We start from the raw sequence: 57,671 nt of genomic DNA on the forward strand, positions 1-57,671 counted from the left end.
TCGTGGCAGGCCGGTTGGCCGGGTGCGACAGCAACGGCGGATGCTCCCGGAAATCATTTCTCCCTACTCGAATCGGAGTCGGCATCAACCGCCGCCGCGATCGACACCTGGTTTAGTTCCCTCGAAAGGAAAGTTGAATGCCCGTGACACATCCCTTCCGTTTCGGCTTGGGCAAAATCGAAATTCCGTCCCCCGACCTCTGGCAGAAGAAGGTGATCGAGGCAGAGTCGCAGGGCTTCGACATTGTTCTGGTCCCCGATCATCTTGGTCGGACCGCCCCATTTCCCGCTCTGGTGTCCGCAGCTGCGGTCAGCGATTTGCGAATCGGCACTTTTGTGCTGAACTCGGGCTTCTACAACTCCCACCTCCTCGCACGCGACGTGGCGACAACCGATCAATTGAGCAACGGCCGGTTCGAGTTGGGCCTGGGCACGGGATATGTCCACGAGGAGTTCGCGGCTTTGGGCCTCGACCCGGGCAGCCCCAAAGACCGGGTCGATGCCCTCGAACGGACTCTCACGGAATTGCACGCGATTTTCGACGATCCGGACTCGTTACCGCGTCCGGCGCAGGACCACGTGCCCCTGCTCGTCGCCGGGAACGGTGACCGGGTTCTACGCATCGCCGCCCAGCACGCCGACATCGTCGGCTTCATCGGAATGCGGTACGACCCGACGGCTTTCGGTGGTTTACGCCCGATCACGCACGACCAATTCGCCGAACGGATCGCCTACTTCGATGATGTAGCCGGTGCGCGCAATAACTCAATCGAACGCAATCTGCTGATTCAGACGGTGGTTCAGACCACCGATCGCGAGGCGGCATTCGATCACATCTCACAGACCCAGTTGCCGATCCCCCGCGAAGAACTCGAGAACTCGCCGCTATTCCTGATCGGCGAAACGTCAGATATCGTCGACCAGATTCACCGACTGCGCGAGGACTACGGTATCTCCTACATCACGGTGATGGATATCTGCCAAGACGCATTCGTCCCGGTCCTCGAACGCCTGGGCGGCCTATGACCGACCCGCGGCGCACGGTCATCGCATTACGAGCTGGGGGCTGGCACCCGGGCGCCGCTAAGGGAGCCCGGCCCCAGGAGCTGACTGACCAACTGATCAGCGACGCGACGATGGTCCTCTGCGCACAAACACCTCCCGCACATCTGGCCATCGATAACCACATGTGGGTGGCGGAGGGCGACGAACAATGGGTGCAGGGTGAGGTCGGCGCGGTCCAACTGGCGGATCATCTCGCGGGCGCTACTGGAACCACCCTGGTCCCGACAGTTGCCGTCGCAGATATCGACGCCGCGATACTTACCGACCAACCGACGCCGGGAGCGCTTCCAGTGGATATCCAGGTTCGGGTAGGCAAGCTCGCCGATGATCAGTCGCCGGTGGCGTCGCCATATCCACCCGCGGTCGACCTGAGCAGTCCGGACTTCCTGGGCCCGATGGCCGCGCGATTCCAGGTCGCCGAACAGTCGGTCGCCGCTATTCGTGCTGAGGTCGTCGCCCGCGGTTGCCGGCCAAGGCGGCTGTGGGCACTGGCACATATCTCCGCCCCCTATCGATTTGCGGCGGCGATCTGCGACCGCATCGCGGTCACGCCGGGCGTTACCGGGACCCGGTCGGAGATTCTGCATGAACTGACGGAACTGACGAGCGCCGCTGGCTCGCGTCCACTGATCTACGCCGACGTCACGGCGTGCCTCGGCGAAACCGCCGTGGCCGCCCGTGCCCGAATGTCCGATCTCGACGAAAGGGTCGGGGAGCCATTTCGCTGCGATACGGAAGTGGTTGTCGGTAGTGTCGACGACCTCGCCCGCTGGTGCACGGAAACTATCGCTGCCGGGTTCGACGGCGTGCGGGTGCGGCCCTGCGGCCGTGCCGACCTTGCCTACCTAGTGCGTTCGTTCCTTCCATCGTCAGACCGCACTGATCATCGGTAGACGTTCAACCGTGAGGTGCCAACTGTGCGAGTTGGTACCACTCGCACAGACCAGCTCGTCCTGACACACCGAGCTTGCGATAGACCCTCGTAAGGTGTTGTTCGACGGTGCTCACCGTCACAAACAGTTGTTCAGAGATCTGCTTATTGGTCAGCCCCATGCCGGCATGGTCGGCGACACGCTGTTCGGCCGAAGAGAGCACCTGTTGTCGCGGCGCCGCACGGGCCCGCTGCCGGCTTATGTCCTCGGGTACGGAGTCACCGCACGCGGATAACGCGGTCCGAAGCTGGCTATTCACGCCGATCGCAACGGTCGTGTCCTCATCGCGAATTGCTCCGTCAAGCATCGACAGGGCTCGACTCGCGACCGATGGCAGGTCACCGCCTGGCGACTCGAGCTGCGTGGTCAGCAGGGCCTCCGCGGCGGAAAAATCTCCGATGCGCATCAACGCGTCGGCCGCATCGACTCGCCACGGCAGGAAGCCGGCATGGTCGATTCCCAGAATCGCCATGTGTTTTCCGCACCGCACGAATTCGTCATATCCGGCGTGAAGGTGACCATGGGCGACATACCAGTGACCGCGCGCGTAGAAGTATTCCAGAAGGCTGCGTGTATGACAGCGCCCAGCCGTGGAGCGGGGCAGGGAGGGCAGCGCATCGTCGAAACCCAATGCGATCGAGGCCCGCACCAAGGTCGACAGCGGCGACCCAAGATGTGTGCCCCAGCACTGTTCATTCATTCCTGCCAGCGCAGCCGTTGCCTGCTCGTGGGCCCGCTCGGGATGTCCGGCACGGAGTTCGAGCATGCCGGATATCGAAAGCAGAAATGCCCTCAGAGCGATCATCCCCCGCTCGGTGACGTCCTCGATGAGTTCGTCGCACCACTCCCGTGCCGCATCATTCCTGCCCGCGTAGACCAGCGTGAGCAGCGCCGACTCGACACTCATGAACGAGTTGTACGAGATCGGCTGAGACCGCAGGGCCGCCTCCGCACGCGACGCGACTACCGCGGGGTCAACCCCCTGGGTGAGTTCGGTCAATCCCGCGCACGCACCCCAGGTCGTCTCGTCCGCCGGACGATCTGACAGTGATTTCCGCACGTCGGCGTCGATAACAGTGGTATCGAGCCACGCGAGCACCGCTCGCGCGTCATCTGAATCATCTAAATCACCGTGTTCCGCAACTCGACGAACCGTGTGCACAAGCGCGTTTACTAGTTCGGCCGATCCGTGCCAGACGACTGCATGCGCCAGCATCGACAATCCCGCGTCGTCGAGTCCGCTGGAAGTGACCGTGTCCGCGACCTCGTCCATAGTTCGCAAACCCGCTGCCGGGTTGCGCAGCAATGTTGCTTGGGCGCGCACCACGACTGCGGCGAATTCCCTCGTCGTCGAGGGCGCCGACTGCTCGGCGAGGGCGGCCAGGGTAGCGGCTTCGGAAAACTCGTCGGCGGCGAGCGAAGCCTGCGCCGCCTGTAACAAGGTCGAGTACACCCACTGGTCAGAAGTCGTCGGCGACCTGGAGAGGTACCGGGCCACTCGGACGGGCGATTCGGCATTTTGATAAAGGAACTCGGCTGCCCGACGGTAGAGCCGGTTACGAACGGTGGCTCCCATTTCCTCGAGGAGAATATCGCGAGCCGAGCTATGCCGGAACCGACCGGCTTCCAGTAGCCCGGTGTTCTCCAAAGTTTCGAGAAGTTTCGCCGCCGCCGCCGGACTGGCGTCGATCATATGCGCCAGCAGGTCAATGTCGACCGGCGAATCGATAACAGCAAGACCGCGAGCGAGTTCGACAAACGGCGGACCGCTTCGGTAGATGCATCCCAGTGCGGCCGCGGCGAATTCCTCCCCTACGGCTGGGCTGAGGTCTGGCTCACCGCCGAGTGGTTGTTGTGCCTCGGTGTCCTCGATCAAAGCCCGCAACAGCAACGGATTGCCGCCGCTGTAACGATGCCACAGCGCGGCGTGTTTACGGGCAGCGAGTTCCCCTATCCCCGACTTCGCCACCACTTCGGTTACGGCTTCCACGCTGAGCGGTCGCACTCGAACACTCACGAAATGCGGCTGACGGAGTAAACCCACGTCGATCAGCCGGTTGGCGTCACTCGACGTGGGGCGCTCGATCGACGTCGCTACCAGCGCGACTCGCGCCGTGTTTAGTCGCTTCGCGATGTATAAGATGACATGCCGCGATGCCATGTCGGCTAGATGCAAATCGTCAATGACCAGAGCTATCGGGGTCTGCACCGCGGCCGACGCGAATGCGGACCAGATCCGGTGCATGCCAGCCGACGAGACATCACAATATCCGGCGTGTTCGCCGGGAGTGCGACGGCGAACATCATTGCGGCATTCCTCGATGAGGTCGCGCAGTTGACCGTGTTCAGTCTCTTCCGGCAGGCCCGTGAGCAATTGCTCAATGACCGCGAGAGGAAGGTCGCGTTCGGAGAGTGACCCGGTTGCCATGAGTACCCTACAGTCCGCCTCGTCGGCGAACTTGGTGAATTGCAGGAGAACCTGCGTCTTGCCAGTGGCGGAGGGACCGGTGATCAACGCTGAACCATGGCCACCATCGGCAAGCACCCGTGCGAGAGACGCCAGTGTCTCAATCTGCGTCTGGCGTTCCACAATCATGTGACTACCTCGTTGGACTGTTGCTTCTACCAAATCTGGCCGGAGCTAATGTGAATTGCGTGATCTTTTGCCAGCCTAAGGTCAAAACGGGTTCCCCTCCAGTCGAGGGCGCGGGGACAGCACGTCGCGGGATCAAATCACGCGGATCGAAACTCCACCGACGCGGTGGACGGAACTGATCAGGCCAGTATCCACCCGCCGCCGACGATCGCCGTCGCACCTACCCCCTATCGGATACCCCTAGTTACATAGTGTGGGGTTACCACGTCGGGTACTCAATAATTAGCGTCGACTCCGTGGTGGACCTCCGTGTGCGAAAGACCTTGCTGCCGACATTCGGGCACCGTCAGAGCTCACGTGCAATCGTGATTCTTTTCATCGCGGTGACTTGCGTTGCCTGCGGTGCGACATCGGCCGGTCGGTCCGACGACAGATCGCTCATGTTCGCCCTTGCGACCAATCCGATCTGCCTCGATCCGCAAGTGAGCACCCAAGACGTAGTGAACACCGTCACCCGCGGAATCCTCGATTCCCTCGTCTACGAGAAACCCGATCACACGATAGCTCCCTGGCTGGCCTCCAGCTGGGAGGAGTCGCCGGACCTCACCAGCTATGTTTTTCACCTGCGGCGTGACGTCATTTTCAGCGACGGTTCGCCCTTCGACGCCACCGTGGTCAAGACGAATTTCGATCGCATCGTCAGCCCCGCTACCAAATCGCAGTATGCGGCGACTCTGTTGGGACCGTACGTCCGCACCGACGTTGTGGACCGCTACACCGCGCGGGTGGTGTTCGCCTCTCCGTTCGCCCCGTTTCTAATCTCAGCCGCAACCCCGAACCTCGGCATGTTCTCGACTCCAGCACTGACGAAGAGTTCCGAAACTCTCTGCAGCGGTGAAGGATTCGTGGGCAGCGGCCCGTTCACACTTGGAAGTTTCTCGCGCGGGTACAAGATTGTGCTGAACCGCAATAGTCGCGCTCGACCCACCGCCCGCGACATCCCGCTTTCTCGGCTGGATTCGGTGGTGTTCCGCATCCTTCCCGAAGATCGCACTCGGTTGGGCGCGATAGCGAGCGGGCAGGTCGACGGAGCCGACTCAATTCCGACCACGCAGATTAAGACTATTGAGCACAGCTCCGAGTTGACCCTTCGTCAAATCGCTCCGCCCGGCATGGCCTATTCGTTATATCTCAACACTTCGAAGTCGCCGTTCAACGATCCGCGCGTGCGACAGGCATTCGCGCACGCGCTGGCTCTCGACCAGACAGTGAGCGCGGTATACGGCGGGCAGTACCCGCGCGCTCATGCCGCCTTCAACATTTCCAACATCGATTCCCACCGAACGGATTCAGGCCCAACTGCCGGCATCGCTTTCGACCGGGGAATGGCCGAACGACTACTCGACGACGCGGGTTGGAAACGCACCCCCGGCGCTCAAGTCCGCACCCGCGGCGGCACACCGCTGGACATCGTCTGGCCGGCACTTCCCGCTTCTCATATCGGCGACAAACGAACCGTGCTCGCATTCGCGATGATTTCCGATCTCGAACGTATCGGTTTTCATGTCGTGCACACGAACACCGATACCGGCATCTATAGCCGCCAGCTCAACAGCGGCGACTACGACGTGGCGGACCTCAGTTGGTCGGGTACCAATCCCGATGCGTTGCGGCAATTCTTCGGTAGTACCAACGCATTGCCGCGCGGTCAGAACATCTCGCGGCTGGACGATCCGTCAGTCGATAACGCGCTCGCGACTGCAACCACCTCTGCTGATCCAGACGTACGCAAACGCCAATACGCACTGGTACAAAAACGCGTCGTGGAGACGGGCGCCGTTGTCCCCGTTTACATCCCGCAACGTGTGATCGCGCTCAAACGATCGGTTGATGTCACTTTCGGGGCCGACGGCAGTCCGCGATTCCTCGGCTTCGGGGGTGCCAGATGACGACCACCACGCCCCCGTCCGCGCTACATGCGATGTCCTCCGCGGGTGGTGCGATACTGCGGGCGGTGGGCACCAGACTACTTGCCGCGTTCAGCGTAATCGCCGGTGCTGCTCTAATAGGTTTCCTTGCGCTGCAACTACTTCCGGGCGATCCTGTGGATCGGTTACTCGGCGCGAATACCTCAGCATCGCCCGCGGTACGCGCGAAGATCGTTGAAGCGTATGGATTTGATCAGCCGCTCTACGTGCGTCTGGGAACCTACGGATGGCATCTACTCAACGGCGACCTCGGCCAGTCGTATCAACTACAGGAACCGGTCACCGAAGCTATCGGCGCACAGCTGGGACCGACGCTTCAACTCACCGCGGCGGCACTGCTCATCGCCGTCGTCTGGGCGTACCTGTCGGCACTGATTTCGATACACAATCCGGGAGGCTGGGCGCGCGGACTTATCGAGGCATGGGAGGTCACCGTAGCGTCGGCGCCCCCATATTGGATCGGAATATTGTTGGCGTCGGCGTTCTCCTTTCGGTGGCGACTATTCCCTATCGCCGCCGCCGACGGCGCCGCGGCGCTCGTGTTACCGGCGCTCACCCTCGCCCTCCCCATCTCCGCGGTACTGGCGCAGGTATTCCGAGACGCGTTGTCCGGGGCGATGAATCTGCCTTTCACAATGACTGCGCGCTCACGCGGACTCACCGAATGGCAGGTGGTCACTCGACATGTCCAGCGCCACGCGATTAATCCAGTGATCACATTGGCCGGCTGGGTCACCGGGAGCCTTCTCGGCGGTGCGATCGCGGTTGAGACTGTCTTCGGTCGACCCGGCCTTGGCGCACTCACCCTTCAAGCGGTCAGTTCCGGAGACGTCCCGGTGGTAATCGGGGTCATTATGTTCTCCGCGGTGGTGTTTGTGGCGATCGCACTTCTCTGCGATGCCGTCTACCCGATCGTCGACCCGCGACTGAGGAAGGCCGAACGGTGAGTACCGCCGATGTCGACGCGCCACCAGAGGTGATCCACCCTGCCAACCGATGGACGCGGTTGACGGCGGCCGGACGCCGGCTTGATCTCACGACGGTTCCGGTGATGGCATCGGTGGCCTTCCTGGGGTTCATCCTGTTATGCGCGGTGTTCCCTCATCTACTGACGTCGCATCAGCCCGTCGCGCCCGACATGTCGGCGACATTGCTCGGCCCGGAAGCGGGCCATATCTTTGGAACCGACGAACTCGGGCAGGACGTGTACGCGCGCGTCGTCTTCGCGGTACGACCCGCCGTGCTTGTGGGAGTGGGTTCGACCGCGATCGCGGTCGTGTGCGGCGCGATACTCGGCATGGTCAGTGCATTGACGAAGCCCCTGATCGATACGATAACCATGCGACTACTCGACGTATTCGTAGCGCTTCCGTCACTCCTGCTGGCGTTGCTTATCATTGCTGTCTTCGGCACCGGGACCGGTCAAATCATCGTTGCGGTCGGAGTAGCGTTCATCCCTCCCTATGCCCGAATCGTCCGCGGCGAGACAGTGTCGGTCAGAGACTCGCTGCACATCGAATCCGCTGTGGGACTGGGAATCTCGCGATCACGAATCGTGCTGGTACATATTCTTCCCAATGCCGTTCGTCCGATTCTTGTTCTTGCCACCATCGGCTTCGGAACCTCGTTATTATCCGCCTCGATCCTCAGCTTCCTGGGCCTGGGCGTCCAACCACCGGCGCCGGACTGGGGAACGATGCTCTCGGGCGCGCGCGACTACCCGGATCAATGGTGGCTGGTCCTATTCCCCGGTCTCGCGCTGACCTTTACCGTCGTCGCGGTCAACATCGTTGGCCGTACGTTGCGCGAGCGCAACGACAAGGAGCGTCGATGAGCGCCCAATACGATAGTCCACCAACAGTTTTCAGCCCATACCTGCTGACCGTTCGCAACCTCTCGGTGCGGATTCCGGGCCCCAGAGGCGATCAGACCGTGGTGCGGGGCCTCGATCTGGACATCGCGCCGGGCGAATGTGTCGCGCTTGTCGGCGAATCCGGTTCCGGCAAGACCGTCACGGCGCGCGCGTTGAGCGGGCAACTTCCGGCGGACTGGTTGATCACTGCCGACGAATTCAGTTATCTCGGTGAGGATCTCAGGAAATCGACGACCAAGCGCTGGCGGGAGCTGCGGGGTGGCGAAATCGCCTTGATGGTTCAGAACGCATTGATTTCACTCAACCCCCTCCACCGGATTGGGGCGGAGGTGGCCGAAGCGTTACGGATACATCGCACGGTGCCAAGTCGCGAGCGTCCCTCGCGGGTTCTGGAGCTACTCACCGACGTCGGGATCCCAGATCCCGAAGTCCGCGCCAGACAGTATCCGCACGAACTCTCCGGCGGACTGCGGCAGCGAGCCCTAATCGCATCGGTGGTCGCGGCGGACCCTAAGATACTCCTCGCCGATGAACCGACAACCGCCCTAGACGCAACTGTGCGTCGCCAGATCGTCGACTTGTTATTGGCACTGAAGTCGACGGGAATGGGGCAACTTTTGATCACCCACGACCTGTCGATGGCGGCGATGATCGCCGATCGAGTGGCGGTCATGTATCGCGGCGAACTCGTCGAGTTCGGGCCTGCGGCACAGGTGCTCAGCTCGCCCGCCCACGAGTACACCGCAATGCTCGCCGCGGCGGTGCCGTCGGTGACCGAGCCGCGCCGTCGCCTTGGTCCGGCTCATCCGGCGGGAATAAGTCCACGCTCGGCGACACGCGATACGGAACTCGTGTTGCGCGCCGCGGACATCGTGAAAGAGTTCCAGCTTTCCCGTACAAAACGCGTCGGCGTTGGCGGAGTCTCCTTCGAGCTGCGCGCGGGGCGCACACTCGGGGTTCTGGGCGAATCCGGTTCGGGCAAAACAACATTGGCACGTATCGTGCTTGGACTGACCAAACCTGATTCGGGCAACATATTCATCGGCGATCAAAACTGGACAGACGCGAGTGAACGTGAGCGCAGACCGATGCGAACCGAGATTCAGGGAGTTCATCAAGATCCGGTGAGCTCCTTCGATCCGCGAGCGACAGTCAGGGACGTCCTTCTCGAAGCAATCCGGGCGGAGTCCGGTGATGACGAGCCGCGAGAACGCATGAACGAACTTCTCGACCTCGTCGGCCTCTCGCCATCAATCGGCGAAAGGCACCCACGGACACTTTCCGGGGGCCAATGCCAGCGCATCGCCATTGCGCGAGCACTCGCTCGCCGTCCGCGCATCCTGGTATGCGACGAGCCGACGTCGGCGCTCGATGTCTCCGTGCAGGCTCGCGTCCTCGATCTGCTCAAGGACTTACAGGACGAGTTAGGGATGGCGATGCTGTTCATCTCACATGATTTGGGGGTGATTCGGCACGTGAGCGATCGGGTTCTAGTGATGAAGGATGGCGCCGTCGTCGAGGAGGGCGCCGTCGACCCGGTATTCACCTCTCCTACTCACAGTTACACTCGCGAATTACTCGGATCGGTCTACACGGGCGCCCTGGAGCCGACATATGCGTGACGAGCCAAGGACGGACAACCCGCGCGTGATCGCGGTGGTGGGCGGCGGCCCCAAAGGGGCCTCGGTCCTCGAGCGGATCTGTGCGAATGCCCCGGCCTGCCCCACGCCGATCACCGTTCATATCATTGACCCCGACGAGATCGGGTCCGGCCGGGTATGGCGAGACACGCAAAGTCAACTGCTGCAGATGAATTCGCGGGCCGAATCGGTGACAATGTTTACCGACGACACCGTCGTCATGGACGGCCCGCCTTGTCCCGGGCCGTCGTTATGGGACTGGATCGCCGAGGTGAAGCAGCAGCGTTACACCTTCGACCTTGATGAGGATCTGCGTCGCGAGATCGAGGTGTCCACCGAGACGTCGTTCGTCAGCCGTCGTTTACAAGGGGCATATCTGAGATGGTTCTACCGTCGGGTGCGGGATGCTGCCCCGCCGTCGGTGACCATCATTGAGCACCGCGCGATCGTTGAGTCAGTCACCGAGCTGACGGTTTGTGGCGAAAGAGAAGAACGATACGAGCTGCGACTGAATCAGGGCACGACACTGAGAGTGCACGCATTGGCCTTGTGTATAGGCCATAGCGATGTGCTTCCGTCGGAGACCGAAGGTCGGACGGCGGTTTTCGCCGAGCGTCACAACCTTCGCTACTGGCCTCCCGGATACACCGCGGACCTCGACTTCAGCTCGATTGAGGCCGGAAGCGATGTCGCGATTCGTGGAATGGGTTTGGCGGCGATCGACGCCGTCACACTGCTAACGGCAGGCCGCGGCGGCACATTCGTTCCAGGTTCCGGGGGCCTGACCTACCGACCCTCCGGTGAAGAACCACATCTAATCCTCGGTTCCCGGCGCGGTGTCCCCTATCGGGCGAAGCGAGACTGCCGACCGATAACGCGCCATGAGCCGCCACGGTTCGCACGGGCAGAAGCGATCATGTCACGTCTTCAGCCCGATGAATCGATCTCGTTCACGCGACACCTGTTGGGACCGATACTCAAGGAAATGTCGTGGGCCTACTACCGCGAGTTCTACGCGCGTCATCCTGCCCGGGTAACTATGGAGTTCGATCAGTTCTCCAATGCGTTTGCCACCTACGAATGGGACGAGGCTGCACTCGACGAGGTCATCTCATCTGCGATCGCCCCTGCGGATACCTTCGATGCCCGCATCCTGGAACGACCGATGGCCGGGCGGAGATTCGATTCTCGGGCGGAACTACAGTCTTGGATAACGGCCTACCTGCGTGCGGACTATTGTCAGGCGGCCAGTAGCGAGTACAGCCCAGAGGCAGCGGCAATGGCGTCGATGTTGGGGATCTTCCGCGAACTCGGCATCATCGCAGCTTCGGGCAGGCTGGACGGGGAGTCTCAGTTGCGGGGCGTCGACAGATGCTGGTTCAGTTTCTTCAGCTTTTTCGGAAATGGGCCACCGCGGCATCGGGTAGCCGAATTGTTGGCACTGCAACACGCCGGCATCGTAGAGTTCTGCGGTCCGGATATGACGGTATGCGAGTCCGAACTTGAGCAACGGTTCGTCATCGGGAGCCCTGCGGTGCCCGGCACCGTCGCAGCCACCACACTGATCGACGCCCGCCTGCCGGAGCCCTCGTTCACTCGATCGGCGAATGATTTCATCAACTCACTACGAGCCCAGGGAATGGCCGTCGAAGAAGCGATCGCCCTAGGTGATCGACGCGTGGGCACCGGTCGGATGCACACCACCTCGCAACCGCCCCGGCTGGTTGATGCTGGCGGTCAGTTGCGCCGCGAGATCTCTGCACTCGGACCGCACACCAGTCAGCGCGCCGCGGGGGCCTTTTCGCGGCCGCGGTCTAACGCGCCCGGATTCCGCGAGTCCGACGCTGTAGCCCGAGGGCTGATCAGTGGCTGATCTCCACAACTTCGCCGGTCGGCGCCGCAGCGGTTCGCGCCGAGATCTCCGTTGGCAAGAGAATCGCGTCGAGGAGACCGGGAAATCTGACTTCCAGGTCGTCGCGGCGGATCTCGATTCGCCGTGTACGGCCGACGATCGTCGTCGTGGTCAAACCTGCTTCACGAAGCACCCGCCAGTGATGGGAAACTGTCGCAGGCGTCAGGTCGACGGCACCGGCGACGACACTGCAATCGATCGGTTCGACTCCCTGGTAGATCGCACGCATCAGCGAAAGACGAACCGGGTCAGCGAGCGCCGCGAGCACGGTGGTCAGATCAAGCGAGTCGACCGTGGGTTGTGGAACGATTCGCGGCATTTCTTCTCCAGTTTCAGTTGCGCGTGTCTTCAAAGGATTCTACAGTGATCGATATGGCGACTATTAGACAAGAATCGAACAATCTAACTATAGCCCAGCTGCTCACGTTATCCATCGGAACTTTCACTCTCGGCATCGACGGCTTCGTGCTGGCCGGGTTGCTGCCGGACGTCGCATCGGACCTACACGTCAGCCAGGCCACCGCGGGCCAGTTGACCACGGTTTTCGCGATCGTGTACGCCGTGGGATCACCGTTGATCGCAACCGTCACCGGTTCGTGGGACCGCCGCCGGCTCTTGGCAGGCGGCATGGCCATCTTCGTAGTCGGCATGCTCTTTCAGGCGCTCGGCCCGGTATATGTCACCGTTCTGATCGGACGAATCCTCGCTGCCATCGGCGCTGCCGCATTCCAAGCGAACGCCTTTGCGGTTGCAGGCCTGCTGAGTTCGGAGAAAGAACGGCCACGATCGTTGGCCTTCGTCGCTACCGGGACGTCGCTGGCCCTCGTCGTCGGATTGCCCTTCGGAGTACTACTCGGCCAATGGCTCGGCTGGCGAGGAGTGATGTGGGCACTCGTAGTACTGGCGGTGATATCAGGAGCATTCGTCGCGACCCTACCGGCCGCTCACACTCCGGCCACCAGCCTCCGAACCAGATTGACCGTCCTGGGTCGCGGCCCCGTCGTCGCACTACTGATCGGCACCTGCCTCTCCTTGATCCCGGCATATCTGGTTCTTTCCTACGCCCCGAACGTGCTGCGCGGATCAGGAACAATCGTGATCGTCGGCATGCTCGCCTTCGGAGCGGGTCAGGTCGCTGGAACGCGTGTAGTTCCGCGAATCATTACTTCCCGGAGCGCGCTGGTGGCGATGATCGTCGGCTCGACCGGCGGTTGCGCCGCACTGGTGGTGCTGTCGGTCGCGCAGCACTGGAGCTGGGCCGCCGCGATCGTTTTCGCGGCCGTCGGCTTTTTCGCGGGTCTATCGATCGTTCCACAGCAGAACCGCTTCTTCTCGATCGCACCCGACGTCGCACCGGTTGCGTTGGGCCTCAACGGTTCCGCAACCTACGCTGGATCAGCGATCGGCGCTGCTGCAGGTGGAGCCATTCTCGGAACGGCAAGCGCCACGTGGATTCCTCCGATCGCCGCCGGCGTTGCGCTGATATCGGCGGTCTACCTCTATCTCAGCGCCCCGGAAAAGCGAGTCTCCTCCCCGGCAGCACGAGTTTCGGTGGCGTGAGGCATCGAGAAAGATCACTCACCCGTAGCGCTCGAATAGATCGTCTCACCAAGGTCTCGATACACGCACGTCTCGCTTCGCTCGGCGAGCGCACTCGACCAACCACGACAACCGCTGGTCGAGTGCCGCGGGCTGCCAGGCCGAGCCTCCCCAACCGCTGGTCGAGTGCCCAGCGAGGCGCTAGCTAGCCGAGTCGGGTGTATCGAGATCCCCGCACGCTAATCCTCACCCCTGTATTCGCGCAAATGGTTGCGCCGCTTCAAGTTCGAAGCACAGCTCCAGCAGTGTCTGCTCCTGCCCCAGATCGGTGCAGTAGTGCAGGCCGATCGGCAAATCGTCCGATGACTGAGCCAACGGAAGGCTCACCGCGGGAGTACCGGCGGTATTGTTGATCGGCGTGAACGACACGTAACGCACCAGCCGGTCGAAAATCTCGTCGAAATCCCCGGCCGGATCCAAGTAGCCGATCTTCGGTGTCGTGTGTGCCAAGGTCGGCGACAAGACGACGTCGAAATTCTCATACACCGCACGGAATTTCTTGGTTTGGCGTTTGAGTCCACGCAATGCGAATGGCGTGCGCCAGAAGTTCCGCACGAAGTTGCGAGACAAGCTGCGGGTGAACTGGTCGAGTTGAGCTCGATCAAACCCTTTGTCTATCAACCGCTTTCCCATGAACTCCAATGAAAATGCCAGCAGAGACCAGTACTCGGTGAAATCCCGGATATAGCTCCGGTCAACTGGCACCGGAACGAGATCGACCTTATGACCCAACGATTGCAGGAGTTCGATATTCGCATACAGGGCGTCGTTGGTGTCGCGGTCCAACAGCGCACCGGTCAGCGGCTGAGTGAGGGCCGCGATCCGCAGTCGCCGATCACTGGGCCCTTCAACCAACCCCAACGCCGGCATTTTCTTTGCAGGAGAGAACTTTTGACTGTCGGCGAGGAAGTGCGCGGTGTCCCGCACGCTCCGCGACACGATGCCGTTGGAGATGATGTCGATCGGCGCTGCCTCCCCCTCCACGGAGGCGATCACCCGACCTCGACTTGGCTTGAACCCGACCAATCCACATGCGGCAGCAGGGATTCGGATCGAACCGCCGCCGTCGTTGGCGTGGGCGATCGGTAGTGCCCCCGCGGCGACGAGCGCGGCTGACCCACCCGACGAGGCGCCCGCCGAATACTCGGTATTCCACGGATTGCGTGTCGGCTCACGGTCCACGAATTCAGTGGTCGCGGTTAGGCCAAAGGCCGGAAGTGTTGACGCCCCAACGATATTCATCCCCGACGCCAGCAGTTGGTCGGTAAAAGGCTCATTGACGGTTGCCGGCACGTCGGGCACCGCCGCCGATCCGTGCATCGTCGGCAACCCCTCGAATAGCGTGTTGTTCTTGATGACTGACGGCACACCCCTCAACGTCCCTGGGGCGAACTTGTTGGCAGCGGCTCGTGCCAGCGCACGCTCGCGGTCATCGACGACAATCGCATTAATTGCCGGCTCCACTTTGTCGATCCGAGCAAAAGCCGCGGTAGCTGCGTCGAGCGCGGTGAACTCCCCCGCCGCGATAGCCCGAGCTACCCCCACCCCGTCGAGGTCACCGAGACAATCGTCACCGAATGCGTGAACACGTTTCATGCGGATCGACGGTACACGGCTATCGAAACCGAAAGGTTGCCTTGCCGCCGAGCCACATCGGCGCCTCATAGGACACCCCGACATGCTGGCCGGGATAAACCTGCACCGGCTGATCGATCGGGCCGAGTGTGCCCATGTATCGCGTATGGATGTGGAGGTGGTGAACACCGGGAGCCACTTCGAAAACAGCTTCACCCCACTTCCGGCCACGCTCGGCACCGTCGATCGCGATGAGCGGTCCGGTGAAATACAGGAAAAAGCCGAGTGGCATGAACGAAGTGTGGATGTGAATGAACGAACCGCCGCCCGGTTGAGGTTGCGGTCCGGCGAACTGCTGCTGGGGATACGGCTGCTGATATCCCTGCGGCGGCGGCGCCTGCGGCGGATATCCCTGCGCCGGTCCGTATGGCTGCTGGCCCGGCTGCGGTCCCTGTGGATAGTTCACGATCGACAACCTACCGTGATAGTCGACGCCAGGCGTTCTCGACGAGGATCCGGCGTAATTCACCCCAACCCGAGACCCCGCCCCGCACCTGGAGTATCAAGGTAGTCATGCAGCTGACACTCAACGCCGATGAAGCAGCATTCCGCGAGGAACTGCGTACTTTCTTCACCACCCAGATTCCGCAGGAAATCCGTGATCGCGCAGCGGCCGGTGACCTTCGCTACCCCGACGACATCGTCGAGACCACCCGCATCCTCAACGCCAACGGCCTCTGCGTGCCACACTGGCCGGTCGAATGGGGCGGCAAAGATTGGACGCCCATCCAGCGTCACATTTGGCAGGAGCAACTGAACCTGGCGAATGTGCCCGACCCACTGCCGTTCAACGCCAGCATGGTCGGCCCGGTGATCGCCGAATTCGGATCACAGGAGCAGAAGGAGAAATTCCTTCCCGCGACGGCGAACCTCGACATCTGGTGGTGCCAGGGATTCTCCGAACCCGAGGCTGGCTCCGACCTCGCCTCGCTAAAGACCAGAGCCGTCCGCGACGGCGACGAGTACATCGTCAACGGCCAGAAGACCTGGACCACGCTCGGTCAATACGCGGACTGGATCTTCTTGTTGGTCCGCACCAATCCGGATGCCCCCAAACGGCAAGCGGGTATCAGCTTCCTGCTGGTCGATATGAAAACCCCGGGCGTGGAAGTTCGACCGATCCAATTGATCGACGGAGGCTACGAAGTCAACGAAGTCTTCTTCAACGACGTTCGGGTACCGGCGGAAAACCTTGTCGGGGAAGAGAATGCCGGCTGGTCCTATGCCAAGTTCCTTCTGGGCAACGAGCGCAGCGGGGTGGCCCGCGTCGCGGCATCGAAGATTCGCATTTCGCAAGCCAAGCAGTTGGCCGGCGAGACGAAGACGGCGAACGGCACGCTGCTCGACGACCCATTCTTGGCATCGCGCATCGCCGAGTTGGAGAACGAATTGCTCGCCCTCGAGCTCACCCAGCTCCGCGTGGTCGCATCGTCAGCTGATGGAAAGCCCAACCCGGCATCGTCGCTGCTGAAGCTGCGCGGAAGCGAATTGCAGCAGGCCGCAACGGAATTGCTCGCCGACATCGCCGGTCCCGACTCCTTGGCGGTGGCCGCACTCGATGCCGACGCTCCCAACGGCTCGGCTGACATCGATGCCGCCACCTGGGCCCAACTCACCGTCCCGACCTACCTCAACTACCGCAAGGTCTCGATCTACAGCGGCTCGTCGGAAGTCCAGCGTCAGATCATCGACAAGGCCGTGCTCGGCCTCTAGGCCGCACAATTCGAAAGGTATTGAGTACCAATGGATTTTGAACTCACCGAAGAGCAGCAGATGCTGCGTGAAGCAGTGCGCGATCTACTCACCAAGGCCTACGACGTCGAGTCGGTCCGCAAGGTCACCGACACCGAATTGGGGTGGAGCCCGGACGTGTGGAAGCAACTCGCCGAGATGGGCATCCTCGGATTGACCATCGACGAGGAAAACGGCGGGGCCGGTGCCGGCCCGATCGAGGCATCGATCGTGCTCGGCGAACTCGGCCGGTCACTAGCTCCCGAACCTTATCTCGACGCCGTCGTCCTTCCCGCATCGATTCTGTCCGCGACCGGCGACGCCGCCGCTGCCGAACTTCTGCAGGGCCTCGCGTCCGGCGAACTGCTGATCGCCTTGGCACACAACGAACCTGGTGACCGCTGGCCAAGCGCAGCTGTAGCGACCACCGCGACGGGGGACGGCGACTCAATCACCCTCACCGGTACCAAAGCTCCCGTGCTGCACGGCGATTGCGCCAACAAGTTCATCGTGTCGGCTCGCAGCGGCGACGCCATCGGCCTTTATCTCGTCGATGCCGAGGCAACGGGCTTGTCCCGCAGCAACTTCCGGACCCACGACCGCCGACGTGGCGCACAGGTGACCTTCGACAACACTCCGGCCGTCAAACTGGCCGGCGACGCGGCATCGATCCTGGCCGACGCGGAGATCACCACGCAGACCGCATTATGCGCCGAAGCCGTCGGCGCGATGGAGAAGTCATTGGCTCTCACCGTCGAATACCTCAAGACACGCAAGCAATTCGGCGTGACGCTGTCGACCTTCGAAGCGCTGACGCACCGCGCCGCGGATATGTACGTGCTTCTCGAGTTGGCCAGCAGCCTGAGCCTCTACGCGACCGCGCGTCTCGCCGAAGGTAGCTCCGACGCGATCACCGCCTCGCGTGCCAAGCTGCAGATCTGCCGGTCGGCTCGCACCATCGGGCAGGAAGCCATTCAGATGCACGGCGGCATCGGCATGACCGCCGAGTATCCGGTCGGTCATTACGTGAGTCGATTGACCGCCATCAGCCACACCCTCGGAGGTGCCGACGAGCACCTGGCAAAGCTGACACAATCGGTGCGGGACTGGGACATGGTGTCACCGGTCTGATTCGGCGAAGAGGGAGAACTGCAGATGGTCGAGATGCTCCGTGACAACATGGCGTCGAGCGCGTCCTACGGGCTCATCGCGGTGGCGGCGCTCGTCGCCGCCTTCGGGGCTCTCGATCTGGTTACCCCGGGGAGTCTGCGCAAACTGGTGTGGATCGACCACAACCGAAACGCGGTGATTCTGACCGTCGCCCAGGTGATCGCCGTCGCGCAGATCCTCACCGCGTCGATCATGGCGGGTACCGGCCTGGAACTGTGGCGCTCGATCCTGTTTACCCTGGTGTACGTCTTTATCGGGATCGCCATGCTGGCCTTCTCGTTCGTCTTGATCGACTGGCTTACACCGGGCAAACTTGGCTCGTTGGTGCTCGAAGGCAATACCCCGACAGTGTGGATCAACGCCGCCGTTTTCGTCGGAATCGGAGCCGTGATGGCTGCGGCACTGACCTTCTAATAGGGTGACGGTCGACATCTTGTTTTACCGAGAAGGGATTCGGCCATGGCAGCGCCACTGATCGAAGCATCCATTGATATCGACGCCAGCCCCGAGCAGGTGTGGGCTGTTGTCTCCGACCTCAAGCGCATGGGCGAGTGGAGCCCGCAGTGCCTGAAGATGATTATCCGCGGCAACCCGATTTCGCTGGGCACCCGCACGATCAACGTCAATCGCCGTGGCCCGCTGGTGTGGCCGACTACCGCGAAGGTCGTACGCTTCGAGCCTAATAAGGAATTGGCTTTTCGGATCACCGAGAACCACACGGTGTGGAGCTACACGCTCACCCCGAATGCCGCGGGCGTCACGCTCACCGAGCGCCGGGAAGCGAAGAACGGCGAAACCACCACTGTCTCAAGGGTTCTCATCGACCGCATGTTCGGCGGAGCCGACTCTTTCGAGGCCGAGCTGCACGAGGGTATGAATGAATCCCTCGGCAAGATCAAGCGCGCCGCAGAGGCTGGGTAACACGATGGCTCGACGCCCTGTACCCGACCCTTCCGGTCCGCCCGGCGTCGAGCCGCGCCAGCAGTCGACAATCGAGCACCTGCGGTCACTGGCAACACAGACAATTCCGCCCCTGCATCCGGCGGGTATCCCGTTCGTAGCGGTACCCGCCGCGGTTGCCGTACTGACCCGCCGCAAACGATGGATCTCGCGACCCGCGACGATCTTCGCCGCGGCCAGCGCCGCATTCTTCCGAAACCCCAGCCGAGTCCCGCCGACGGAATCCGGGGTAGTCGTGGCAGCCGCCGACGGCGAAGTCGCACTCGTCGACGAGGTTGTCCCACTTCCCGAACTCGGTCTGGGTGACCGGCCCGTCCCCCGGGTTTCGACCTTCCTCTCGGTCTTCGATGTCCACGTGCAGTACGCACCGATCAGCGGGGCCGTCGAGACCGTGACCCGGACAGCCGGCAAATTCCTCTCCGCAGACCTCCCAGCGGCCAGCACCGATAACGAGCGGACGTCGATGATCATCCGCACCGACGACGACGTTCGCATTGGCGTCATCCAGATCGCCGGGCTGATCGCCCGCCGCATCGTCTGCGACGCCGGGCCCGGTGACGCGCTGACAATCGGCACCACCTACGGCCTCATCCGGTTCGGATCCCGCGTCGACATCTATCTGCCCGCTGGCTCGGTTCCCCGGGTACAGGTCGGGCAGCGCACCATCGGCGGCGAAACCGTCATCGCGACGCTCCCGCAGGCCCCGGCGTGATCTCCGGCCGGCCACGCCAACCGGCGCGGGTCGCACGTCGCCGCCTCGCCGGTATCCGTCCGGGTAGATCATCGCAGCGCGATGGCCGCAGCAACTTGCAGTCGGGGCTCATTGTCATTCCGTCGGCACTGACCATCCTCGCGATCTGTGCCGGACTGTCGGCGATCCGTTTCGCCGGCGACGACAAGATCGACCTCGCGTTGGCACTTGTGGTCGCTGCCGCGCTACTCGACGGCATCGACGGCCGCGTCGCGCGATTGATGGGCGCCACCACCAAGATCGGCGCGGAGATCGACTCACTCGCCGACGCGATCAACTTCGGCGTGGTACCCGCGCTCATCGTGTACGTCCATTTGATGCCCGGCGAAGATGTCGGTTGGTTGCTGGCATTGGTCTATTGCTGCGCGATCGTATTGCGCCTCGCCCGGTTCAACACGATCAACGACGACGAGAACGCCCCCGGCTACACGAAAGACTTCTTCGTCGGTGTGCCCGCACCCGCGGCGGCCATTATTGCCTTGCTACCGATCGCGGTGGCACAGCAGTTCGGTGATGGCTGGTGGACGTCGGTCGGAGTGGTCGGTGCCTGGCTCATCTTCTCGGCTTTCCTTGCGGTAAGCCGTATTCCGACGTCGTCGCTGAAGGCGACGAGCCGGATCTCCCGCGCCGCGATCGCTCCGATCATGATCGTGATCGCCAGTGCGGCGGCATTGCTGGTCACCTACCCGTATGTGCTGATGGAGATCGCGATCGTGGCGTACCTCGCGCATATCCCGTTCGCGTGGCGTAACAGGCGGTGGGTCGCCGCCCGCCCCGAACAGTGGGACAGGCACCCACGCGAACGGCGCGCTGAACGCAAGGAATTGGGGCGGGCCCAGCCCAAACGTCGCAGGCTACCGGTTCGGCGCAAGTCACAGGCACGCCTGGGCCTTCGCCGGCCGACCGGCACCGGGCCGACACCATGACCGGATCCCAGCTGACCCTGACCGCGAAACTCAATCCGGCTGCCGTCGAAGCTCGACGCGGCATCGCGCGCGTTCACCCCGAAGTTCTTGCCGCACTAGGGCTTCGGGAATGGGATGCGGTGTCGATCACCGGAGCCAGGGTGACAGCGACCGTAGTCGCGGCCACTTCGGCAGATTCTCCCACCGGTGCCATCCTGCTCGACGACATCACCCTGTCGAACGCCGGCGTCAAAGAAGACGCGTTGGTTGTCTTATCGCCGGTCGTCGTTCACGGCGCGACGCGCGTGGTGGTTTCCGGCTCCGCGTTGGCGAGCCAGTCCGTCGACGAAGCGACCTTGCGGCGTGCGTTACTCGGCAAGGTACTCAGTGTCGGCGACACCACGTCACTGCTTCCCCGCGATCTCGGGCCCGACTTCACCGCGGGTACCGCTACGCGCAAACTCGCTGCCTCGGTTGGTATTACGTGGACCAATGAGTTACTGACCGTCGTCGAGGTAGAACCACGGGGGCCAGTCAGTGTGCAGCCCAACACCGCGGTCCTCTGGCCAGCGCGCACCGATACGGCAGTGCCGGCCCCTCAATCACCGAGTACCGCAATAGTTTCCGCTCGCCGTACCCCTCCGGCGAAAGCCCGTCCGGTAAATGAACTGGTCGGCGTCGACACTCAGATCGCCAAACTCACCGAATGGCTGCGTATTACGCTCGACGAGCCAGAGGTGTTGACCGCGCTCGGTGCACAACCGCGACTGGGTGTACTCATTACCGGCCCGGCCGGCGTCGGAAAAGCAACGCTCGTCCGATCGGTCTGCGCCGACCGCACAATCGGCATCATCGACGGCCCGACCGCGGGAGCCCTTGAGGCACAAGCACGTACCCGGTTGGTCACCGACACCATCGCGGCACTGTCGGCCTCCGGTGGCGTTCTGTTGGTCACCGACGTCGATGCGCTACTGCCCTCGGGACCGGAACCAGCGTCAACCCTCATCCTCGACGCATTGCGCAAAGCGATCGCCGAACACCCCATCGCGTTGATCTGCACCACCGCGAGTCCGGCCGGACTCGACACACGGTTGCGCGATCCGTCGCTCTGCGATCGCGAATTGATCATCAGCCTCCCCGATGCGGCAACTCGAGGCCGGCTCCTCGCGGCCATCTTGACCGGCGTGCCAACCGGCGGCGACCTCAAGCTCGACGAAATCGCCTCGCGGACACCCGGTTTCGTGGCAGCCGATTTGGCCGCGCTAACTCGGGAAGCGGCATTGCGAGCCGCCGGACGAGTGTCGGCCAATGACGGCGCTCCACCGCGGCTGACCGCCGAGGATCTGTACGGTGCGCTTTCGGTTATCCGGCCGGTGTCGCGAGCCGAGTCGCCCGAAGTCGCATTGGGTTCGATCACACTCGACGACGTCGGGGATATGGAACAGACTCGTCAATCGCTCACCGAGGCCGTGTTGTGGCCGCTGCGGCATCCGGATACCTTCACCCGACTGGGCGTGCAACCTCCGCGCGGAGTACTCCTCTATGGTCCGCCCGGCTGCGGCAAGACTTTCGTCGTACGCGCGCTGGCAGCGTCGGGACAACTCAGCGTCCATACCGTCAAGGGTGCCGAACTGATGGACAAGTGGGTCGGTTCATCGGAAAAGGCTGTGCGCGATCTGTTTTCGCGTGCACGCGAATCCGCGCCGTCGCTGATCTTCCTCGATGAGGTCGATGCGCTCGCTCCCCGGCGCGGTCAATCCACCGACTCCGGGGTGAGCGACCGCGTAGTGGCCGCACTGCTTACCGAACTCGACGGCGTCGAGCCGCTGTCCGACGTCGTAGTGCTCGGCGCGACGAACCGGCCCGACCTGATCGACCCGGCGCTTCTGCGGCCGGGTCGGCTGGAGCGGCTGGTGTTCGTTCCACCACCGGATGCGGACGCGCGTTACGAAATTCTGAAAACCGCCGGGCGCAATGTGCCGCTCGCCGACGAGATCGACCTACGAACGCTCGCGGACGAACTCGACGGCTACTCCGCCGCGGATTGTGCTGCGCTGCTTCGTGAATCGGCCCTGGCGGCTATGCGCCGCGATATCGACGCGGCAACTGTGAACGCCGAGGACTTAACGTCGGCACGCGCGGCGGTGCGGCCGTCGCTCGATCCGTTACAGGTGGCCGAGTTGGAGGCATACGCGCAACGTCGAGCTACTCAGCGTTGACCTGATAGAAGACCGAATTGGGTCCACCAGCGGCCTGCGGCGTGGCGCCAACCTGTGCCCAATAGGTCGTGTCTCCGTCTTTACGCGACAACATCACCACGTGCTGGCCGCCCTCGGTAGTCCGCGACGATTCGGTGAAACCAGACTCGGTGAGTTTCTTGACCGCGGCGTCGAGCGCGTTGCCGACATCAGATTTGCCCTGCACGGTAATCGACCATCCGTCGGCGCGGGTTCCATTGGCGGTCAGTACCCGGCCATCGAGAAGCGGAATCTGATCGGCCGGGAAATCGCTCGGCAACGCCACCACATCGAGGCCATCACTGCTCTTGGTGTCGTCACCGCCGCACCCGCTAAGTAGAAGCAGGCACGAGAGAGCGGCGAGCAGGCACGCGGTCAATTTCCTCACGAGGTCAACCGTAACGGTCGGCCGTCAGTGGTGGAACGGGCTGGTCGCGCTTTCCCGCGGCAACGGGGACTCCAGCCGATCCAGGAAGTCGACCTCGGATTTGATGTCGGCCAGCAGGACCGTCGCCAGATCTCGGCTCAGTCCCGATCGCACGACTATCCGCTGGACGGTGAGATCGGCCAGGTCGTCGGCCAGCGGGTAGGCCGGTACCAACCAGCCCCGCATCCGCAGGCGATCGGACAGATCATAGAGATTCCACTTGTCGGTGTACCCCTCGCGCAGTCGCCATGCGAAGACCGGAATGGTGTCGCCTTTGCTGATCAGCTCGAAGGGCTTCATCTGCCCGATCTCCCCCGACAGATATTGCGCGACATCGAGTGACCCCTGCTGGACCTGGCGATATCCTTCCCGACCAAGTCGCAGAAACATGTAGTACTGCAACAGAACCTGCGCCCCGGGTCGGGAGAAATTCAACGCGAACGTCGGCATATCGCCGCCCAGATAGCTGACGTGAAATATCAGACTCTCCGGCAACGCCGCACGGTCACGCCACACCACCCATCCGACACCCGGATACACCAGACCGAATTTGTGACCGGAGGTGTTGATGGAAACAACGCGCTCCACCCGGAAGTCCCACTCCAGATCGGGCTGGCAGAACGGTGCGACCATCGCGCCCGACGCCCCGTCGACATGAATCTTGATGTCCAGGCCGGTACTCGCTTCGATGTCATCGAGCTTCGCGGCGATCGCGGCCACCGGCTCGTACATTCCGGTGAACGTCTGACCGAGAATGGCGACTACACCGATCGTGTTCTCGTCGACATAGTTCTCCAAGTCGTGGCCGTCGAGAACCAGGTGATCGGCGTTCACCGGCACATATCTCGGCTCGACCTCGAAGTAGTTGCAGAATTTCTCCCAGCACACTTGCACGGCCGTCGACAACACCAAATTCGGCTTCTCGGTGGATAGTCCCTGAGCTTTACGCCGGGACTGCCAGGACCGCTTGAGCGCGAGGCCGCCGAGCATGCACGCCTCCGACGACCCGACCGTCGACGTTCCAATCGCATCGTCGACGACCGGCGCGTTCCACAGGTCGGCGATCATCCGCCAGCATCGATCCTCGATCGCCGCGGTCATCGGATACTCGTCCTTGTCGATCATGTTCTTGTCGACGGTTTCCGCGTACAGCTTTTTCGCTTCGTCATCCATCCAGGTGCTGACGAAGGTCGCCAAATTCAGTCGGGCGTTGCCATCGAGCATCGCCTCGTCATGCACGATCTGGTAAGCCGTTTCGGGCAGGCTCTGATCCTCCGGCAAGGCAAAACGCGGCATTTCGGTCGCTTCGCCCGGCCTGGTGAACACGGTGTTGAGTTGAATCGAGTCAGAGAACTCGATGTCACGACGCGGACTTCCGGGACGGTGGGCCATGAGTACTCCTCGGGATGGGTAGTCAGCCGTAAAGAGCCACATCGGTAAGATGGATACCTGCGGGACCTAACTTCCCGTGACACCCCGTCGTCGACAGTGGCCGACTCAACCGTATCGGAGTGCCCGTGATTTCAGTGCTGGTCGCGCTATGCGTGTGCGCGCTTCTAGCACCAATGATCATCATGCGACTGGGTACGCGCGGGTTCTACGTCCTGGCCCTCGCACCGGCCGCGGCGTTGCTCTGGCTTGTCTTGAACTGGCCGACCGCCGGCTCGCCGTATACCGAAACGCTCGAGTGGGTTCCGGGGCTGCACATGTCGATCGTGCTGCGGATGGACACTCTCGCCGCGATCATGTCGATACTCATCCTCGGCATCGGCGCGCTCGTATTGTGTTACTGCGCCAACTATTTCGACGAGGTGCGACCGCGCGTCGCGACCTTCGGCGGCGAGATGATCGCTTTTGCCGCCGCGATGTTCGGGCTCGTGGTCTCCGACAACATGCTGGTGCTGTACGTCTTCTGGGAAGCCACGACGGTGCTGTCCTTCATGCTCGTCGGCTTCTACGCCATGCGCGCGACGTCGCGTCGCGCGGCTACCCAAGCCCTGCTGGTGACCACCCTGGGCGGACTCGCCATGCTCGGCGGCATCATCATGCTCGGCGAGCGGGCCGGCAGTTATCTGCTGTCGGACATCCTGGCGAATCCTCCCGCGTCGTCGACGTTGATCGACACCGCGGTTGTCCTGATACTCATTGGCGCACTGAGCAAATCGGCTATCGTCCCGTTCCACTTCTGGCTGCCCGGCGCGATGGCCGCGCCCACTCCGGTGAGCGCTTACCTGCACGCCGCGGCAATGGTGAAGGCCGGTATCTACCTGGTCGCCCGCCTGGCGCCGGCATTCGCGACGACGGTCAGTTGGCATGCGGTGGTCATCACCCTGGGCCTGGTCACCATGATCCTGGGTGGCTGGCGGTCCCTGCGCGAACTCGACCTCAAACTGATCCTGGCTTTCGGCACGGTCTCCCAACTCGGCTTCTTGACCGTGCTGGTCGGTATCGGCGATGCGAATGTCGCGATGGCGGGTTTGACCATGCTGGTCGCACACGCGCTGTTCAAGGCATGTCTGTTCATGGTGGTCGGCATCATCGACCACGCCACCGGCACGCGTGATCTTCGACGCCTTGCCCGGTTGGGTGAGCGACTTCCGGTACTCGCACTGACCGCTGCCATAGCCGCCGCCAGCATGGGCGGGCTGCCGTTCACCATCGGATTCGTCGGCAAGGAAACCGCTTTCGGCTCGGTGTGGACCAGTGGGGCGTTATCGGACTGGCAGGACAAGGTCGTCGACTTCACGCTCCTCGCGGGGTCGATTCTCACCTTCGCCTACGCGACGCGTTTCCTGTGGGGCGCCTTCGGCCGCAAGGTCCGCAAGTCTCCTACATCGGCGGTACGCGACATGCATCCGCCGAACCGGATGTTCCTATTCGCTCCAATCCTGTTGGCACTGTTGGGTGTTGTCGCCGGATTCCTCAGCCCACTCCTGGGTGATCTCTTCGAGCCGTACGCGCATTCGCTGCCCACCTACGGCCACGAGATCGAGCATCTGGCGATGTGGCACGGGTTTGGTCTGCCAGTGGTGTTCTCACTCGTCGCGATCGTCGGCGGCGTGTTGGTCTTCCTCGTCGTGCGAGCGCAACGTGACCACCTCTTCGTGCATCGCCCGCTGGTCAATGCCGACCGCATCTACGACGCCGTGTTGCGTGGCGCCGACATCGCTTCGCTAACACTGACCCGTAACACCCAACGCGGGTCCCTCCCGATTACCGTCGGCGTCATTCTGCTGACCACCATCGCGCTGCCGGTAGCAATGCTCTTCACCGGAAGCCGAAACACCCTGTCTATCAAGGGTTTCGAGAACGCCGCGCAAATCGTGATCGCCGCTGTCATCGTCACCGCCGGCGTAACGGCCACGCTGCTGCGTAACCGGTTGGCCGCGGTGATCGTCGTCAGCGTCACCGGTTACGGCTGCGCCGCTCTGTTCGCGCTCTACGGCGCACCCGACCTCGCCCTCACCCAATTCCTGGTGGAAACACTCACCCTGGTGATCTTTGTGTTGGTGCTGCGAAAGCTGCCCGCGGAACCAGAACCCCGGCATTCCACCGGCTTTCGACCGTTACGTGCGGCGCTCGCACTGGCTTTCGGCGCGACCCTCGTCGGAATCGGTCTATTCGCCGCCGCGGCCCGCGACACCACGCCGGTTCAAGTCGATCTCCCCGGTGCCGCATACACTTTCGGCCACGGCGCCAACGCGGTGAACGTCATTTTGGTCGATATCCGCGCCTGGGACACCCTCGGCGAAGTATCCGTCCTCATCGTCGCGGCAACCGGTGTCGCGTCAATGGTGTTCCGCAACAGGCGTTTTGGGGCCGCACCCCGAGTCGCCGACGCAATGGCGATGTCCGACATCGACGACGATCCAATCCCACCCGATCGCACCACCTGGCTCAAGGGAAGCGACCTGCGCGACCCTCGGCATCGTTCGATGGTGTTGGAAGCCACTACCCGCCTCATCTTCCCGACGATGGTCGTACTGTCGGTCTACTTCTTCTACGCCGGACACAACGCACCCGGCGGCGGTTTCGCCGGCGGACTCACGATGGGTCTGGCGCTGGTGCTGCGCTATCTCGCGGGTGGGCGGTATGAACTCGGCGAGGCGTTGCCGGTCGAACCGGGCAAGATCCTGGGCGCGGGCCTGGCCGTCTCGGCGGGCACCGCTATCGCGTCGCTTCTCGTCGGTGCACCGGCATTGTCGTCGGCGATGGTCAGTTTCTCGCTGCCGGTGCTCGGCGATATCAAGATCGTCACCGCACTGTTCTTCGACCTCGGCATATACCTGATCGTGGTCGGCCTGGTTCTCGACATTCTGCGCAGTCTCGGTGCCCGCCTGGACGTCGAGACTCAGCAGATCAGCGGCTCACGGGCGGTGAGCGCATGAGCGTCAATCTCGGTCTCCTCGTCGCCGCCGGAATTCTCGGTGCCGCTGGCGCCTACCTGCTGATGGAACGCTCGCTGGTCCGCATGCTGCTCGGCCTGATCCTCGCGGGCAATGGCATCAATATGCTCATCATCGTCATCACCGGCGGCATGGGTAATCCGCCGATCAAAGGTCAGACCGCCGCCGACCGTTCCCAGGACGCCGACCCACTCGCGCAGGCGATGGTGCTCACCGCGATCGTGTTGACGATGGGCGTCGCCGCTTTCGTGCTGGCGCTGGTCTACCGGCTCTTCGTCCTCAATCGAGATGACGACGACGTCGAAGACGACACTGAGGACGTCAAGATTCTGACTAGCTCAATCCACACCGCTCCCGACCGCGACCGCAGTGACGATCCGATCACCGGCGCCGATACCGCCGCGGGTGACTACTTCGACGACGACGGAAATCCGCTCACCGCAGAGGAATTCGTGGCCCGCAAGGTCATCGAAACCGACCTCATGCCGGAGGAGGTCGCCGACATCGTCGACGAACTCTGCCTCGATGACACGACCGAGTCCGAGTCGGCGGGGGAGGCTCGCGAATGACCCCCCACAGTTCGTGGATCACCACGCTGATCGTCTTGCCAACCCTGGTACCTCTCGGCGCGGCCGCGTTGACTCTGCTGCAGGGTCGCCACCCCCGCTTCCAGCGGGCCGTAACCGTCGCCGCGATCACGGTCGCGCTGATCGCATCAAGTCTGATGCTGTATCTGACGAATGAGAACGGCACCTATGCCGTCCACATCGGCGGCTGGGGCGAGAAGGGATTTCCGAACGGACCGCTGGGTATCACGCTGGTCGTCGATCAGTTGTCGGCGCTGATGCTGGTGGTGTCGACGACGGTGCTGCTGTTCGTGGTCATCTACGCCATCGGCCAGGGTATCCGCGACGGCACCACGCAGCAGCCGGTGTCGATCTTCCTGCCGACGTACCTGATCCTGTGCGCCGGAGTCTGTAACGCCTTCCTCGCCGGCGATTTGTTCAACCTATTCGTCTCCTTCGAGGTGCTGCTGGCGGCAAGTTTCGTCCTGCTGACGCTGGGTGCCAGCGGCGACCGGGTTCGCGCCGGAGCCTCGTACGTGATCGTCTCGATGGTCTCGTCACTGATCTTCCTGGTTGGCATCGCATTCGCCTATGCCACCACCGGCACGCTGAACCTCGCCGAGATGGCGATCCGACTCGACGACGTTCCGTCGGGAACACGCAATGCCCTCTACGCGGTGCTACTCGTCGCCTTCGGCATCAAGGCAGCCGTCTTCCCGCTGTCGACGTGGCTACCGGACTCCTACCCCACCGCTCCCGCACCGGTCACCGCGGTGTTCGCCGGCTTGCTGACCAAAGTCGGCGTGTACGCGATCATCCGCACGCACACATTGCTGTTCCCCGGCGGATCGATGGACACGATTCTGCTCGTCGCCGGATTGCTGACGATGCTCGTCGGCATCGCGGGTGCCATCGCACAGTCCGACATCAAACGTCTACTCTCGTTCACCCTGGTCAGCCACATCGGCTATATGATCTTCGGCATCGCGTTATCGTCGGAGTTCGGGTTGTCCGCGGCGATTTACTATGTGGCACACCACATTCTGGTGCAAACGACACTCTTCTTAGTGGTCGGCCTCATCGAACGCCAAGCCGGATCAGCGTCGCTGCGCCGCCTCGGTGGCCTGATCGCGAGCCCGCTACTCGCGGTGTTGTATTTGATACCCGGTTTGAATCTCGGTGGTATTCCGCCATTTTCCGGGTTTATCGGCAAGGTCGCGTTACTGGAGGCGGGCGCACAAGACGGGTCTGTCCTGGCCTGGTTGCTGGTTGCCGGCTCACTGGTGACCAGCCTGTTGACGCTCTATGTGGTCGCACGTGTGTGGACTAAAGGCTTCTGGCGGCCCCGCGCCGATGCGCCCGAAGGCGAACTCTCGGACGCCGGACCGTCGGCGTTGGTCGATGAAAGCACCGACTCGGCATTCGCCGAACGCGCCGACGTTGGCCGGATGCCACCGGCGATGGTGTTGCCGACGGTCGCCATGGTCATCGTCGGCCTGGCGATGACCATCTGGGCGGGCCCGATCATCGCCTACACCGAACGCGCAGCCCACGACATCACTTCGCGCACCGTCTATCTCGACGCGGTGCTCGGCCCCAATTCGCTCGACGGCACCGCGAAAGGGGGCAACTGATGTCGTTCCGGTCCGCGGTTGTCAACGCGTGGCGGCTTAGTCTGTTGTCCATTTTCTGGGCGGTGGTATCGGCTCTCGTCTGGGTGCGCGGGCATATTCGGCTGCCGCGCTGGCTCGGTAGCGACAGTCGCGAGGTCGCCGTCCGGTTGTGGACGCTGGCGTGGCTGACTTTCGTGTGGGTACTGCTGTGGGGTGTGGTGTCGTGGGCGAATGTTATTGCGGGACTTGTCCTCGCGATCGCGGTCGTGACACTTCTGCCACTGCCGCGCGTACCGGTCGAGGGTCGTATCCATCCGTTGTCGTTGGCAATCTTGGTGATTCGGCTGCTCTACGACTTCGCGGTGTCGAGTTTCCAGGTCGGCTGGATGGCGCTTCGGCCGGGTAAGCCGCCGCTGGGCGCGGTCGTTCGCGTGCGCGTGGCCATCAAATCCGACATGGTACTGACCCTGGCTATCGACTATCTCAACCTCGTACCCGGCACGATGGTGGTGGAACTCGACCACCGACGTCGACTGTTATATGTCCACGTCTTCGACGTAAGCAGTGAACGTCGGGTACGCGCCTTCTACCGACAGGTCGCCTACACGGAGAAAATGTTCATCAAGGCATTCGAGCGGGACAGCGAATGGCACCCCAGCCCGTATCACGGCATCGACGACGAGGAGCGAGCATGAACTCGGTGATGCAGACGGCGTGGTCCATCGCGGGCGCGGTGTTGCTGATCTCGGCAGCACTGACCACCTACCGGATCTTGCGCGGCCCAAGCACATTGGACCGGCTCGTCGCGGCCGATGTGCTCATCGCATTGACAATGTGCGGCCTCGCGTTGTGGGCCGCGATCAGCAGGGACTCCACCGTCGTCCCGTCCATCGTCGCGATCGCGCTGGTCAACTTCCTCGGATCATTGGCCGTCGCTCGCTTTCGCGTTCGGGATGATCAGCAATGATCGGCGACATCATCAGCACGACGCTGATTCTGCTCGGCGCCCTGGTAGCCCTCACCGCGTCGATCGGGTTGGTGCGCTTCCCAGACACCCTCAGTCGGATGCACGCCGCCACTAAGCCGCAGACTTTCGGGTTGCTGCTCATCCTGGCCGGAGCGTCAATTCGCTTGGCGGGCAACGTCGATGTCGGCATGCTGATCTTGGCGGGGCTATTCGCGTTGATCACCGCTCCGGTGGTCGCACACCGGATAGGACGGTTGGTCTACCGCGAACAGCGAGCTCAGGACGGGCTGTCCAATTCAGAACCGGAACCGGAGTCCGAGTCGCCGAAACCGTAGTCAGTCGCAAACCCGACTCGCGCAGACAATCCCGACACCAAAACGGGGTCGGATCTGTCGCCCAGAGTGGGGTTTACTAACCCAGTTCTGCGACAATCGAACTCACGACGTCGCGCATATCGGCACTCCGTGCGTAGGCCTGTCGCTGCCGCTGGTACGACGCGCCCCGGCGAATGATCTCTTCCACACCGGCGAGTTCGTCGACGCACAACAGTTCCCGCGCGATTGGCGCTAGCCGCTCCAAGATGTCGGCCAAGTCGTCGGTGACCAACCGCTCGTTGCACTGCGCATCCTGGATGACGATCGCATCGAGCCCGTATCGCGCTGCGCGCCACTTGTTTTCCTGCACCAGCCAGGGTGCCATCTGCGGCAGCGTCGCCGATGGATCAGTGCGCCGATCTTCGGTTAGCGTCCGATCGAGATAGACGATCAGGCAGTGCGTCAATGCGACAAGGGCGGACAGCTCGCGCGTATTCGACACTCCGTCGCAGATCCGCACTTCGATTGTGCCCAAGTGCGGCGATGGCCTTATATCCCAACGGATTTCGTTGAGATGGTCGATAATGCCGGTCGTCTTCTGGTCGGCGACGAAGGCTTCGAATTCCGACCATTGAGTGAACTGGAAGGGCAAGCCGGCGGTCGGCAACTGCTGGAACATCATCGCGCGATTACTGGCGTAGGCGGTGTCTTGACCCGACCACATCGGCGACGACGCCGACAACGCCAGTAGATGCGGGTAGTACTTGAGCAAGGCAGAGACGATCGGTAAAACCTTGTCGCGGTGGGAGATTCCGACGTGTACGTGTACTCCCCAGATAAGCATCTGACGACCCCACCATTGGGTCCGCTCGATCAGCTCGGCGTATCGATGCCCCTCGGTGAGTAACTGCGTCGACCACTGCGCGAACGGATGCGTTCCGGCCCCGTACAGGTCAACGCCGAGCCCGTCGGCAACCGAGCGCACCAGCGAGAGCGTATCCCCGACGTCGGCGACCGCTTCGGCAACGGTCGTGGAGACACCGCTGACGAGTTCGACGGTGTTGCGTAACAGTTCTTTGTGCAGTTTGCGGGTGATCTCTTCACCGGCACGCTCTACTACGCCATCAATAAGCGCCGCAGCCGAATTCGACAGGTCACGAGTATCCCTGTCGACCAGCGCGAACTCCCATTCGACACCCAGCGTCGGCGTCGGCGATCCCACGAACTCGACCGGAATGATCATGCACAGCTCACGTAGATCACTCTTTGGCCGTGATCACTCCGCACGCGAGCCGAGGGCCCGCGTCGCCGGTCTTCATTGTCGTCTGATCCGGCGACGGCGCGTACCGCGTCGGGATGTTGCCGAAATTGTCCGGCTTCTCATGAATCACGATGGACTTTCCGACGATCTGGCTCAACGTCACCGCATCGGTAGTGGTGATCGTGGTGCCGGTGCCGTTCTTAAGTACGTTGAGCGACACCAGATCTCCGCTCGATGGATGGCCGGTATGGCCGTCAACTTGCAGGTGTCCACCCGCGCTGCTGAACGGTTCGGTCGTCGACGGATCGCATACGCCATTGGAATGAAGGTGCAAGCCGTGGAAGCCCGCGGCGACTCCCTTGGTCACCTCGACGGTGACTTTCACCGCGGCACCCTCGGGTGTGAAGATCGCCGTACCTACTTCATTGTTCTTGGCGTCGACCAGTTTCGCGACAGCTCCCACCTTCTCCGACGAGCCGCCGGGGACCGTTACCTCGCCGGGAGGCGCCTGGTCGCCGGTGATGACCGAGGGAGTGGTGCCCGGCACGTCGGTCGGCTCCTCGCCGTTGCTACAAGCCACCAGGCCGACGGCGACAACGCCGGTCGCGCCGACAGCCGCTACCGCCCGTGCCCACGTGCGGGCAGTCCTCGTGTTCGATGTTGCCGACCGACTATTCACTGCGACTCCTTGCGGGTTGGGTTACGAACGCGAAACCATTACGACCGGAATACCACTGGCGCACTGGGTGAAACTCGACGGGCGCTCCTCTACACTCGCGCCACCGGGAACGTCCTTGGCGACTTTCTCGGCCTCCGACTTGGTGTTCCCCGCGTCGCCGTCGGTGTCGTAGAAGACCGTATTCTCCGTGAAACTCGACGTCGAAAGATTGTGCGGCGACGCGAGCGTATATCCCTTTTCTTTCAACGCATCGGTCACTTCACGCGCCAAACCACTGACCGACCCCGCGTTGAATACGCATAGTCGCACGTCGGTGGCTGCCGAGGTCGACGAAGGAGGCGTCTGAGAACTAGCCGAAGACGGTGTGCTGGTGGCAACTTGGTTCAATGCCGTATCCGGATCGTCGCCACTGGTCGCAACTCTGTGCGCGCCCAATCCTATGCAGGCCACGGCGAGAGCAAGTAACAACATGGCGCCGGCTCGCAGCGGAAGACGGTTCGGTTCGCGATCTGCATTCATCACGGCAACTTTAACTCACGGCACCGAGTGAGCCGGACAACACAATCGGCTCAGGTGATGTCGAATCCAAGGCGGCGGGCCGCACGTGCTTTCTGACGCGAGGCGCGCAACCGCCGCAGGCGCTTGACCAGCATCGGGTCCGCGGCCAACGCTTCGGGACGATCGACAAGTGCGTTAAGGACCTGGTAGTAGCGTGTCGCCGACAGACTGAAGAGTTCCTTGATGGCGTCTTCCTTGGCGCCCGCGTACTTCCACCACTGGCGTTCGAATGCGAGGATGTCGCGTTCCCGACGCGAAAGGCCGTCCGCGCCAACCTCGTGCGGATCGATATGCGACGAAGCGTCGGCACTGGTCGCATGCTTGCTCGCATCACCTTGATTCTGACTCTGCGCTGCTGCGCCGTCCATCTCGCTCCCTGAAAGAATCGCTTGGTGAAAATTACTCTCACACTGCTGCTCACGACCCGCTGACCTGGGAGTTCCTTCGGCGTGTTCGTACCGAAAGGCAAGTCTGGTCCGAGCAGTTCGGGTTAATCACAGCAATGTTGTTCGTTGATATCTAACCACGGCGGCCCACTGGGACACGCGATGACTCGCCCGGAAAAACTTTCCGGTGCCGCGAAGCCGGGCTCGCATCAGATTGAAGAAGACCGCAATCGAAATGAAAAAGTGCCTTCATGTGAAAACATGAAGACACTTTTTCTGTCTTTGACCCTGGGGGGGCCTCTTCGTGATCGACGGTACGCGGCGGGTTGCGTCCACGCAACCAGCGTCATCCGCTCATGACCGGCACAGTCGACTTCTCGACAGGATCAGTGGCGAGCGTGTCGCCCCGTACTCGCGAATCGCCCAGGGGCACGGCCGGAACACCCTTGCTTACTACCACTGGAACACGCAACTGGCCGCCGCCTATCTCGAGTTGCTGTCGGTCGCTGAGGTGGTCTTCCGCAATACGGTTAACGAGCAACTGCGGGAGTGGTGCCGCGTGCGTACTGGTGAGGATGTATGGCTGACCTCAAACACCGCCCTCCCATATCCGCTAGATAAGTTGTTCGAGTCAGTACGGCAGGGTGCGATGAGTCGGGCCCGTGACGCGAAAACTGTGCGGGACTCGACGCCGGGGCACGAGCGCACAGGTTCACCACTGACTGAGGGAGATTTGCTGTCCCAGGTGACATTCGGTCAGTGGCATGGCCTTTTTCCTTACAAGGAGGGGGCCGCCGCCGACCCAACGACCAACGGATACCGCCTCCGCATTTGGGGTGAAGCACTACACACGGCCTTTCCTCCGGATGTGAATCCGGGCGACGTACGTTGGTTGCTCTTTCGTCTTACGTACTTCCGAAATCGAGTTGCCCACCACGAGTGCATTATTTCTCCGCCTCTGCCACCCGACCGGCGTCATCCTTTGCGTGCACGGCTGAGAGATGTCTTTACCCTGCTCCGATGGATCGACCCGGGCATCCACGAGTGGGCGTCTGGTTCCAATCGAGTCAGCGGCCTACTGAATACCGGCGCAGCAACGCTCGAAATACCGAAGCCGTCGAGCGAAGGGATGCCTCCTGTGCTACCGCCGACGTCAAAGTAGTCGGACGCCACAGCGTAATCTTTCTGACCATGGCTATTCTCCCGATCTGCATTGTCGGCGAACCCGTCCTGCACCGGCCGACCGAACCCGTCACCCTCGACGCGACCGGTAAGCCGTCGGCGTCGGATGTCACGTTGCTCGACGACATGTACGAGACGATGGACAAGGCGAACGGTGTTGGCTTGGCCGCCAATCAGGTAGGTGTCGGCAAGCGGATGTTTGTCTACGACTGCCCGGCTGGCGATTCGCGGGCGTCTGAGCGCCAGCGCGGGGAGGTCATCAACCCGGTGTTGGAGACTTCCGAGATCCCCGAGACGATGCCCGATCCCGACGATAACGACGAAGGTTGCCTGTCGGTGCCCGGCGAGCAATTCCCTACCGGACGCGCCGACTGGGCGCGCGTCACCGGCGTCGACCGCAACGGAGACGAGGTAGTCGTCGAAGGCACCGGATTCTTCGCGCGGATGCTGCAGCACGAGACCGGCCATCTGGACGGCTTTCTCTACGTCGATGTCCTAGTCGGCCGCAACGCCCGTGCCGCGAAGAAGGCAATCAAAAAGCACGGCTGGGGACAGCCAGGGCTCACCTGGACTCCGGGTGACGTTTCCGATCCCTTCGGTTGGGATGACTGACCCTTCCGTCCTGTACCTCGGCGACCGCATCGTCGTCCGGTATCGCGTCGATGATCGACGACTCACCGACGTGACGGGCCTGGTACGCGACACCAACGATCCGTTGATCGTCGAGGGCACCGGCCCCAAGGAGCGCGGTGAACACATCTCGATCAGACGCACCGATGTGATCTCGGTGCGACTACTGTCCTACGCCACCGTCCGTAATTCAGAGATCCGCGCGGTGGCACAGAAGCTCGCACGAGCGGTACCTGCTCATGTCGACCTTCATTCGGGGTGGCTTCTGCGCGCGGAAGCGGCTGCGCCGCTTGATAATTCGGCGGTGCCCGTCGACGTCGAGGCGCGCGCCGACGGCTCCTCGTTGTCGGCGATCTCGCAGTGGTACACCGAGCGTGGACTGCCCCCGATCCTGGCGCTGCCCGAACGATTGATCCCCGACGCACACCTTGCCGGCACACCCGTCGGCCCACTACTCCACGTGTTGGTGAAGCCCGATGACTCCTCCGACGCGATCGTCGTTGACGCCACCGATCGGCCGCGCGGCGAGGATTTTAGGTCGTCGGGCTATCGACTGCACCACGTGATGCGCCATCTACAACCCGGCACGTACGGTGATGCGTGATGTCAGCGGATTCCTCACCTCAAACACGTGCGCGCCGTAAGTCGATCGCGTCGGCGATCGCGGTCGTGATTATCGTCGTCGTGGTTGGCGCGATCTGGTTAGTCACCAATCGCTCCGAGAGCACCACGTCTTCGTCGACCGTCGGCACCAGTTCGACGAAAGCCACCAGCAGCAAAGTGCCGGCTCGCGTCAGCGCTACCCTGGCGCTCATCGACGCCGGCCGCTGGCCCGAAGCGGCGAATGCTCCGGGCACTCAGGGCGGTCGGACCTTCCGAAATAACGAAGGCCGCCTCCCCCGTAAAGCTGCGTCAGGCAAGGCGATGCGCTACCAAGAATGGGATGTCAACGCCAAGGCACCCAACCGCGGTCGCGACGCGGAACGAATCATCACCGCAGCCGACGGCAGCGCGTGGTACAGCCTTGATCATTACCGCACCTTCATTAAGATCCGAGGGCCCAATTCGTGAGTCGCACTGCCACTTTCGCGGAATTCCTGGCGAATGCTCAACGCAGCGACGATGTCGTCGCGCTGCGTAGCGATAGCAACGCCGCCGCTTTGTCGGTCGCCCCGCGCCACGTCGACGGCGCTGCGATGCCCGGCCTGGCGGGGGTCTATTCCGAGTTCGCGCGGGCATGGGAATTCCCCGACTATTTCGGGGCAAACAAGGATGCGTTCGACGACTGCATGCGCGACCTAAGCGGCTCTGAGTTGGTGACCGAAATCCGAAGTGCGCAAAAGCTTCTGATCGACGAGCCACGTCAGCTCCGCTGGTTTGCCAACTCGCTGGCCTTCTACGCCGAGCACTATCGCCGCGCGAGTCCCGCCGCCACATTCGCGGTGGTGCTGACCGTGCCCGCGACTGATCTAGCTGCCGTGCGGCGTCGGTGGCAGAACGTCGACGTCACGCCAATCTTGTTGGGGGAATAGCGAAGTGCGTATTGCGACCTGGAATGTGAATTCGATTCGGGCCCGATCCGAACTCGTCGTCGAGTGGCTGACCAAGAACGATATCGACGTCCTTGCGATGCAGGAAACCAAGTGCGACAACGGCGAATTCCCGTCGATGAGCTTCGCGGTAGCCGGATACGATGTCGCCTACGTCGGCAGCGGTGGTCGCAACGGCGTCGCATTGGCCTCGCGAACGGTCCTCGAAGATATCGAGACGTCCTTCCCCGGGCAGCCAAGGTTTCCCGACGATGCCAAGGGCGAGTTGGAAGCTCGCGCTATCTCCGCGCGCTGCGGTGGAATTCGAGTCTGGAGCCTGTACGTGCCCAACGGTCGCGCCGTCGACGACCCGCATTACCTCTACAAACTCAAATGGCTTACCGCACTTCGGGATATCTCGTCCCTGTGGAAGGTGCATGACCCGGCCGCTCAAATCATGCTGGCCGGCGACTGGAATATCGCACCGACCGACAACGACGTGTGGGACCCCGAGTACTTCAAGGGTAAGACACATGTCACCGACGCCGAACGAAATGCATTGCGCGAGTTCACCGATACCGGCTTTGTCGACTCCGCCGCACCGTTCGCGGGTGACGCGTACACATTTTGGGATTACACCCAGCTACGGTTCGCCCGCAAAGAGGGCATGCGCATCGACTACGCGATGTGCTCCCCCGCCCTCGACGATCGGATCACCAATGCCTGGGTGGACCGCGATACCCGAAAGCTCAAGGGTGCGAGTGACCACGCCCCGGTAGTGTTCGAGATCGGCATTGGTTAGGCCATAACTCGCTGGTCGAGTGGCCCGCGACCCGATAGTCGAGTAAGCCACAACCCGCTGGTCGAGTGCCCGACGACCCGCCGGGCAAGTAGGCCACAACCCGCTGGTCGAGTGCCCGGCGAGGCGTTAGCCGAGCCGGGTGTATCGAGACCCCGGCGCAAGCAAACCCTACGCTGACCCGCGAGAACCGACCGACTCATCGATCGAGCCCAAGAACTCGTCGATGACCGGCCACGTACTCGCGACGGCGTCCGGTCCGGCGAGCAAACCCAGATGCGACGACTCAATCGTCTCGAACTCCACCCGCGGTGAACCCGTCAGCAGGCCCACGCCATGATTCGCGGCAGGCCAACTGCACAGAGCGTCGCGGTGACTGCCGAACAATTGGACCGGCACGTCGATGTCGGCGAAGTTTAGTTCAGCCTCGCCGATGGTGAGTTCGCCGGTCCGCAACCGGTTGCGATAGATGAACTCTTCCCACATCTGCTCGACGAGCCGACCGGGATACCCCGGAAATGTGCGCTGGAACCGGTTGATGACTTCCATCCGCTCCAGCGTGCGGGTGTTGCGCAGGTTCTGCAGGATGAACAGCGGCTTACGCAGTTCGCGCTGCCACGACGTCGCCCGGTAGGCCACCTGAACAACCGGTGCGGGAATGCCGCCCAACAGACGCAGCGGCAGCAGCGGCGCCTTGCCGCCATTGGGTCGCATCAGCGCGCGGGCCTCCCGGTATCCGGGGAGTGCGTCGTAGTCCAACGGTGTGGCGATCGCGGTGATCGAGCGGATCGACGTCTCGCCCCGTTGAGCCGCAGCGGCAGCGGTCAGCAACGACAGCGTTCCGCCGAGACTCCAGGCCACCAGATCCACCTGATCGCAGTCGGAGTCATCCAGGACTCGGCTAATGGCCTGCGGAATGATATCGAAGACGAAATCTTCGAATCCCATACCCCGATCGCCGTAGCCAATCTCGCCGAAGTCCACCACGTAGGGTGTGCGGCCGACATCACGCAGGTGTTTGACCAGGGAGAATTCGTCGGAGAGGTCATAGCAACTCGCTGGCGCGGCGATCGGCGGAACCAGCAATACCGGTGCGCCACCGGTATTCCCGTACCGTCGCAGCACGCGATGCTTCTCGTCGAATAGCACCGTGTGATCAGTTCCAGCGGAACGGCCGATTCCGTCGCCCAATGTCAGCGCCCACAGATTGCGGGCGCCGACGCCAAGTGTCGTGATCAGGTCGTCAGAGTCGTTGGTCCGCGACGCGGTTGCTTGTGACATGTGCCGTCTCTCTAGGTCGATATCGTCGATGCCATTATCGACTGAGACCATGCCGAGTGGCCAATCGGGCCGTCACCTACTCGTCGCGGATGGCTACGAACACCCGCTGATCCAGCATTTCGAGCGGATGTTCCTGGCGCGGCAACACGACGGCGGGCGTCAACCCGGCCGCGCGGAATCCGTCAACCCATTCGTCTTCGGTGAGGAAAATCCGGTCGGTCCCCGCACGCACGTCGGTGACACCGGCTTGCGGTTGTCCCGCACGGGGCGACATCAGCAGATGCACCGACGTCAACATCTGTGCGTGTGCGTGGACCGATTCGATCACCACCAACGCGCCGCCCGGATTCAGCCGATCACGCAACTTGGTCAACAGATCGCCGATGTGCAGAGCATTGTGCAGCACATTGGACCCAATAATGATGTCGTAGCGCTCGGTACCCAGATCCACGTTCATGTCGACAATGCCGAACCGCATCCACGGATAGTCGGCGAAATGCTTCCGGGCCGAGGCCAGGAAGAAATCCGAGAGGTCAGTGAAGAAGTAGTCGACGGGCAGGCCGACCAGACCCGCGGCTACGTCATTCGTCGTTCCACCGACGCCGGCGCCAAGTTCCATGATCCGCACCGGCCGACGTTGCTGTTGCAACGTGCCGACCAGGTCGGCGACGGCCGCCCGCGCACCGCGGTTGAGGTAGCTGCTGATCAAATTGTCGCGGTACGCCGCATCAGCCGCGGCCGTCCCGCCATCGGCAAAAAGGATCTCCTGCAACTGTTTACGATCCTGGACAAGCTCGGTCAGGTGCTCGTTTGATCCACCGAGGAAGGCCGCCATTTCCGGTCGATAGCCCAATTCTCGGCACACCTCACCCAGGTCGGCGCGCGACGGCGTCGGAACGGGTGCGACGTAGCGGTACTGTCGCGTTCGCTCGTCATAGTCGACGATGCCGTTACGCCCCAGTTCAACTAGCCACTGCCGTAACAACCATTGGTGTCGCGGCGCGAATTCGATGGCTGCCGCGATCTCTTCCTCGGTATGCGCCAGACCGTCAGCGAAGGCGGGGTACAGCGAGCGCATCATCGCGCTGAGACCGAACAAGTTGATATCCGTTCGGGCCGAACGCATTCGATCACTGTCAAGTGGCCCGTCGATCACTCCCTCCGCGACGGCACCCACCCGGTCGATCAGTTCACCGGCCGGAGAATCAACCGGTGCCGCAGAGACGACAACGGACGCTGTTGGTGTATTAGCCTGCGGTACAGCAGCTTTCGCATCTCCGATACTGCCAACGGACGGGCGGTCGCCAATCATCCCGATCACATCGTCGAGTGATGCCCCGCTGACCAACTCCGCGACCGGCAACTCAAACCCAAACTCCACCGACACCTGACGCCGTAACTCCAACGCCTGCAACGAATCCAGCCCCAACGCCACCAACGGCCGCGCAGTATCAATACTCGCCACATCAACCACACCGATCACCTGACCGACCATCGCCAACACCCGATCAGCGACATCCACACCACCCGACGAGACCGGCGCGACCACCGCTGATGGCGTCGGCGCGGGTGTCGGTGTCGGCATGGTCGCGGTCGCGGTTACCGACGGCCGGTCGCCAATCAACCGGATCACATCGTCGAGCGATGCCCCGCTGACCAACTCCGCGACCGGCAACTCAAACCCAAACTCCACCGACACCTGACGCCGTAACTCCAACGCCTGCAACGAATCCAAGCCCAACGCCACCAACGGCCGCGCAGTATCAATACTCGCCACATCAACCACACCAATCACCTGACCGACCATCGCCAACACCCGATCAGCGGTGTTAGCGCCGATCGATGGTGGGGCGGGCGCCACTGCCGGGGCTGACGCTGGCGCGGCAATCGGCTCGACTGCCGGCTTCGGCGCCACCGCATTGCTCGACAGTTTCGAGAGCAGTGGCCCGTACCCGAAACCACTCAGCACCGCGCGCGCACGTTCCCAATCAAACCCAACGACAACGGCGTTGCTGCCGGTCGGCACCGACTGCGCGACGTCGATCGCATCGTCGGCCGACATCGGCAGGTAACCGATCGCCTCCAGGCCCCGCCGGTCTGATGCGCCAGCACCGTCATGGGCTGCCCACAGTCCCCACTGCACAGATACGCACGCCACCCCGTCGGCGCGCAATCGGATCGCAAGGGCGTCGAGCATCCGATTGGCCGCCGCGTAGACCAGCGTCCCGCGACCGCCGATGGTCGCCGCGAAGGACGAACACAGAATTACCTCGGCCCGGTCAGAGAGCGTGACCGAGTTCAGCGCGCTGACAAGGCCGCTGACCTTCGCGCCCATCAATCCCTCGACATGCCCCGCTGTTACCTCGGTCAGTTCAATTGACCGGATGCCCATCAGGTCTGCCGCGGCGTGCACGACGAGATCTACTGGATGGCTAGCCAATTCGCGGCCTAGATCGACCACCGACTCGGCGTCGGTGATGTCACTGGCTATTACAGAGACATCGCAGGTACTCGCCTCGCGGATAGCAGCCAACGCCTCGGTGATCGGAGCGGTCTCGCCAGACCGATTCACCAGGGTGATCCGGCGTGTTCCGCGCCGGGCGTGGTACTCGCAGTAGGCCAGCCCGACGTCGCCGGTTCCGCCGATGACCAATACATGATCATACGAAGGAACATCGGCCCTGCGTTGGGAAACTTCTGCCGCCACAAGCCGTTTGGCGTACAGATCTTTGCCGCGCAATGCCAGTTCCGGCTCGGTCGCCGTGTGTAGAGCTGTGACGAGTTTCGCGATCGCAGCCGGGTCGACGTTGGACGGCAAGTCGATATGGCGGAACGAAATATCCGGGTATTCCGCTCCAGCGCAACGGAATCCGGCCGCGATCGCGGCCTGCGCCAGGTCAGGTGCGGCATCCGCGTCGAGAACATTCTCGCCACCGGTGGTGATCAGCCAGTAGTCGCCGACCGCCTCTGGCTTCGACCACCAGTCACGACTAGCGAAGAATTCCGCGGTTTGGCCAATCGCGTCACGCACCAAATCTTCGATGCCGCGCTGAGCGGTTGCGGACTGCGGCACCAGGATCACGGCTGTATCGATGGCTCCGTTTTCGCCCGCCGCCGCGACGTCGATCATCCGGGCTGTCGCGCCGTACGCTTCGGCCTGCTCGATCACCGAGGCGGCAAGATCGGCCTGGTTGCCGGTGTAATCGACGATGCCGATGGTGCGCGGCGCGACCGTCTTTCGACGAGACAGTCGGACCCATTCTTCGACGACATGTTGCGCCGATCGCACGGTCCGTGTCGGTACGGCGGGCGCCACCGGCGCTGGTGCGCTCTGCACAGGCACTACCCGGCGCGGTTGTGTCGCCTTGTCTCCCAACGGCATCCACAACGCCTGACGGTTCATCACCGTATTCGGGAAGTCGAGCAGAGGGAGGCCGAGGTCGTCAATGTCCCCGGTGCGCAGCGACGTCAACGAATACTGCAGGTCGCCGACGATGACGCTCGCGAGGTTGCGAGTGAACACCGACAGGTCCGTCGCCGAACGATTGGAGGTGCCGATGACGGCCTCGGAGCCCGAGCCGACTGCGGTAACTGTCTCGCGTACCGGAAGCGCGAGAGTCGGGTGCTCGGCCAATTCGATGAAGGTATCAGCACCACGCTCTACGGCCGCGCCGATCGCTTTGTCGAACCGCACGGCATTGCGAAGATTCCAGAACCAGTACTCGTCGAAGGGAAGCTCAGCGGTGATCGAATCGCCGAGTGTGCCCCCGATACAGTCAATTTCGGTCGGTGTGAACTGATCAGCGGTGAGTTTAGTTCGCGCGGTATCGAAGATGACGTCTTTGAACTGGCTCACCAGATTTGTATGCGCGGGATACTGGACGCCGATGACTCGACCGAATCGGCCACGCGCGGTGAATTGTTCGACGATCTCGGTCACAGTCTGTCGTTCACCCGAAATACCAACCATCCGAGGCGAATTCACCACCGAGATCTGCGCCCAGCCTGAGTAGCGGGCCAGCAGCGCTTCGGCTTCGTCTCGATCCGCGTCGATCACACCCATCGCATATTTGTCAGAGGCAATCGGCTCGACCACGCGAGCTCGCGTTCCCACCATCATCACCGCGTCCGGCAACGTCATCGTGCCGGAGACATAAGCGGCCGCAATCTCGCCCTGGCTATGTCCCACAACGACACTCGGCTCCACCCCAACCGACCGCCACGTTGCCGCCAGCCCGGCCATCTGCATAAACAGAGCTGGTTGTACTACTCGCGCCGGCTCATCGGAATCAACATCATCAGCGATGACATAGTCACGCGGCGATTCGCCGAACGCGTCAACAAACGCGTCGTGGCAAAGGTCAACTTCGGCACGAAACGCGGGCACCCCTTCGTAGAAAAGTTTGCCCATTCCCCGACGTTGTCCCCCCTGCCCGGGGAATATCCAAGCGGTCCGCCGCGCGATAGCCGGCTTGTCGTTAGTGACGACGCACGGGTGCGCTTCACCCGCCGCGATCGCGGTGACAGCGGCGTCCAACGTCGCACGATCAGACACCATTGCCAACGCCCGGTACCTGCGCACGGTACGGGTGCGCAGCAGCATCGTGGCGATCTCGTCACACGAGACAGACGGTTGTGCACCAAGGTATTCCGCGATCGCCGCACCTTCGGCGCGTAGCAGATCCGGACTTTCGGCGGACAGCAGAACCGGGACAGAACCGTCGGGCAGTCGATAGGTTGGCATGGTCGATCTCCTCAAGCAGAACAGATGGTCTTCTCGGCGCCCGGCTTATGTAGGGGCTTGTTCGCGCGCGTCTTCGGCGAGTAGTTCAACGATGTCCTCGAGGTGCTCGTTGAGATAGAAATGCCCGCCGTCGAAGACGGTCACCTCGACGTCGTCGCTGTGCTGGCGCCAGCCGTTCAGATCGGCAAGGGCGACGATCGGATCGCTGTCGCCGCCTAGCGCATGAATACGCGTCGCGATCTTCACGTCCAGTGGGCACCGGTAGGCATCAGCAGCGGCGTGGTCCGCCTTGAGTACCGGCAAGGCCATCCGCATCAACTCACGGCTGGCGAGCACGTCATTGCCGGTGCCTTGCAAGGCGGCCATGTGGTCGAGCAATTCCTCATCATCGGTCGGCGACGGTGGTCGAAACTCGTGACGGCACGGCGCGACCGCCGCCGACAGCGTTACCTGCCGGACCGGAATACCGGCGGCTTCGGCGAGCCGAACGAACTCGAAGGACGTCACCGCACCCATGCTGTGGCCGAAAGTCATGATCGGCACGCCGCGGTTATACGACGACGCGCGAAACTCCGCGAACGCCCCCGCGGCGATGTCGGCCAAATCTTCGAGCGGGGGCTCGGCCAGCCGGTCCTGCCGACCCGGATACTGGAAGATGATGACGTCGAAATGCGCGCTGAGCGCCTTCGACAGCGATCGATAAGCCGACGCCCCAGCTCCCGCATGCGGGAAAATAAGTAACGGAATACGTGCATCGACGTCCGGCTTGTGGAACTTCCGGATCCATCCTGGTTTATCCATGTCGAATAACTCCGCTTCGCGATATGACTATGGCTGACATACTTTTTCCCTTTCGATCGCTGCGCGTGTGGTCGCGAGCAGACTCACACTGCGCTGCCAGAGGTCGACTAGTTCATCGATCTGAGCCAGCGTGAATACCGCGTCGCTCCAGCGCACCGTTGTGGCCAGCTCCGGCTGCCCGTCATCTGCCGCTTGCACAGCCGCGATGAGGCTCAGCGGGAATCGCAGCGTCATATCCGGCTCCGGCGCAAGGGGAATCACGCGGTTGAGTTCCACATCAGTCACCATCGTCCAAGGACGTTCGGGACCGCCACTGTGATCGAACCTTCCGAGGTAATTGAACTCCACCTGCGGCTCGGCCGCCGCGACAATCTGCTGATCACGCGAAATATCGCGCAGCAGACCGTAATCGAGGCCCTGCTCGGGGACCGACGCCAGGTGGCTGACTACCGAATCAACGAGTTCTGCTATCCGCTTCGGGGACCGCTCGGCTTCCTCGAGGTCGACGGCGAACTCGCCGGCACCCAGCCGCGCTGGATACACGTTGGTGAACCATCCCGCCGTACCTGTCGTGTCGGTTCCCAGCGCATTATCGGCACGACCATGACCCACCAGCGCGATGAGCGAACCTTGCCGGTGGTCAGTGTCATGCGCTATTCGCCATGACGCCAAAGCCATTGTGAGAGCTGCCAATAGCAGCTCGCGCACACCGTCGGCACGAGTTACTCCGGCCAGCAACGCCGCGCTGTCACTAGGATTAATCGTGACCTCGGCGAGTCGCAGACTCGACCAGGTGACGCCACCCCGAACCACCGCACCCAGCGCCGGGTCCGGTGTTGCAACCTGAGAGAGCCAATACTCCTTCTGTGCAACGACTTCCGGTGTGTCCGCGCGCTCGGTCATCAGCTCACACCAACGACGATAGGACGTGATCTCGGTCGGCGGCTCCGGCTGCTCGCCAGCGACGATCTGCTCCCACGCCTGCGACAGATCGATCATCAAGACGCCCCACGAAACGACATCGATGGCGAGGTGATGGATCGTGAGGACAAGGAGATCCATGCTTGGTCCGCCACGTAATAAGTTGGCGCGCACCAACTCTCCGGCCCAGGGATTCATCTGTTCATTTGCGCGGTCAATCACCTTCGCGATTCGGTCCGCATTCGACGGCCCCGCCGGCTCGAACTCCTCTTCGGCGAGCACCGACGCCGCGAACACCGTTCCGGGTTCGCGCGTGCGCTGCCGAGTTTCGCCGTTCTCGTTAGTAACCAGGATCGACCGCAGCGTGTCATGACCGTCCAGCACCGCCTGCAGCATGGATTCGACATCCGCACGGGTCGCCCCATCGGCAACCCTCAACAACACCGTCTGAGTAAATCGACGATAGTTGTCCTGCTCGAACATCCAGGATGCGTACGGCAGCGGCATAACATCGCCGTACCCGTCGTGATCCTCGTCGGCCAGTTCACCGAGTCCGAGATCGACCGCGGCGGCGAGGTCGCGGATCGTCGGGTATGAGGCGATCAGGCGCACCGTCACAGCCAAGCCACGCTTCCGAGCTCTCGTCGCCAGCGAAATCGCGACAATACTATCGAGGCCCAGCTCGAAGAAGTCATCCTCGACGCCCGGTGCTTCTCCGTCGAATACCTCCGATATCAAGTCCACCAAAGCTCGCTCGGTATCGGTCGCGGCTACCGCACCGGCGTTTGAGCCGACTGTGGACATCGCTTCCGAAGCGAGCCGATTCAGTTCGCGCACATCGGTTTTGCCGTTCGAGTTCACCGGCAATTCAGCGAGCACCAGCAGTCGGGCCGGGATCATATATCCCGGTAGCCGCTGCCCGAGCTGAGCACGCAAAAGTGTAGGACTGAGTTCTGCGCCAACTGTAAACCCGACCAGTCCCGCTCCCCCGCCTCGACGGACCACGGCTACCGCGGCGGCGGTGACGTCCGGCAATTCACGCAGCGCCGTCTCGACTTCACCGATCTCGATCCGATAGCCGCGGATCTTCACTTGGTCGTCGGATCGGCCGAGATAGGCGATACCGCCGCCCCGCAAGCGGCGGACCAGGTCTCCGGTGCGATACATCCGCCGGCTCAACGCCCCTGTCCCGTCGGAGGTTTCGCCGACAAATGGGTCGGCCACAAAACGGTCCGCCGTTGTCCCCGGCCGGCCGACATACCCTCGCGCGACCTGCGGGCCGGCCAAATAGAGTTCACCCACTACGCCAGCGGGCACCTGCCGAAGCCGAGAATCGAGGATATAACCCGACATACCGGCAGTGGGCGCACCGATATTCGCCAGCGAAATATCTGAAAACTCCTGCGACACAGTAAGATTAGCGACAAGCGCTTCCACAGTCGCCTCGGTCGGTCCGTAACAGTTATGTACTGAAACGCCCGGCAATGCTCTCAGTCGAGCCCACAGCGCGGCATCGATCGCCTCGCCGCCGAGCGCCAGGATCGTCAAACCGCGGTCCACCACACCCGCGAACTCCAACTGCCGGAACATCGACGGGGTGGTGTCGATCATGTCCACACCGAACTTGGCGATACCGTCGACCAGGCGATGCGTGTCACGCATCGTCTCCTCGGAAAACAGTTGCAGCGCATGGCCGTCGAGTAATCCGATCATCGGCTGCCAGGAGGCGTCGAAGCTCAGCGACCACGCATGCGCGATCCGCAGGGGGCGGCCCAGCCGCGCTCGTCCCGGTCGGTACACCCGTTCGCGATGATCGGCGAAATAGCTGACGACCGCACCGTTGGTATTGACGACGCCCTTCGGCTCACCGGTCGAGCCGGACGTGAAGATGATGTACGCCGCCTGCGCCGGATCGCGCCGTGCCCGCGGCGACTCAACCGGTCGCGCTGCGATCCGGTCAACAGTCTTTGGGTCATCAAGGTCGATAACAAGCTCGCCCCGCGGTAACCCCGCGACGCCCTCGCCGCTAACGATGCTCGCTACCGGTGCGGCCTGAGCGAAGATCGACTCGATACGGCTGGCGGGCAGCGAAATATCAACGGGCACATACGCCGCACCGGCGGCGAGCACCGCGAAGATGGCGACGAGCGAGTCGATGCCGCGCGGCAGACAGATCGCGACGACATCTTCCTCACCGACGGTGTTAAGTTCGCCCGCCAGGCGCACGACGCGCGCGTAAAACTCCTCGTAGGTCAGCTCCGTGTTGTCGTCGGCGATCGCCAGCGCGTGCGGTGTCGCATGGACCTGACGCTCAAACGCACTGAAGATGGTCGTCTCCGGCTCGGTAGCCGTCAGCGCAGGAGTAGTCGCGGCACAAGCTAATTGGGCTCTTGTCTCCACCGACACGACATCGATGTCCCCGACCTCCGACGCCGCGCTATCCGGCAGAACGCGCAAGACGTGGAGAAGGCTCGCCGCCAGGTCGTCGGGAGTGAATGGCAGTGCCGACGCGACAGCCTCGACCGCGATCAGTAACTCGTCGCCGAGCAGATGAGATACCACCGTCAGCGGATAGTGAGTGAGGTTTTCCCCCATCACCGGAGTAAAGGTGACACCGTCACCGAAGTCTGTTGCTCCCATTGCCGCTTCCATCGGCGCGTTCTGGAACACAAACATCGCGTCGAACAGAGCACCCTGACCGGCTGCGCGTTGTACCGCCGACAAACTCAGATAGCCGATATCGCGCATCGCGGTCGATTCACGTTGCAACCGTTGACATTCCGTGACGACCGTGGCCTGTCCGTCAATCGTGAACGCGACCGGAATGGTATTGAGGAATAACCCGATCATCCGGTCGGCATCGGGCAAGCGCTCCGGCCGACCGGTGACAATCGTTCCGTAGACGACGTCAGAACGATCGACGAGCCGCGAAAGTACCAGCGTCCAAGCGAACTGAGCAGCCGTGTTGAGTGTGATCGACTGAGCACGGGCCCAATCTCGCAGGCGCGCGGTGTCATTGGTAGACAGTCGGTAGTGAGTGGACACCGGACGAGCTCCGGCAGTCGCTCCGATGCTCGACCCCGAAGCTGCTTCTGCGACCATCAGCGGGGCCGAGATACCCGACAGATAATCCGACCACTGCTGCCCCACCGCCGCAACGTCGCGGTCGGCTAACCAAGCGATGTAGTCGCGGTAGGGCCGCACCGGCGGGAGCGCCGTCGCGACGCCGCCTGCGAGGTACAGCGCCTGGAGTTCTGCGAAGAATACGCCCAGCGACCAGCCGTCCATCAGGATGTGGTGCACCGTGACGATCAACCGCCGACGATTCTCACCAACTGTGAGAAGTGTTGCCCGCAGCGCCGGCCCCCTACGCAGATCGAAGCCCTTGGCCACTTCGGCGGCGGTAGCGTCGTCAACTCCACGCGCGTCGACCGCTCGTTCGGCCCACGGCAGGGTGATGTCACTCGGCACGATCTGAACCGGCTTGGGAACATCGGTATCCCAGAACACCGCGCGGAGGTTGGGGTGTCGAACAAGTAGTGCTGTCAGGCTGCGCCGCAACACCTCTGGGTCTACTGGACCATCAATGTCCACCACCAGCGGGATGGTGTAGACATCCCCCTGGGGTACTTCACCGCCGGCACGTTCGGTTGCCAACTGCGCCAGCGAAAATAGCCCTTCCTGCAACGGACTAAGCGCCAGCACATCTTCGATCTGACTCACTGCCACATCCTCCGCATTACTAGGGTCCCTTCCGCGTCATCGTCGAGAACCGCACTGTCGGTGACGATCTGGTCCGGATGTGCCGCGATCTGCCGCAGTGTGTTCAGGAACGCGGCCTCGACGATGTCGGCCTCGTCTGGCTCGAAAGCGTCCGCCGCGGCGAGGATGATCGCCTCGACACTGTCACTGGGCAGCAAGGAGTTCGCCGGGAAGATCATCAGCAGCAGCGAATTATCCGTCGCGCCACCGCCTTCGAAAGTCTCCAGCCGCAATCCCGCGTCGGCGAGTAGTGCGGCGATCTCGTCGCGCCCGGGAGGATAGGACTCATAGACGAACATCGTGTCGAATAGTTTCCGGATGGTGCCGTTGGCACTTGCCGTTCGCATCGCCGATGTGAGCGGGTACTGCGGGTACTCCATGAGTTCGGTTCGGCGAGTATGACTTTCGCCGAGGAGCGATCGCCAGCTCGCGTGATCGTCAATAGTGATGACCGCTGGCACTATATTGGTGAAACAGCCGATCGCGGTATCCACGCCGTCAAGATCGGCTGGCCGCCCCGATACCGCTTCGCCGAACACGGTCGAAGGTTCGCCGGTGATCAACCGGAGGGTGTTCGCCCAAGCAACCTGGCAGATGGTGCTAAATGTCGCTCCTGCCGCTCCCGCGATATCGGTAAGAATAGCGACGAGTTCGTCGTCGAGGGTGAACGTGCGGGCCAAGGGCGCCGATCCGTCGCCCGTACCTCGGTCGGGTGCGACCAGGCAGGCACCCACACCGTTCATCGTTTCCGCCCAAGCCTTTTCGGTCTCTTCGGCACGCTCTTGCGTGAGTGCGAGGAATTTGCCGTACGTGGCCGGGTCGGCGATCGGGGGTGCGCCAGCCGATGCGTACTCGGCGAAGACCTCTCGCATGAGTAGCTGACCGGACCACCCGTCGAGCAGGATGTGGTGCATGGTCAACACCACCAGATGATGGCTCGGTTCCGGCAGCTTCAACACACTAACGCGCGTCAACGGCCCACTAGCCAGATCGAATCGTTCAGCGTTGTCGTCTGCGTTGAACTGTTCGAGTCGCGCGTCCACGTCCGCTGTATCGGAAATATCGATAAGCCTCAGCGGAACGTCGACGTGATCGGAGACAAGCGCGTGCGGCACACCGGTTTTCGACACCGCGACGCGGACTCGCAGATTTGGGTACCGGTTCACGACGGTGGCGAACGCGGCTCCCAGCCGCTCGATATCGAGTTGGCCGGAAATCTTGATCAGCGTCTGAGTGTTGTATACATCGCCGGCCCCAGCGGACAGCGCGGTGTAGAACAGGCCGGCCTGCATCGGCGCGAGCGGATAGACGTCGGTGAATTCGCCAGTTGCCTGTCGCCAGCGACTCAGGTCATCCAGGTCCACTCCTGCGGCGAGGACATCCGACGGAGTCAGCCTGCGACGGTCATCGGCGCGCACCGCTTTTACCAAGTCCGCCAACGCATCTCGCCAATACTCGACGAGTGTTCTGACTTCAGCCTCGGCAATCGCACCGACCGGGAATCGAAACGATGCCCGCAATTGGGCGGCGGCGCCGTCAACGATAGTGACCGTGTTGACGTCGAGTAGCGCGGGCGCCGGTGCCGTCGGATTGGCATGGCCGCCCAGATAACCGAATTCGGGGGCGGCATCCCACGGATCGGGTTCTCCCGCACCGGCTTTGGCGAAGCGGCCCATGTAGTTGAAACTAATTTGCGGGGCGGTATGCGATTCGAGCGTTCGTCGGGTCTCCGGGTTGAGCCAACGCAGCAGGCCCCAGGCGATACCGGAATCGCGGACCGCAATCGACTGCTCCTTGACCAATGCGAGCGAAGACTCGACATCGACCACCCCCGCGCCGTCGGCACCGAGCGCAGCAGGGTACGCCGTCGTGAACCAGCCGACCGTATTGGCCAATTGCGCACCCGCGAAGAGGGATTCGGCTCTGCCGTGCCGCTCCATGGTCACGGCAACCCGTCCGGTCGCCTGTCCCTTGCCAGCACGGAAGCGGTTGACCGCGACGGTCAACGCGGCCAGTTGCACATCGAGGAAACCCGCTCCGAAAGCAGTGGCAACCGCGGTCATCAGATACTCGGTGTCACCGGCCGCGATCTCGGCGGTCACCTCTGCGACCGTGTCCACCGTATCCGTCAGCGGATCGAAGGCCCGGGTACCTAGAACGGGGTCGGGAGTAGCGGCGATTCGGTCCCAGTCGGCCAGTGACTGGGTAATCGCCGGATCGCTCGCCAGACGAGCAACGTTGGTACTCCAGGAACGCATCGAGGTTTCGTCGATCTGCTGGGCGAGCGGAGACTCCCACGCCTCGCGCAAGTTTTCGGTGATGATGCGCCAGGAGACACCGTCGACGACGAGGTGGTGAATCACCAAAAGCAGACGCCCTACACGTGCGTCATCGGTGTGCACCCAGATCGCGGCGACGGTGCGTCCCACGTCGGGGTCCAGGCGCGCGGCCTGCACCTTGAGTTGGTCGTTAAGCACCTCGCCCGCGGTGGCGTTCCACTCGTCCGACTCCACCGTGACATCGATGAATTCTATTGTGTCCGAGGATGTATCAGCCGGAATATGGAAGGCGAGTCGCCCGGCGCTGTCCTCGACCAGCGACGCGCGCAACATCGGGTGACGGGCGATGACGGACTCAACGGCAGCCCGCACACGCGGTCCGTCAGCATCGGGCGGAGTGACGACAGCCGTAGCCAACGCGAAACCGGTGCGGTCCACATTCTGCTCAGTCCACATCGTGGCGATGGGGTTGAGTGGCACCCATCCGCTCGGTCCATCCACATCCACCAGCGCGGGAGCTTGGTCGACCGTGACGATTCCGGTGGCAGCGGCGATTCCGGCTACCGACCGTGCCGCGAAAAGCGCACTGGTGGTGATCTGCCAACCGACCTTTTTCAGTTCCGCGGCAATCCGGATTGCGCTGATCGAGTCGCCGCCCAGTGCGAGAAAGTCGTCTCCGGCGCGTAATGCCGCGGGATCTGCCAGTCCGAGTACTTTCCCGATCGCTGCCGCGACCGCGCGTTCGGCATCGCCGCGGAGTTCACGACCGTTGCCCGACTCTGCACCGAGTTCTGGCACCGGCAGGGCTTTGCGATCCAGTTTTCCGTTGGCGGTCAACGGAAGTGCGTCCAACGCCAACAATGCGGTCGGCACCATATAGTCGGGCAACCGAGCGGAGAGATGGTCACGGATCGCCGCGTCATCCACGTCGTCGGCACCCGCGGCCGGTACGTAGTAACCGACTAACGCCTCGGCATGGACGGCCACCGCGGCCGCTGCGATTCCCGGTGCCTGACGCAGCACTGAACTGATCTCACCGAGTTCAATCCGGTGGCCGCGAACTTTCACCTGATCATCGGCACGACCAAGGTATTCCATCGACCCCTGGCCATTCCACCGAGCGATATCGCCGGTGCGGTACATTCGAGCACCGCCCTGGTCGGCGAACGGGCACGCCACGAACGCGGTCGCACTCAAATCCGGTCGCCGATGGTATCCGTGCGCCAACTGAACGCCGGCTAGGTACAACTCGCCGACAACGCCGGGGGGCACTGGCCGCAGGTGATCGTCGAGCACGTATACCGATGAATTCGATTCGGGCACACCGATTAACGCCGGTTCCACGCACTCGCCATAACGCTCGCGCGTACGGATCGAGTCGGTGAAATCCTCGTGCATGATGTCCATCGCGGCCTCGGTCGGGCCGTACAGTCCCAGCACCGTCCCGCCGAATACGTCGCTCGCCTCGCTGACGAGTTCGGGCGGCACTGCCTCCCCGCCGAGATAGACATAACGCATCGACGCCAGCAGTGCGGGGTCGGGACCGGAATCGAGCAGTGCCCGAACCACGCTGGGCACCAACGAGATTTGGGTAACTTGGTGTTCGGCGATGATGCCCGTCAGCGATTCGACGTCGGCCTGCCACCAATCGGCCGGCGGCAGAACGGTTGCCGAGCCGGTGCACAACGCGTTAATCAATTCGAAGACCGACACGTCGAAGCCGACCGGCGCCTTCTGCAGGATGCGTTCCATCCCGAAGGCGAAGTGTTCGGCCATCCACTGCACGTGGTTCGCCGCGGCGCGATGTCCGACCATCACACCTTTGGGCCGTCCGGTGGTGCCAGACGTGTAGAGCAGGTATGCGGTGTCGAGTGGATGCACCGGGCGAGATATCTCGTTGTCGGCCAACGGACTCGAGGACAGCGAGGCGAGTTCGGTCGCTGCTGCGCCGTTCCAGACATCGATGATGTCCCACTGACCGGCGACAGACAGTACTGTCGCCGAGGCGCACACGATCAGGCGCAACTCGGCATCGTTGACCATGTACTCGACACGATCAGCGGGATAACTTGGGTCGATCGGCACGTACACCGCGCCTACGCGCAGAATCGCGCTGAATACGATCGGCAGCCATTCGCTACGCTCGGCGAAGAGCCCGACCTTGTCGCCTGGCACCACACCGCGATTGATCAGCAGTCGTGCAACGGAATTCACCCGGGCATCAAATTCCGCATAGGTGAGTTCGGTACGGCCGAAGACAACGGCCACTCGGTCGGGATACCTGCTCGCCGACGCTCTGATCATCGCATCGAGGGTTTCCGGTTCGATGGGTACGAGCGGACCATGTGCGGACTCGTTCAGTCGCTCACGATCATGCTCACTGAGGACCAACAGATCGGTAACAAGTTTCTCCGGCGCGGCGGCCGAAAGCATCTGATCGATATAGTCGTGCAACCGAGTGATTGTTGACTCGTTGAAAAGGTCTGTGCGATAGGTTATTTGGACGTCGACTCGGTCATCGAGCAGAAACACTTCGACCGCGATCGGAAGCAGCGAAGCGCCATGATGTGCTAGCTCCCAGCTTGTCTGCACACCTGGCAGCTGCGGTCCATCGATCGTCTGCTGCAAGAACAGCACCATCGTGTCGAAGAGCCCAGAGCCCACGTTTCCGGTCACCCGGTTCACCGCGCGCACAATCGCCTCCTGCGGAAACATCTTGTGTGCGAACGCTTCGGTGGTAACGGCGGCGGTGTGCGCGGTCAGCTCGGCGAAAGTCGACGCCCCCGCACCGGTGAACCGGAGCGGGAGCATATTACTCAAGTTCCCGATCAAGAGATCGGTCCCGGCTTCTTCGCGGTTGGCGACGGTGGTGCCGACGACGATGTCGGACTGACCTGTGATCTCACGCAGGGCGAGATAGTACGCAGCTAGAAAGACCTGAAATGGCGTTGCCTGCAGACGATTTGCCAAGTCACGAAGGTTCTTGTCGGCAGCCGGTCCGAGCAGCCGATCGAGCCGTTCGCCCCGCTCGGTCTCGACAACCGGACGGCGGTCGTAGGGCAGTGGAAGGTCGGCCAGTTCAGCCGCACCTGATTCGCCGATGAATCGAGAGGCCCAGAAGTCGATTTCACCAGAATGGTCGGCTGCCTCGAACGCATCTTGCTCGGCCTCGGCGAAATCGGCGACCTGCAGTTCCAGCGGTTCGACCCTCACCTCGCCAGAGATCGCTTGCGCGTATGCTCGTTCCACGTCCCGCGACAGAGCGGGCAAAGTCATTCCGTCCCAGGCGATATGCTGGATCACCAGGATGACGACCAGAGTGTCGTCGGATACCCGGACGAACTGCAGTCTCATCGACGATTCCGCGGTGAGGTCGAATTCCTCATGCGCGGCATCGGCTACCAACTGGTCGATCTGCGCGGTCGCCTCAGCCGCAGTCGATCCGGTCAGATCTACGGTGCCGACTCTGGGCGGCAAGTCATCGTGGATCTGCTGAAACGGCGCTCCACCCTCATCGGTGTGATACGTGGTGCGCAGAACTTCGTGCCGGGCGACCAACGCTTCGAAGGAACGGCGCAGTGCGTCGTCGTCGACCGATCCGCGGAAAGTCAGTGCGAGACAAAGGTTGTAGGCGGTACTTCCAGGATTGATCTGCTGGTGTGCCCACACATAACGCTGACCGAAGGACAGCGGTGCGCGGTGTCGATCGCGGCGACGCGAAACCGCGGGTGCGGTGGCTAATCCCTCGGCGGCAAGCCGCGCCGCCATCGCGCGCTGGAGGTCGTCGAGTGTTCGCATCTACTGTCCCCCACCGAATTTCGCTCCCAGTGCGGCGAGTGTCGACGCGTCCAACCCCGACGCGCTCATCGGTGCGCTCTGCACCGGTGAGTCACTGGCACCGTCGGCATGCTCAGCACTGCCCGAACCCGAGTCCAGCGCGGTCGCCAATTCATGCACGGCCGGGGAGATAAACACGGTCTGAACATCGATGACATAGCCACGAGCGGTGAGATCAGTGACCATCTTCAGGGCCGCGATGCTGTCGCCGCCAAGTGAGAAGAAGGTGTCCTCGCGGCCAATCTCGTCGTCGTCGTCAAGCTCCAGAACATCCCGGATAGACTGTACGACAACGCGTTCCGACTCTGAAACGGGCGGACCCCCCAGACCCGACAGTTGGGTGAGTCCACCGGAATCACCGGAGAATAGCGTCACCCCGACGCCGCCGGCGGCGATATTCCCGTCGAGGTCGCCGGCCCATGCACTCGCCCGTTGGCCGATTCCCGCGGCAAACGCGTCAATTTCGGGACGTCCGGCCAGACGCGGCGGGAATGACACGACAATCGTGGCACCGGAATAGTCAAGTTCGACGTCGATCGCGATATCCACGCCCTCGTCCTGCGCGCGCTGGCGGACCGATTCACGAGCGGTGATCCCGGCACCGCCAACGGTGGTCCGAGGAGTCTGGCGCACGGAGAGTTGCGCCTGATAGAGGCGCTCGGACGCCATTGCTTGTCTCGTTTGCTCAATCCGGACCTCGGAATGACCGCGCGCCGCCGAGATCAGTTGCGCGGCATCGGCGATCAATGCGCGCGGCGACTGTACGGTGACGCGGCTGCGCAGCGGCAACCGGTTGGCAACCGTGCCGACGAGGCCGGCCGTGGCTTGGTCCACACGCGCGTCATCGACCAACCCGATCACCACGTCGTCCCCTAGGCCCGCGTCGCGCAAAGCAACGGCCGCAAGTGCGACCGCCACCGCGGCGGCAGCGTCTTCGGTGTTCTCCTGTTCCGGAGAGAGCGCCGCGATGGTCGCTATCGGGATCGTCACGGTCCGGCGTGCCGGACCTGAACCGGCGGGAACCTCGACAATCGGGACGTGACCTGCCGGCTCACGCAGATGATCGGTCCAATAGGACCGATCAGGATCCGACGCCGATGTCGCGGCGACCTTCTTTAGTTGTGCCGCGGCATAATCGCGGTACTGGCTGGGCACGCCGACAACGTCGTCGGCGAAGAGTTCAGCGACGATCAGGTCAAGTGCGGCATCGTCAGCGGCCACCGGATGTACGGCGACAGACAGCACGTCGCGACCGGAAAGGCGGTGTAACCGGATTCGAATCGGGAGCTCAGATCCCAGATCAAAACCATATGTCGCATCGTCGATCAACGCGCCCAGCAACGCCGATTCGTCTCGGTCGTCTTCGATGATCTCCAGGACCCTGTCGGGTGCCGCGACTATCCGTTGATACGGCCGCCGGCGATCGTCCGGATATACCCCGCGCAATACCTCGTGACGAGAGACCAATTGGATCGTGGCTGCCTCCAACGATGCCACATCCAGAGCACCGTCCAGGTCAAGCGCGACAAACAGATTGATCGCGTTGCCGCGACGATGGGCCATCAGCGCGGCCATTTGCGGCAGCGACAGCGGAAGTGGCCGCTCTGTCGGTTGAGCGGGAGCGTGTTGCTGCTCAGGCGTTTTCGTCATTGTGTCCCTCTACTGAAAAATCGACAAAGTCTCGGGCCGCTTCGGCTAGTTCGGCGAGCCCGTGGTTCGGGTGGTCGGCGAAGGTC

At 62.6% G+C, this 57,671-nt stretch carries 43 protein-coding genes (1 of these 43 running past the window's edge); 26 read left to right on the forward strand and 17 right to left on the reverse strand.

Features of this window, described 5'->3' with window-relative positions:
• Positions 1-137 precede the first annotated feature (137 nt).
• Complete coding sequence (locus GOEFS_RS05510; RefSeq protein WP_007316901.1) at positions 138-1,025, forward strand: TIGR03621 family F420-dependent LLM class oxidoreductase; 888 nt, start codon at positions 138-140, stop codon at positions 1,023-1,025.
• Positions 1,022-1,957: a hypothetical protein gene (locus GOEFS_RS05515; protein ID WP_007316902.1), complete on the forward strand. Its 936-nt coding sequence runs from the start codon at positions 1,022-1,024 to the stop codon at positions 1,955-1,957. Before GOEFS_RS05510 ends, GOEFS_RS05515 begins: the two co-directional genes overlap by 4 nt.
• Positions 1,958-1,961: 4 nt before the next feature.
• Here the strand turns inward: GOEFS_RS05515 and GOEFS_RS05520 are convergent, their stop codons facing one another.
• Complete coding sequence (locus tag GOEFS_RS05520) at positions 1,962-4,592, reverse strand: helix-turn-helix transcriptional regulator (protein WP_007316903.1); 2,631 nt, start codon at positions 4,590-4,592, stop codon at positions 1,962-1,964.
• Between the two features lie 296 nt (positions 4,593-4,888).
• Between GOEFS_RS05520 and GOEFS_RS05525 the strand changes: the two genes are divergently transcribed.
• Genes GOEFS_RS05525 through GOEFS_RS05545 form a run of 5 tightly spaced genes read left to right on the forward strand, consistent with a single transcriptional unit; the run spans position 4,889 to position 11,966 of the window.
• Positions 4,889-6,541, forward strand: coding sequence for an ABC transporter substrate-binding protein (locus tag GOEFS_RS05525; RefSeq protein ID WP_138917898.1), 1,653 nt, complete (start codon positions 4,889-4,891; stop codon positions 6,539-6,541).
• Positions 6,538-7,527 carry an ABC transporter permease gene (locus GOEFS_RS05530; RefSeq protein WP_007316905.1) on the forward strand — a complete coding sequence of 330 codons (990 nt, stop codon included), beginning with the start codon at positions 6,538-6,540 and terminating at the stop codon, positions 7,525-7,527. The genes GOEFS_RS05525 and GOEFS_RS05530 overlap by 4 nt, the downstream gene beginning before the upstream one ends.
• Positions 7,524-8,414 (forward strand): ABC transporter permease, encoded by an 891-nt coding sequence (locus GOEFS_RS05535; RefSeq protein WP_007316906.1) that lies wholly within the window; start codon positions 7,524-7,526, stop codon positions 8,412-8,414. Before GOEFS_RS05530 ends, GOEFS_RS05535 begins: the two co-directional genes overlap by 4 nt.
• Positions 8,411-10,075, forward strand: a complete 1,665-nt coding sequence (locus GOEFS_RS05540; RefSeq protein WP_007316907.1) for a dipeptide ABC transporter ATP-binding protein — start codon at positions 8,411-8,413, stop codon at positions 10,073-10,075. The genes GOEFS_RS05535 and GOEFS_RS05540 overlap by 4 nt, the downstream gene beginning before the upstream one ends.
• Entirely contained in the window at positions 10,068-11,966 is a 1,899-nt protein-coding gene (locus tag GOEFS_RS05545; RefSeq protein ID WP_007316908.1) for an FAD/NAD(P)-binding protein, read from the forward strand. Before GOEFS_RS05540 ends, GOEFS_RS05545 begins: the two co-directional genes overlap by 8 nt.
• On the opposite strand, the gene GOEFS_RS05550 is transcribed toward GOEFS_RS05545, so the two are convergent.
• A complete protein-coding gene (locus tag GOEFS_RS05550) occupies positions 11,956-12,324 on the reverse strand; it encodes an ArsR/SmtB family transcription factor (protein ID WP_007316909.1) in 369 nt (122 codons plus the stop codon). The genes GOEFS_RS05545 and GOEFS_RS05550 overlap by 11 nt on opposite strands.
• 53 nt (positions 12,325-12,377) lie before the next feature.
• Here GOEFS_RS05550 and GOEFS_RS05555 point away from each other — a divergent pair, with 53 nt between their 5' ends.
• On the forward strand, positions 12,378-13,565 hold the full coding sequence (locus GOEFS_RS05555) for an MFS transporter (RefSeq protein ID WP_138917900.1): 1,188 nt from the start codon (positions 12,378-12,380) through the stop codon (positions 13,563-13,565).
• A 225-nt stretch (positions 13,566-13,790) separates the two neighbouring features.
• Here the strand turns inward: GOEFS_RS05555 and GOEFS_RS05560 are convergent, their stop codons facing one another.
• Together GOEFS_RS05560 and GOEFS_RS23600 are read right to left on the reverse strand one after the other, a co-directional pair.
• Positions 13,791-15,200, reverse strand: a complete 1,410-nt coding sequence (locus GOEFS_RS05560; RefSeq protein WP_007316911.1) for an amidase — start codon at positions 15,198-15,200, stop codon at positions 13,791-13,793.
• A gap of 19 nt (positions 15,201-15,219) precedes the next feature.
• Complete coding sequence (locus tag GOEFS_RS23600; RefSeq protein WP_007316912.1) at positions 15,220-15,645, reverse strand: hypothetical protein; 426 nt, start codon at positions 15,643-15,645, stop codon at positions 15,220-15,222.
• A 107-nt stretch (positions 15,646-15,752) separates the two neighbouring features.
• On the opposite strand from GOEFS_RS23600, the gene GOEFS_RS05570 reads away from it, so the two are divergent.
• The 7 genes from GOEFS_RS05570 to GOEFS_RS05600 are packed head-to-tail and all read left to right on the forward strand — an operon-like array spanning position 15,753 to position 22,975.
• Positions 15,753-16,952, forward strand: coding sequence for an acyl-CoA dehydrogenase family protein (locus tag GOEFS_RS05570; protein WP_007316913.1), 1,200 nt, complete (start codon positions 15,753-15,755; stop codon positions 16,950-16,952).
• 30 nt (positions 16,953-16,982) lie between these two features.
• Positions 16,983-18,101 (forward strand): acyl-CoA dehydrogenase family protein, encoded by a 1,119-nt coding sequence (locus tag GOEFS_RS05575; protein ID WP_007316914.1) that lies wholly within the window; start codon positions 16,983-16,985, stop codon positions 18,099-18,101.
• Positions 18,102-18,125: 24 nt separating this feature from the next.
• Positions 18,126-18,554 (forward strand): DUF350 domain-containing protein, encoded by a 429-nt coding sequence (locus tag GOEFS_RS05580; RefSeq protein ID WP_007316915.1) that lies wholly within the window; start codon positions 18,126-18,128, stop codon positions 18,552-18,554.
• 45 nt (positions 18,555-18,599) lie between these two features.
• Positions 18,600-19,061 (forward strand): SRPBCC family protein, encoded by a 462-nt coding sequence (locus GOEFS_RS05585; protein ID WP_007316916.1) that lies wholly within the window; start codon positions 18,600-18,602, stop codon positions 19,059-19,061.
• Positions 19,062-19,065: 4 nt separating this feature from the next.
• Positions 19,066-19,812, forward strand: coding sequence for a phosphatidylserine decarboxylase (locus tag GOEFS_RS05590; RefSeq protein ID WP_007316917.1), 747 nt, complete (start codon positions 19,066-19,068; stop codon positions 19,810-19,812).
• The gene (locus tag GOEFS_RS05595; protein ID WP_007316918.1) at positions 19,809-20,777 is read left to right on the forward strand and encodes a CDP-alcohol phosphatidyltransferase family protein; all 969 of its coding nucleotides are present in this window, start codon (positions 19,809-19,811) and stop codon (positions 20,775-20,777) included. The genes GOEFS_RS05590 and GOEFS_RS05595 overlap by 4 nt, the downstream gene beginning before the upstream one ends.
• A complete protein-coding gene (locus GOEFS_RS05600; RefSeq protein ID WP_007316919.1) occupies positions 20,774-22,975 on the forward strand; it encodes an AAA family ATPase in 2,202 nt (733 codons plus the stop codon). Before GOEFS_RS05595 ends, GOEFS_RS05600 begins: the two co-directional genes overlap by 4 nt.
• On the opposite strand, the gene GOEFS_RS05605 is transcribed toward GOEFS_RS05600, so the two are convergent.
• Together GOEFS_RS05605 and gad are read right to left on the reverse strand one after the other, a co-directional pair.
• Entirely contained in the window at positions 22,962-23,381 is a 420-nt protein-coding gene (locus GOEFS_RS05605) for a hypothetical protein (RefSeq protein WP_007316920.1), read from the reverse strand. The two genes, GOEFS_RS05600 and GOEFS_RS05605, sit on opposite strands and share 14 nt — an antisense overlap.
• Before the next feature lie 24 nt (positions 23,382-23,405).
• Positions 23,406-24,812 (reverse strand): glutamate decarboxylase, encoded by a 1,407-nt coding sequence (gad, locus tag GOEFS_RS05610; protein ID WP_007316921.1) that lies wholly within the window; start codon positions 24,810-24,812, stop codon positions 23,406-23,408.
• A gap of 125 nt (positions 24,813-24,937) precedes the next feature.
• Here gad and GOEFS_RS05615 point away from each other — a divergent pair, with 125 nt between their 5' ends.
• The 6 genes from GOEFS_RS05615 to mnhG are packed head-to-tail and all read left to right on the forward strand — an operon-like array spanning position 24,938 to position 31,307.
• Positions 24,938-27,808 carry a Na+/H+ antiporter subunit A gene (locus GOEFS_RS05615; protein WP_007316922.1) on the forward strand — a complete coding sequence of 957 codons (2,871 nt, stop codon included), beginning with the start codon at positions 24,938-24,940 and terminating at the stop codon, positions 27,806-27,808.
• The gene (locus GOEFS_RS05620; protein ID WP_007316923.1) at positions 27,805-28,395 is read left to right on the forward strand and encodes a Na(+)/H(+) antiporter subunit C; all 591 of its coding nucleotides are present in this window, start codon (positions 27,805-27,807) and stop codon (positions 28,393-28,395) included. The genes GOEFS_RS05615 and GOEFS_RS05620 overlap by 4 nt, the downstream gene beginning before the upstream one ends.
• The gene (locus tag GOEFS_RS05625) at positions 28,392-30,026 is read left to right on the forward strand and encodes a Na+/H+ antiporter subunit D (protein WP_007316924.1); all 1,635 of its coding nucleotides are present in this window, start codon (positions 28,392-28,394) and stop codon (positions 30,024-30,026) included. The genes GOEFS_RS05620 and GOEFS_RS05625 overlap by 4 nt, the downstream gene beginning before the upstream one ends.
• On the forward strand, positions 30,026-30,700 hold the full coding sequence (locus GOEFS_RS05630; protein ID WP_007316925.1) for a Na+/H+ antiporter subunit E: 675 nt from the start codon (positions 30,026-30,028) through the stop codon (positions 30,698-30,700). Before GOEFS_RS05625 ends, GOEFS_RS05630 begins: the two co-directional genes overlap by 1 nt.
• An 8-nt stretch (positions 30,701-30,708) precedes the next feature.
• Entirely contained in the window at positions 30,709-30,972 is a 264-nt protein-coding gene (locus GOEFS_RS05635) for a monovalent cation/H+ antiporter complex subunit F (RefSeq protein WP_040524573.1), read from the forward strand.
• The gene (mnhG, locus tag GOEFS_RS05640; RefSeq protein ID WP_007316927.1) at positions 30,969-31,307 is read left to right on the forward strand and encodes a monovalent cation/H(+) antiporter subunit G; all 339 of its coding nucleotides are present in this window, start codon (positions 30,969-30,971) and stop codon (positions 31,305-31,307) included. The genes GOEFS_RS05635 and mnhG overlap by 4 nt, the downstream gene beginning before the upstream one ends.
• 76 nt (positions 31,308-31,383) lie before the next feature.
• Here mnhG and GOEFS_RS05645 read toward each other — a convergent pair whose 3' ends face one another.
• Genes GOEFS_RS05645 through napA form a run of 4 tightly spaced genes read right to left on the reverse strand, consistent with a single transcriptional unit; the run spans position 31,384 to position 34,152 of the window.
• Positions 31,384-32,529, reverse strand: coding sequence for a glutamate--cysteine ligase (locus GOEFS_RS05645; RefSeq protein WP_007316928.1), 1,146 nt, complete (start codon positions 32,527-32,529; stop codon positions 31,384-31,386).
• A 16-nt stretch (positions 32,530-32,545) separates the two neighbouring features.
• Positions 32,546-33,226, reverse strand: a complete 681-nt coding sequence (locus tag GOEFS_RS05650) for a superoxide dismutase family protein (protein ID WP_007316929.1) — start codon at positions 33,224-33,226, stop codon at positions 32,546-32,548.
• Between the two features lie 21 nt (positions 33,227-33,247).
• Positions 33,248-33,745 carry a LytR C-terminal domain-containing protein gene (locus GOEFS_RS05655; RefSeq protein ID WP_040524552.1) on the reverse strand — a complete coding sequence of 166 codons (498 nt, stop codon included), beginning with the start codon at positions 33,743-33,745 and terminating at the stop codon, positions 33,248-33,250.
• Between the two features lie 50 nt (positions 33,746-33,795).
• Complete coding sequence (napA, locus tag GOEFS_RS05660) at positions 33,796-34,152, reverse strand: nucleoid-associated protein NapA (RefSeq protein ID WP_007316931.1); 357 nt, start codon at positions 34,150-34,152, stop codon at positions 33,796-33,798.
• 1,209 nt (positions 34,153-35,361) lie between these two features.
• Between napA and GOEFS_RS05665 the strand changes: the two genes are divergently transcribed.
• From GOEFS_RS05665 to GOEFS_RS05685, 5 genes are read left to right on the forward strand one after another with little or no spacing between them, the layout of a single operon-like run.
• Positions 35,362-35,964, forward strand: coding sequence for a peptide deformylase (locus GOEFS_RS05665; protein ID WP_007316933.1), 603 nt, complete (start codon positions 35,362-35,364; stop codon positions 35,962-35,964).
• Positions 35,957-36,586: a GNAT family N-acetyltransferase, cg3035/Rv0428c family gene (locus tag GOEFS_RS05670; RefSeq protein ID WP_007316934.1), complete on the forward strand. Its 630-nt coding sequence runs from the start codon at positions 35,957-35,959 to the stop codon at positions 36,584-36,586. The genes GOEFS_RS05665 and GOEFS_RS05670 overlap by 8 nt, the downstream gene beginning before the upstream one ends.
• On the forward strand, positions 36,586-37,053 hold the full coding sequence (locus GOEFS_RS05675; RefSeq protein ID WP_040524553.1) for a guanyl-specific ribonuclease: 468 nt from the start codon (positions 36,586-36,588) through the stop codon (positions 37,051-37,053). The genes GOEFS_RS05670 and GOEFS_RS05675 overlap by 1 nt, the downstream gene beginning before the upstream one ends.
• Positions 37,050-37,514 carry a barstar family protein gene (locus GOEFS_RS05680; RefSeq protein WP_007316937.1) on the forward strand — a complete coding sequence of 155 codons (465 nt, stop codon included), beginning with the start codon at positions 37,050-37,052 and terminating at the stop codon, positions 37,512-37,514. Before GOEFS_RS05675 ends, GOEFS_RS05680 begins: the two co-directional genes overlap by 4 nt.
• 4 nt (positions 37,515-37,518) lie before the next feature.
• Positions 37,519-38,313: an exodeoxyribonuclease III gene (locus GOEFS_RS05685; RefSeq protein WP_007316938.1), complete on the forward strand. Its 795-nt coding sequence runs from the start codon at positions 37,519-37,521 to the stop codon at positions 38,311-38,313.
• Positions 38,314-38,481: 168 nt separating this feature from the next.
• On the opposite strand, the gene GOEFS_RS05690 is transcribed toward GOEFS_RS05685, so the two are convergent.
• From GOEFS_RS05690 to GOEFS_RS05720, 7 genes are all read right to left on the reverse strand, one after another.
• Positions 38,482-39,546, reverse strand: a complete 1,065-nt coding sequence (locus GOEFS_RS05690) for an alpha/beta fold hydrolase (protein ID WP_040524575.1) — start codon at positions 39,544-39,546, stop codon at positions 38,482-38,484.
• A gap of 121 nt (positions 39,547-39,667) precedes the next feature.
• Positions 39,668-44,335 carry a nocobactin polyketide synthase NbtC gene (gene nbtC, locus GOEFS_RS05695; protein WP_007316940.1) on the reverse strand — a complete coding sequence of 1,556 codons (4,668 nt, stop codon included), beginning with the start codon at positions 44,333-44,335 and terminating at the stop codon, positions 39,668-39,670.
• A gap of 45 nt (positions 44,336-44,380) precedes the next feature.
• Positions 44,381-45,136, reverse strand: a complete 756-nt coding sequence (locus tag GOEFS_RS05700) for a thioesterase II family protein (RefSeq protein ID WP_007316941.1) — start codon at positions 45,134-45,136, stop codon at positions 44,381-44,383.
• Between the two features lie 27 nt (positions 45,137-45,163).
• On the reverse strand, positions 45,164-49,780 hold the full coding sequence (locus GOEFS_RS05705) for a non-ribosomal peptide synthetase (RefSeq protein ID WP_007316942.1): 4,617 nt from the start codon (positions 49,778-49,780) through the stop codon (positions 45,164-45,166).
• Positions 49,777-55,896 carry a non-ribosomal peptide synthetase gene (locus GOEFS_RS05710; RefSeq protein ID WP_007316943.1) on the reverse strand — a complete coding sequence of 2,040 codons (6,120 nt, stop codon included), beginning with the start codon at positions 55,894-55,896 and terminating at the stop codon, positions 49,777-49,779. Before GOEFS_RS05710 ends, GOEFS_RS05705 begins: the two co-directional genes overlap by 4 nt.
• Positions 55,897-57,585: a condensation domain-containing protein gene (locus tag GOEFS_RS05715; protein WP_007316944.1), complete on the reverse strand. Its 1,689-nt coding sequence runs from the start codon at positions 57,583-57,585 to the stop codon at positions 55,897-55,899. It lies immediately after the preceding gene.
• Positions 57,569-57,671, reverse strand: partial view of a non-ribosomal peptide synthetase gene (locus GOEFS_RS05720; protein ID WP_007316945.1) — the final stretch only. Its footprint extends 4,328 nt past the window's final position; the window shows 103 of its 4,431 coding nt (coding positions 4,329-4,431); its start codon lies off the right edge, out of view — the gene reads right to left on this strand; the stop codon is at positions 57,569-57,571. Before GOEFS_RS05720 ends, GOEFS_RS05715 begins: the two co-directional genes overlap by 17 nt.

The sequence above is a fragment of the Gordonia effusa NBRC 100432 genome, from assembly GCF_000241305.1.
Taxonomy (GTDB): Bacteria; Actinomycetota; Actinomycetes; order Mycobacteriales; family Mycobacteriaceae; genus Gordonia; species Gordonia effusa.

Bases quoted from the DNA above. Each gene is read 5' to 3' on its own strand.
- GOEFS_RS05510 (WP_007316901.1), top strand. From the start codon at position 138: ATGCCCGTGACACATCCCTTCCGTTTCGGCTTGGGCAAAATCGAAATT.
- GOEFS_RS05515 (WP_007316902.1), top strand. From the start codon at position 1,022: ATGACCGACCCGCGGCGCACGGTCATCGCATTACGAGCTGGGGGCTGG.
- GOEFS_RS05520 (WP_007316903.1), bottom strand. From the start codon at position 4,592: ATGATTGTGGAACGCCAGACGCAGATTGAGACACTGGCGTCTCTCGCA.
- GOEFS_RS05530 (WP_007316905.1), top strand. From the start codon at position 6,538: ATGACGACCACCACGCCCCCGTCCGCGCTACATGCGATGTCCTCCGCG.
- GOEFS_RS05540 (WP_007316907.1), top strand. From the start codon at position 8,411: ATGAGCGCCCAATACGATAGTCCACCAACAGTTTTCAGCCCATACCTG.
- GOEFS_RS05545 (WP_007316908.1), top strand. From the start codon at position 10,068: ATGCGTGACGAGCCAAGGACGGACAACCCGCGCGTGATCGCGGTGGTG.
- GOEFS_RS05550 (WP_007316909.1), bottom strand. From the start codon at position 12,324: ATGCCGCGAATCGTTCCACAACCCACGGTCGACTCGCTTGATCTGACC.
- GOEFS_RS05555 (WP_138917900.1), top strand. From the start codon at position 12,378: ATGGCGACTATTAGACAAGAATCGAACAATCTAACTATAGCCCAGCTG.
- GOEFS_RS05560 (WP_007316911.1), bottom strand. From the start codon at position 15,200: ATGAAACGTGTTCACGCATTCGGTGACGATTGTCTCGGTGACCTCGAC.
- GOEFS_RS05570 (WP_007316913.1), top strand. From the start codon at position 15,753: ATGCAGCTGACACTCAACGCCGATGAAGCAGCATTCCGCGAGGAACTG.
- GOEFS_RS05575 (WP_007316914.1), top strand. From the start codon at position 16,983: ATGGATTTTGAACTCACCGAAGAGCAGCAGATGCTGCGTGAAGCAGTG.
- GOEFS_RS05580 (WP_007316915.1), top strand. From the start codon at position 18,126: ATGGTCGAGATGCTCCGTGACAACATGGCGTCGAGCGCGTCCTACGGG.
- GOEFS_RS05585 (WP_007316916.1), top strand. From the start codon at position 18,600: ATGGCAGCGCCACTGATCGAAGCATCCATTGATATCGACGCCAGCCCC.
- GOEFS_RS05590 (WP_007316917.1), top strand. From the start codon at position 19,066: ATGGCTCGACGCCCTGTACCCGACCCTTCCGGTCCGCCCGGCGTCGAG.
- GOEFS_RS05600 (WP_007316919.1), top strand. From the start codon at position 20,774: ATGACCGGATCCCAGCTGACCCTGACCGCGAAACTCAATCCGGCTGCC.
- gad (WP_007316921.1), bottom strand. From the start codon at position 24,812: ATGGCCCACCGTCCCGGAAGTCCGCGTCGTGACATCGAGTTCTCTGAC.
- GOEFS_RS05620 (WP_007316923.1), top strand. From the start codon at position 27,805: ATGAGCGTCAATCTCGGTCTCCTCGTCGCCGCCGGAATTCTCGGTGCC.
- GOEFS_RS05625 (WP_007316924.1), top strand. From the start codon at position 28,392: ATGACCCCCCACAGTTCGTGGATCACCACGCTGATCGTCTTGCCAACC.
- GOEFS_RS05630 (WP_007316925.1), top strand. From the start codon at position 30,026: ATGTCGTTCCGGTCCGCGGTTGTCAACGCGTGGCGGCTTAGTCTGTTG.
- GOEFS_RS05635 (WP_040524573.1), top strand. From the start codon at position 30,709: ATGCAGACGGCGTGGTCCATCGCGGGCGCGGTGTTGCTGATCTCGGCA.
- mnhG (WP_007316927.1), top strand. From the start codon at position 30,969: ATGATCGGCGACATCATCAGCACGACGCTGATTCTGCTCGGCGCCCTG.
- GOEFS_RS05645 (WP_007316928.1), bottom strand. From the start codon at position 32,529: ATGATCATTCCGGTCGAGTTCGTGGGATCGCCGACGCCGACGCTGGGT.
- GOEFS_RS05655 (WP_040524552.1), bottom strand. From the start codon at position 33,745: ATGAATGCAGATCGCGAACCGAACCGTCTTCCGCTGCGAGCCGGCGCC.
- napA (WP_007316931.1), bottom strand. From the start codon at position 34,152: ATGGACGGCGCAGCAGCGCAGAGTCAGAATCAAGGTGATGCGAGCAAG.
- GOEFS_RS05665 (WP_007316933.1), top strand. From the start codon at position 35,362: ATGGCTATTCTCCCGATCTGCATTGTCGGCGAACCCGTCCTGCACCGG.
- GOEFS_RS05670 (WP_007316934.1), top strand. From the start codon at position 35,957: ATGACTGACCCTTCCGTCCTGTACCTCGGCGACCGCATCGTCGTCCGG.
- GOEFS_RS05675 (WP_040524553.1), top strand. From the start codon at position 36,586: ATGTCAGCGGATTCCTCACCTCAAACACGTGCGCGCCGTAAGTCGATC.
- nbtC (WP_007316940.1), bottom strand. From the start codon at position 44,335: ATGCCAACCTATCGACTGCCCGACGGTTCTGTCCCGGTTCTGCTGTCC.
- GOEFS_RS05700 (WP_007316941.1), bottom strand. From the start codon at position 45,136: ATGGATAAACCAGGATGGATCCGGAAGTTCCACAAGCCGGACGTCGAT.
- GOEFS_RS05710 (WP_007316943.1), bottom strand. From the start codon at position 55,896: ATGCGAACACTCGACGACCTCCAGCGCGCGATGGCGGCGCGGCTTGCC.
- GOEFS_RS05715 (WP_007316944.1), bottom strand. From the start codon at position 57,585: ATGACGAAAACGCCTGAGCAGCAACACGCTCCCGCTCAACCGACAGAG.